Below are 48913 nucleotides of genomic sequence, written 5' to 3' on the forward strand. Positions count from 1 at the left end.
GATTGCGGTAGGCGTGATGTTCGGATCGGGAATCTGGCTCATCCTGCGCCCGCGGACCTTCCAGCTCATCACCGGGCTGCTGCTGATGTCCTATGCGGTCAATCTGTTCATCTTCGCGATGGGGCGGCTGTGGGTCGACCGGCCGCCGATCACGCCCGGTCCGACCGTCGATCCGGCGCAGTTCGCCGACCCGCTGCCGCAGGGGCTGGTGCTGACCGCGATCGTGATCGGCTTCGCGACGACCGCGCTCTACCTCGTGATCATGATCGGCGCGCGCGGCCTGACCGGCAGCGACCACGTCGACGGCGAGGAGCCCCGCGAATGAGCGCGCTGCCCTGGCTGCAACATCTCATCGTCGTTCCGGTCCTGCTGCCGCTGCTGGTCGGCGCCGTCATCATCCCGGTGACGCAGCGGCGTCACACGCTGAAATTCGCGTTGAGCCTGTCGAGCAGCGTGCTGCAGTGGCTGGTGGCCATCGTGCTGCTCGTGACCGTCGATGGCGAGCATTGGCCGAACGGCATCGGCGTGTACCTCGCATCGAACTGGGCGGCGCCGTTCGGCATCGCGCTGATGGTCGACCGGCTCGCGGCGCTGATGCTCGTGCTGACCGCGACGATCGCGCTCGCGGTGCTGGTGTTCTCGGTGCAGCGCTGGGACCGCGTCGGCGTGCATTTCCACACGATGTTCCAGTTCCTGCTGATGGGGCTCAACGGGGCGTTCCTGACGAACGACCTGTTCAATCTGTTCGTGTTCTTCGAGGTGATGCTGGCCTCGTCCTACGGGCTGGTGCTGCATGGCTACAACCTGCGCCGCATCCGCGCCGGCATGCAGTACATCGCGATCAACCTGGTCGCGTCCTTCATGTTCCTGATCGGCGTCGCGCTGATCTACGCGGCGACCGGCACGCTGAACATCGCGGACCTGAGCGCCCGTGTCGGCCTGCTCGACGCGCAGGACGCCTATCTGCTCTCGATCGGCGCGAGCGTGCTGGCGCTCGCGTTCCTGACGAAGGGCGCGATGTGGCCGCTCGGCTTCTGGCTGCCCGGCACCTATGCGTCCGCGTCGCCGCCGGTGGCCGCGATGTTCGTGCTGATGACCAAGGTCGGCGTGTATGCGGTGTTGCGCGTGTGGCTGGCGGTGTTCGGGAGCGAGGCGGGGGATCTCACCGGCTTCGGCTTCGCGGCGCTGACGCTGGGCGGCATGGCCACGCTGATGTTCGGCGCGATCGGGATGCTCGCAAGCCAGGACGGCGGGCGCATGGCGGGTTACGGTGCGGTGGTCTCGTCGGGCACGGTGCTCGCGGTGATCGGCCAGTCCGGCCCGGGCGTGCTCGCGGCGGGGCTGTACTACCTGCTCGGCTCGACCTTGGCGATGGCAGCCTTCATGTTGCTGATCGAGCTCACCGAGCGGATCCGGCCGCCCGGCGCATCGCTGCTGGCGATCACGATGGAAGCGTTCGCGATCGAGGACAAGCCGGAAGACCCGGTCGGCGTAGGCATCCCAGGCACGCTGGCCTTCCTCGGCCTGAGCTTCGCGGCGTGTGCGCTGGTGATCAGCGGCATGCCGCCGCTGTCGGGATTCGTCGCGAAGTTCAGCCTGTTTCATGCGCTGCTCGAGGCGTCGGCCGGCCAGCCGGAAGGCGTGCCGGCGACGACCTGGGTGCTGATCGCACTGGTCATCGTGGCCGGCCTCGCGGCGATCATCGCGCTGATGCGGCTGGGCGTGCGGACCTTCTGGGCGTCGGGGGCGGTGACGCCGCCGGCGCTGCAATTCTCGGAGGCGGCGCCGGTGACCGCGCTCGTGGTGCTGTGCGTGCTGCTGACGGTTCAGGCCGGACCGGTGTTCAACTATCTGGGCCGCACGGTCGACGGGCTGTCGCGCAGCGGCGACTACACCGAGCGCGTGCTGGGCGAGCCGCCCGTGAGGCGCGCGCCGACCGACGGAGGCCCGCGATGAGCCGCTGGCTGCCTTCGCCGCTGCTGTCGGTGTGTCTGCTGCTGATGTGGCTGCTCCTCGTCCAGAGCGTCGAGCCCGCGCACTGGCTGCTCGGCGGCCTGCTCGGGTTCATCGCGCCGCTGCTCGCGTGGCCGCTGCAGCCTCACGGGCATCCGCGCATCGCCCGGCCGTTGGCATTCGGGCGGCTGTTGTGGCTGTCGGCGATCGAGATCGTGCGCTCGTGCTTCAACGTCAGCAGCATCATCCTGTTCCGCCAGTCGGCCGAGGTGAATTCGCAGTTCGTCCGCGTGCCGCTCGACCTGCACGATCCGCACGGCCTCGCGTTGCTGTCCTGCCTGATCAACTCGACGCCGGGAACCGTCTGGGTCGAGATCCTGCCCGACACCCACGTCCTGCTGCTGCACGTGTTCGACCTGCACGACGAGCAATGGTGGATCGATACGATCAAGGCCCATTACGAGCAGCCGATCATCGAGTTGTTCGAACCCGCCGCATTGGCGAATCGAGGAGAGAAGGCATGACGACCGCGACGCTGCTGTCCGCCGCGATAATCTTCGCGCTCGCTTGCGTGGTGCTCGCGATGGTTCTTTGCGCCGTGCGCCTGCTGATCGGTCCGTCGGCGCAGGACCGCGTGCTGGCGCTCGACACGCTATGGATGTGCACGATGCTGCTCGCGCTGATGCTCGGCATGCGATACGGCAGCGAGATCTACTTCGAGGCGGCGCTGCTGATCGCGCTGCTCGGCTTCGTATCGACGATCGCGCTGGCGAAATTTCTGATGCGCGGCGAGGTGATCGAATGAGTTTCGCCGAAACGCTCCCCTGGTGGGCGGCGCTGCCCGTGGTGTTCCTGCTCGTGCTGGGCGGCGTGATCTCGCTGGTCGGCACGCTCGGGCTCTTGCGGCTGAAAACCTTTTACCAGCGCATCCATGGCCCGGCGATCACCGTCACGCTCGGCGCCGGATGCATCCTCGTCGCGTCGATGATCTATTTCAGCGTCGCGCAATCGAGGCTGGTGATTCACGAACTTCTGATCGGCCTCTTCGTGCTGATGACCGCGCCGGTCGTCGCGATGCTGATCATGCGTGCCGCAGTCTATCGCGACCCACAGCGCGACCGGTCCGGGGAAGCGGACGATCCGGGCGCGGAAACCAGTGGCTGAAGAAGGGGAGCCGCGGCCCGCGGTCCTCACCCAAGCTGCGTAGAACCCGGGCTGACCGCGTTTTCGCGGCGCCGTCCGCCTTCAGTCACATACGCGTCCGCGCCGGCAACGCCTCCCTCCCGCGAGGCGTGTGCGCAGGTCCGAGACTTTCGTCCGCGTCGCCTTCGACATCCCTCCCGCATAATCGCGGGCCAAGCGCGCCATCGCGCATCGTTCCCAGTTCGGCCGGAGAAAAAGAAGATGTCGAAACGCAAGGTCCTGCTGCTCGCGATCGGCCTGCCCCTGTCGGTCAGCGCACTGGCCGCCGGCGGCGGGCGCGCGAAGTTCACCGAGATGGCCGCGAATCTCGCCTCGCTGATCGGCGCCGCGGATTACTGCGGCAGCAACCGCGGCCAGACGCTGCTCGATGCGTTCGCGCGGGGCCTCCCGCATTTCGACCTCAGCCGCGCCGACATCGACGCGGTGCTCGTCGCGATCGACCAACCTCGCCGGCAGGCGCGCGAACAAAGCGCCGCGACTTTCGCCAATCGCCCCTGCCCGGCGCAGACGCGCGAGAAGATGCAGCAGTCGCTGCAGGAGATGGAAAACGCGTGGTACCGCGTCGTGCGCAACGAAACCGGCGCCGACCTGCAGGCCGCAGCGCCGGCGCCGGTGCCGGTGCCGGCGCCCGTTTCGGCAGGAAGCGCCGCGCCGCCCCCCGCGCCCAACTCCACGCCGTGTGTCAAAGGTCGCGCGGTCAGCGTTCTGTATGGCGGCCAATGGTATCCCGCGAAGGTGCTCGACGGACCCGACAACATGGGCAGCTGCCTCGTCTCCTACGACGGCTACGGGTCGAACTGGGACGAATGGGTCAACGCCGCACGCATGCGGCCGGTCGGTGGCAAACAGGCAGCGACGCCCACAGCCCGCCCCGACGCTTCCACGACCCCCGCAGCCGGCGGAGCAAGCGCGATTCCGCCCGGAAAGTACGGCTGCTACACCTTCGACAACGGTCAGCTCAACTACACCTACACCGACGTCGTCGTCCAACCCGGCGGCCGCTACGCCGTCGGCAATGACATCGGCAGCTACACGCTCTCCGAAGGCGGCGCAATGCGCTTCACCGGCACGATGGCAAACGCCACCGGCAAGTTTTCGGTGAAGAACGGCGGCAAACCGCAGATCGACCTCGTGTTCAACGGCGACGCGCGGGCGTCGATGAGTTGCCCGAAGGGGCGATGAGCCGAGGCGTCGCGAGTAGCACGCACCCCAAAGTTATTTTTCCGCGCTCGCGATAGCGATCGAACGGATGCTTCGATTCAAGCGCGCTCGCCCCGACTCGTCGTCGCTACAACCCCTCGACTCGGATCCGCACCCGGATTCGAGGAACAAGCGCCAACCGCCTGACCGCAATCGGCCTCCCCCAGCGCAGGAGTGACGCAAATTCAGGTCATCCACTCGACTGTCATTTTTTGTTTATTATTGCGCCTGTTCCACAGGAATTTGAGCCGGACGTCTGCCAGCACACAGTCTCGCGATTGCTGCTAGCCAACGTCGCCCTTCTTGCTGCTTGACGTGGAACGAATGACTTTTATTCAACGGAAAAAGGATAAGACATGAGTGAATTGGTATGCCCGCACTGTAGAGAATCCGTTCCTCGTGGCGCCACCGTATGTCGTGGATGCCAAGCGGAAATAGAGTACGGGGCCCCTTCAGCTCTCTATTTCATCTTGCTGATTGCAAGCGTATTTGCAGGCGTCAAAATATCGGGTGTCGTTCCGGCAAGTTTATCGCTGCTCGGTTGGCCCGCAGGTATCACCGTTCTCGTCGGCGCTGGCGCGCTATTGAGAAGAATGTTCGCAGATCGGGCTAGTTTCAAGCGTATCTACAAGACCAGGTAAAACCGAACCTCTGCGGCGCTCCTGCACCCGCCGCCCCCGTTTCAGGTCCGCTTTGGACCTCGGAATTCCCGAGATCAGCGGGTTCGCGAGTTCGGTTCTTTAACGTCAATTGGCAAATCGATTATGCATCGTTGCACCTTCGAACTGAACGACAAGCCGATGAGCTCCTTCAATTTAGGCGGACTGTCTTTCGATGCCTTCTCCGGCTTGAGCCCACACATCAACAAGAAAGTTTCGGCTTGTCTCGCAAACGAAGGACCTATCCCGCCCGGAATCTACTACATTCTCGACCGCAAATCCGGTGGCTTTCTTGGCTCCTTATTGGACCGTCTCAAAGGCCGATCAGACTGGTTCGCGTTGTATGCAGAGGATGCTGAAATCGATGACGCGACATACTGCAGAGAAGTTTTGCGCGGCAACTTTCGGCTTCACCCGAAAGGGATCTACGGAGTCAGCAAAGGTTGCATCGTGATCGAAAAACAGCACGAGTTCCATTTCTTGCGCAGCATGTTGCGGAGCGTGAAACCCCGCGCCATTCCGGGCAGCGAACTCCATGCGTATGGGAAGCTAGCCGTCCGATGAGACGTCGCTTATTTGTGATGTCGTTGTTTTTCGCATGGCTGACGGTTTCCTCACTCATTGCGCATCTTTGGGTAACCAACCCTGAAACGTTTCCTTCTTTACCCCGGTCCTTTTGGACTTGGACGGATTCTTATTATCGCTCCGCTAACGCGGAGGAAATTTCCGATCTAGAGTTTGTGGTCGCATTCTCGATCTCGGCGATTTCTGTGCTGATTGCTTGCTCCGCTGGCTATGCGTTCTTCCGGACTCTTCATTCGAAGCGCGCGCAGAAATAGAATTCGCAGTATTTTCAACGGCTCGCAACCATTCTCGCCATCGAGCATTGGGACAAGAGCCTCGGCGTACGGCTGCCACCGGCCGACGTACGGGCGGCTCGTCTAAACGGATCATGGTCGAGGATGACCGCATCGACATCACTCAACTTGCGCAGGCGAACCTGAAAAACTAAACCAGGGTCTTACGCCTTCGATCCGGAAACGCACTGCGGCGAGGCCATGCTCCCCGGCCCAGCCATCGAGGCCGAGGGTCGATAAGCAATTGCGGCCGAGGCGCGGACCGTACCGGCCACGACAGGACGATCCTTACGCCCGGGCGGATCAACACGGGACGGCGTCAGGCTCGCGTGCCGCGCGTGGTTCATGTGGATCGCCTGCCCCGACTTCATGCGCTGGCGCTTGCGCTCGCAGACGCCGTCGGCGCAGTGGACGATGGGTTTGGTCGAACGGTAGTTCGGCCAGCGCGTAACGACGCGCCGCGTAGTCGGTTTCAACTTGGCAGGTGTATCGCGCGATCCCGCCGTCGAACGCATAAATGTTCTGGTCGTCGGCGACCACCGTCAGCGAGACGCGGTCTTCCTCGGTCTGCAGCGTGCTCCCCGCGGCCGCGCCGATGAGTTCATATCGACGCCATTGATGTCGTGGTATTCGTCGACGAGCACGAAGCGCAGGCCGGAGGGCGGACGGTGGGGCTCAGCGACGTCGCGGCGCAGACGTTCGGCGGTTTTCGCGGGGCAGATCGGGGCTTCCGACCACAGCGCGGTCGGCGGCGGTTTCACATGAGCTTTCCTAAGCCTCGCCGTTAGAAACGATCGTTTTACGCGGATCGCCGGGCGGCCTACGATAGCCCCGCTCACTCGAAGATCCGAACGGAGGCCCACCATGTCCAAGCATTACACGCACATCGACTGGCAGCGCGCGCCGCACGCGGCCGACGCCGGCACCTACTCGCGCAACCACGTCGCGACGCTCAACGGCAAGCAGAAGGTGTCGCTGTCGGCAGCGGTCGACTACAAGGGCGACGCCGCGTGCGCGGATCCCGAGCAGCTGCTGCTGACCGCGCTCGCGAGCTGTCACATGCTCACCTTCCTCGCGATCGCCGAGCTCCAGGGCTTCCGCGTCGAGGCTTACCGCGACGCGCCGGTCGCGCACCTCGAGAAGAACGCCGAAGGCCGCATGGCGGTAACGCGGATCGAGCTGTCGCCGCAGGTGCGCTTCGCCGGCGACAAGCAGCCCGACGACGCGGCGCTCGCGCGCTTGCACGCGGGCGCGCATCGCAACTGCTTCATCGCGCATTCGATCAGCGCGACGGTGACGGTGACTCCGCTTACCGAACCCGCCTGAGGTCTTGCTCGCCGACAAGACGAGCCGACCGGGCGACGGGGCGTCGTCACCCACCCGCACGCGTTAGGATGGCGCGATGAAACGAATGCCTCCCTCATCGCTCGATGTCGCTCAAGCCGCGGCCGGCGAGGCGCTGGAGCCGTCCAGCGCCTGCACGCCGCGCGCAGCCGCGCCGCGCATGCCGCCGCTGATTGCGCTCAACTACTTCGAGGTCGCGGCCCGGCTCGGAAGCTTCGCGGCGGCGGCGAAGGCGCTGCATGTGTCGCCGGCCGCAGTCAGCCATCAGATCAAGGCTCTCGAAGACCACCTCGGCATCGAGCTCTTCGAGCGCCACCACCGCAAGGTCGTGCCGACCCGTGCCGCGAAGGCCGCGCTGCCACGGCTGCAGGAAGGCTTCGCCGCGCTCGGCGAGGCGGTCGAGCGGATGCGCGCGCACGGCGACGAACGTTGGGTCATCACCGTGTGCGCCGAGCCGCTGTTCGCGACGAAATGGCTGGTGCCGCGACTGCACCGGTATTACGCGCGTTGCCCAGAGGCCGAGCTGCGGCTGCAGGCGAGCCTGAGCTCGGTGGACGCCGAGCCGGGCGGGCCGGTGACGGCGGCGGCGTTCCAGGGCTCCGGCATCGACCTCTCGGTGCGACTGGGTTACGGCCGTTACGCCGACCTCGACGCCGCGCCGCTGCTCGAGCTCGTGCGGGTGCCGATGTGCGCGCCCGACCTCCTCGCGCGTCTGGCAACGCCTCACGCGCTACTCGCGCTGCCGCTGCTCGTCGATGCGACGCTGCTGCGCGGCGCCGAGCGCTCCGGCTGGAGCGAATGGCTGCGCGCGGCCGGAGTGATGCCGACCGCGCCGCTGCGCGAACAGCGCTTCGGCAACGGCCTCCTCGCGCTCGAAGCGGCGATCACCGGGCAGGGCGTGCTGCTCGCGAGTGCGGCGCTGATGCGCGCCGAACTCGACGCGGGGAAACTCGTCGTCGCGTTCGACCGGCCGCTGCGCTCGCGCCTCGCCTATCACGTCGTCTGTCCGCCGGCGTCGCTCGAACGCCCGGTCATCGCCGCGTTCCGCCACTGGCTGCTCGATGAGATCGCGCAGACCGCGGCCGACCCGCTCGCCGCGCCGTCGTTCGCCGCCGTCGAGGCGTCGCCGCAATGAGCCCGACGAGAACCGCGCTGCTCACCGTCGCCGCGATGCTCGCGTTCGCGGCGAACTCGCTGCTCTGCCGCATCGCGCTGCGCGACGCGCACATCGACGCCGCGAGCTTCACCGCAATCCGGCTCGCGTCCGGCGCGCTGATGCTGTGGCTCCTCGTGCGTCTGCGCGGCGGCCGCATCGGTCCGCACGGCAACTGGCCGTCCGCGTTCGCGCTGTTCGCGTACGCGGCGGCGTTCTCGTATGCCTATCTCACGCTGCCGGCCGCGGCCGGGGCGCTGCTGCTGTTCGGCGCGGTGCAGGCGACGATGATCGGCTACGGGCTGTGGCGCGGCGAGCGGCTCGACGCTGTCCAGTGGACGGGGCTCGCGCTCGCGGGCGGCGGCCTGGTCGGGCTGCTGCTGCCCGGCCTGTCGGCGCCACCGGCGGGCGGCGCCGCGCTGATGATTGCGTCGGGCATCGCCTGGGGCATCTATTCGCTGCGCGGCCGCGACGCCGGCAACGCGACCGCGGTGACGGCGGGCAACTTCGTCCGCGCGCTGCCGTTCGCCGCGGTTCTCGGCCTCACGATGCTCGCGCGCGCCGACTTCGACGCTGCGGGCGTCGCCTACGCCGTCGCATCGGGCGCGCTCGCTTCGGGCCTCGGCTATGCGATCTGGTACAGCGCGCTGCCCGGCCTGCGCGCGACGAGCGCGGCGACGGTGCAGCTCAGCGTGCCGGTGATCGCCGCGCTCGGCGCCGCGATGTTCCTCGCCGAGCCGGTCACGTTGCGTCTCGCGCTCGCGTCGGCCGCCGTGCTGGGCGGCATCGCGCTCGTCATCGCCCGCCGCGCACGCAAATGAGCCTGCGCCGGGCAGCGTTCCGTCAGCGCGTGTAGTAGCCGACGCCGACCAGCATGTCACCGCTACGCCGCAGGAAGCTGCGCTTCGCCTCGGTCCGGCCCGACACCGGATTCACCCACTGGTAGTCGAACTCCGCGCTGCTGCCGTCGCCGAGCCGCGCGATCATCCCGGGGACGATGCGTTGCCCCTGCGAATCGACGAGACGGTTCGCGTCGGTGCCGACGAGCCGCGGGTCGGCGCCGTGCGCGACGAAGCGTCCGCTCGCGAGATCGACCGCGAATACGTACAGGTCGTCGCGTACGAAGCGGCCGTCGGCGCGCTGGAAGTCGGCGAACGCCTGCCGCTGGTCGGCGTCGACCGCCTTCGTCGCCGCGCGCAGCATCGCCTTCGCGTCCGTCGGCGTCGCGCGCGGCGAGAAGTAGCCGACCGCGACGATCAGCTCGCCGATCTTGCGGAACAGCGTCACTTTCGGCTCACCGCGGCTGTCGGCGGGGTTGAACCACTTGTACTCGACGCGGCCGCCGCCCTGCTCGCGCGCGACTGCGACAATGTCGCGGAAAAACGCCTTGCCGTCGGCATCCGTGTAGTCGAGCACGTTGGTGCCGACGAGCGCGGCCGAGAAGCCGCCGCTCGCGAGAAAGCGGCCGTCGGTGCGCAGCGCATACACGTAGAGGTCGCGGTCGATGAGCTGCTCGTCGCGGCTGAACGCGGCGACGCCGGCCTCGCCGCGCGCCTCGACGTGGCGCACGGCACGGTCGAGGAGCGCGACGGCGCGTTGCTCGGCCGGCGTCACGACGCGCAGCGCATCGGCGGCGGCGCCGGGAGAGCGCGCGTCCTGCGACAGCGCGCTGCCGGCCGCCAGCGCGAGGCCCCCGAGCACAAACGCGCGGGCGATGCGGGTGGTCGAAAACTTCATTCGGTCTCTCCTTGCCGATGATCGCCGGTCAGTAGCCCATCATCCGCGGCAGCCACAGCGACAGGTTCGGAATGAACGCGACGAGGAACACCGCGATCGTCGAGGCGATCACGAAGGGGTGGATGCGCGCGACGATGTCCTCGACCGTCGCGCCGCCGATGCCGGACGCGACGAACAGGTTCTCGCCGAGCGGCGGCGTCTGGAAGCCGATCGACAGCGCGCAGATCACGACGATGCCGACGTGCGTCGGGTCCGCACCCATCATGTACATCACCGGCAGCAGCACCGGCACCAGGATCATGATCGCCGCGAGCGTCTCCATGAACATGCCGACGAAGAGCAGGAACAGGATCACCAGCGTCCAGATCAGGTACAGGCTGTCGGTGAGGTTCAGCAGCGACTCCGCGATTGTCGCCGGGATGCGCTGCTCGACGAGCAGGCGGCCGAACACCGTCGCCGCGAACAGGATCAGCAGCACGCGGCCGGTGATCCACGTCGTCGTCTTCAGCGAGTTGAAGAGCGCCGGGAATTTCAGCTCGCGGTGCAGCACGAAGCCGACGAACAGCGTGTAGAAGATTGCGACGATCGCCGATTCGGTCGGCGTGAAGAGCCCGGTGTAGATGCCGCCGAGGATGATCACCGGCGCGAGGATCGACCACACGCCGCGGCGCAGCGCGGTCTTGATTTCGCCGGTCGACCATTTCTCGGTGAGCCCGCGGTAGCCGCGCTTGTCCGAGATCATGTAGTTCACCGCAAGCAGGCTCCCCGCCATGATCAACCCGGGAATCACGCCGGCGACGAAGAGCTTCGGGATCGACAGCGACTCGAACGCGCCGTACTTCTCGATCGCTTCGGCCGGCGGGTTCATGCCGAGCGCCGAGATGCCGAAGATCACCATCGGGATCGACGGCGGGATGATGATGCCGAGGCCACCGGACGCCGCAGTGACTGCCGATGCGTAGCTGCGCTCGTACTTGCGCTGCGTCATCGCCGGGATCATCAGCATGCCGACCGCGGCGGTCGTCGCCGGGCCGGAACCCGAGATCGCGCCGAAGAACAGGCACGCGAGCACGGTCGCCGCGCCGAGGCCGCCGGTGATCGGGCCGGCGAGCGATTCGGCGATGTCGACGAGGCGCTTCGAGATGCCGGCCGCCTCCATCAGCGCGCCGGCGAGCACGAAGGCCGGCAGCGCCATCAGCGGGAAGCTGCCGACCGACGTGAAGGCGATCTGCACGAACGCGATCGGGTTCTTGTCGAGCACGAGAAAGGCGCCCATCGCGGCGCCGGCGAGCGACACCGTGATCGGCGCGCCGAGCAGCAGCAGCACGAAGAAGCCGCCGAACAGGATTTCGAGAATGAAGGCATCCATCTTTGTGGCTCCGGCGTCAGGCGGCGGCGTTCGCGGTCGCGACGCGCTTGAGATTCTCGATTTCCTCGGCTTCCGGATCGACGATCGCGACGCCCTTGAACAGCGCGAGGTAGTTGTTCCGCAGGATGCGCAGCGACATCAGCAGGAAGGCGACCGGCAGGATCATGTAGAAGTACTTCATCGGCAGGCCGATCGTCTGCGACTTCCAGAACGCGTTCATGCGGTTGAAGACGAAGTCGTAGCTGAGCCAGACGAAATACAGGTTGAACGCGACCCAGATCAGGTCGGCGATCGCCTCGCTGACTTTCTTCACGATCGGCGGGAAAAAGCGGAAATGGAAGGACACGCGGTTGTGCGCCGACATCTTCGCGGCGACGACCGCGCCGAGGTAGGCGAACCACACGAACATGTAGGTCGCGAGCTCTTCGCCCCACGGCAGCGAGTACTGGAAGAACTGGCGCAGCAGGATCTGCACGAAGAGCAGCAGCACGAAGAACGCGAGGAGCGTCTCGCACAGGTATTCCTCGATGTTCGAAACGATGTTGACGAGGACGCGCGATACGGACATGAGCGACTCCAGGAAGGCGGGGCGCAACGGTTCGGCGCGCGCCGGCGGACCGGCGGGCGAAGCGAGGAGGAACCGAAGCGGCGTATTGCGACTTGGGGCGGGGGGGTGCCGGGCGGCGGATCACGGACGCACGGAGGCCCGCAGCGCGCGGTGCCTGCGCGGTGCCTGCGCGCTGCCCTCGTGCTCCGCGACCCGCCGCGGCCGATCAGCGGCCGAGCGTCTTCAGGGCACGGTCGAGCTTCTCCTTGCCGCCGATGCTCTTGTAGAACTTCGGCCACACGGCGGTGGTCGCCTTCGCGATCCACTCCTTCTCGCCGTCGGCCGGCTCGGTGATCTGCATGCCCCGCGCGACGAGATCCTTCTTGATCTTCTCTTCGGTCTCGAGCAGGTACTTGAAGCTGTGCTCGGTCGCTTCGCGGCCGGCGTCGAGGATCGCCTTCTGCACGTCGGGCTTCTGCTCCTGGAACACCGATTCGCTGACGACGAGCGGCTCGAGCGAGAAGATGTAGCGCACGTTCGTGATGTACTTCTGCACTTCGTAGAACTTCATCGCCGACACGGTGATGTACGGGTTGTCCTGGCCGTCGACGACGCGCTGCTGCAGCCCGGTGAAAGTCTCCGACCACGACATCGGCGTCGGATTGACGCCCCACGCCTGGTAGGACGCGATCATGATCTCGTTCTTCGGCACGCGGATCACGAGCCCCTTCAGGTCGTCGAGCGTCCTGACCGGCTTCTTCGAGTTCGTCAGCACGCGGAAGCCCGAATACGCCCAGCCGACGATGCGCACGCCCGCGTCGCGGATCGTGTTCGCGGCGAGCTCCTTGCCGACTTCGCCCTGCGTGAGCTTCTTCGCGTCCTCGGCGCTCTGGATCACGTACGGCATCGTCAGCAGGCCGACCGTCGGCGAGAACGGCGTGATGTTGTTCACCGCGAGGATCGAGAAGTCGAGCACGCCCATCGACGCGTTGTTGATCGTGTCTTCCTCGCTGCCCAACTGCCCGTTCGGGAACAGATCGACCTTGTGCTTGCCGCCGGTCTTCTGCTCGAAGCTCTTCGCGAAGCTCGTGCCGAGCTCCCACTGCGTGCCGCCGGCGGCGTCGCCGACGGCCATCTTGAAGGTCGCCGCGAGCGCGGACGGGGCGGCGGCGACGAGGCTCGCGGCGGCGACGAACGGAAGCAGTACGTTCTTGCGGAATTTCATTCTTGTCTCCTCGATCTCTTTCTAGTGGGTGTTGCAGCCTTGCTGCATTGCGGACCGTGCCCCTGGGATCGTGCGGGGAGCGGACGTGCGCCGGGGAGCCGGGCGCCTCTCGCACCCGGCTTCGCGTTTCTCGGGGATATCGCGCTGCCGGCGATCGCCGGCGCGCGTGTCAGAGCACTTCGTCCTTGAAGTGGTACCAGCGGTACAGCCACCACTGACCGAAGCGGCGGAACGGCGCGAAGAGTTCGGCTTCGACCATCTCGCGCACGTTCGGGAACGGCAGCCGCGAGCGGAAGATCGGCAGCTCCGGCGTGCGCACGCCGGCGATGTTCTCCGCGAGCCGGCGGCCCGCCTGCGCCGAATACATCACGCCGTTGCCGCCGTAGCCGAGCGCGTAGTACAGCGACGCCTTCGGGTCCGGCTGCACGATGCGCGGCATCATGTCGTGCGACACATCGACCCAGCCCCACCACGAGTAGTCGATCTGGATGCCCTCGAGCGCCGGGAACTTGCGGTGCAGGTCGCGGATCAGGAACTCCCGGTACTTGTCCTGCGGCGCGTCGCGCCCGGTGATCGCGCTGCGGCTGCCGATCTGCACGCGGTTGTCGGGCAGCAGCCGGTAGTAATGGCGCAGGATGCGCGTGTCGGTGAGAACCTGCGTCGTGCGGAAGTTGCACGCATCGATCTCGGCGCGCGTCAGCGGGCGCGTGACGATCGAGTTCGACAGGATCGGCAGCAGCCGATTCCTGAACTCGCGGTGCAGGCTGTTCGACGTGTAGCCGCCGGTCGCGACGCCGACCGCGCGCGCCCGCACGATGCCGCCGGGCGTCTTCAGGTAATGCACGCCGTTTTTCGTCTCCCAGCCCATCACCGGGCTCGCCGGGTGCACTTTCACGCCGAGCGCGCGGGCCTTCTTCAGGTAGCCGAACGCGAGCTTGCCGGCGTGGATGCCGATGCCTTCGGGCTCGTGCATCGCGCCCGCAGCCTCCTTGTCGTCGACGTAGTCGCGCTTGACGGTGTCGGCGTCGAGGATGCGCGCGTCGTACTTGAAGACGTCGCGCAGGATCTTCGCTTCCTTCTCGAGCACCGGCATCACGCGGGGCTTGTGCGCGATGTAGAGGTGCCCGCCCGGCTGCGGGTCGCAGTCGATGTCACGGATCAGGTCCTTGAAGGTCTGCATCGCGTCGCAGACTTCCTCGTGCAGCCGCAACGCGGTGTCCAGGCCGTAGCGCTCGATCCACTGCGCGCGCTTGAGGCGCCCCGACGCGCACTGCGCCTGGCCGCCGTTGCGCGTGCTGCAGCCCCACGCGCTGCGGTTCGCTTCGAGCACCGTCGCCTTGATGCCATGCTTCTCGGCGAGGGAGATCGCCGCCGTCAGGCCCGTGAAGCCGGAGCCGATGATCGCGACGTCGACGTCGATGTCGTGCGTGACCGGTCCGTCGTCGGCGGGCGGCTCGCCCGCGGTGCCGATCCAGTAGGTCGGCGCGTAGTCGCGTCCCTGCCCCGGCGTCGCCGATACGAGCGGGTCGTAGGCGGGGTCGTAGGGTTGGGCGGGGGCGGTCGCACGCACGTTCGTGACGATCCGCTTTTCTGCAATGGCTTCCATGTCCCGACTCCTGCTGTTCCTTCCGCCTCAGGCGGTCTTCGCGACCGGCGGACGGTCCTTGCGGTACGCGTTCTTGACCGCGATCCTGCCGTCGCGCAACGTGAAGACGTCGACCATGCGGGCTTCGATGCGCGTGCCGTCCGCCTTCGTGCCGCAGAACGTCGACTCCGAGACGCCGCGGTCGCCGCAGACGAAATGCTCGCCGTCGAGCCACGCGGCGTCGGGGAAGGTCTGCCATGCGAGCTGGAAGCCGGTGCGTACCGCGTCGCGGCCTTCGAAGCTCTTGCCGAACAGTTCGGGGCCGGCCACCGCATGGAATACGCAGTCGTCGGTCACGAAGCTCATCAGCGCGTCGATGTCGTGCCGATTCCACGCGTCCGCGAAGGCCGCGAGGGTGTCGGCGGTCGCCTCGGTGCAGGGTTCGGCGAGGGTCGTGGTGCTCATGGATTCCGTCTCCTTCACTTTGTTTTATCGTTTATACGAACATTTTGTACCGTTTTTCGGAACTAAATCAACATTAGGGTCGAAGCCCTGGGTTGTCAATACATATTTCGATTTTTGGTACGTTTTAGACTTTTTTTTGAAACTTTATGGAAATCGGCCCGCTGCTGACGCGACGCGACCGGCCATCGGCGACGATGGCGACGCGGCGAAACGGCGCGGAATACGGCCCGCGAGCCACGCGTCACGCCCCGCCTCGACCGCGAGCCGCATCGCGTGCGCCATCCGGATCGGGTCGCGCGCGCCGGCGATCGCGGTGTTCATCAACACGCCGTCGCAGCCGAGCTCCATCGCGATCGCCGCATCCGACGCGGTGCCGACGCCGGCGTCGACGATGACCGGCACCTTCGCCTGCTCGATGATCAGCGACAGGTTCCACGGGTTCAGGATGCCCATGCCCGAGCCGATCAGGCTCGCGAGCGGCATCACCGCGACACAGCCGATGTCTTCGAGGATGCGCGCCTGGATCGGGTCGTCGCTGCAATACACCATCACGTCGAAACCGTCCTTCACCAGCGCCTCGGCCGCCTTCAGCGTCTCGGGCATGTTCGGGAACAGCGTCTTCTCGTCGCCGAGCACTTCGAGCTTGCACAGCGGGTGGCCGTCGAGAAGCTCGCGCGCGAGCTGCAAGGTGTAGACCGCGTCCTTTGCGTTGTAGCAGCCGCCGGTGTTCGGCAGGATCGTGAAGCGGTCCGGCGGCACCGCGTCGAGCAGGCTCGGCTCGTTCGCGTGCTGACCGATGTTCACGCGGCGGATCGTCACCGTGACGATTCCAGTGCCGCTCTCGTCGACCGCCGCGCGCGTCTCCTCGAAGTCGCGGTACTTGCCGGTGCCGACCAAGAGGCGCGACGCGTAAGTCCGGCCGGCGATCGTGAGTCCCTCATCCGCGGCCGGCAGGGCGCGCAACGAGCCGTCGGGCGTGTCGTTGAGCTTCATGTCTTCGTTCCTTCCATCATTGAGGCGGCGATCGGATACGGCCGTTCGCGCTGAGCACGTCGAAGCGCTCGGGCCCGAACGGCCTTTGGAAACCGGGAGATGATTGACTTCTAGCCGCCGCCGATCGCGACGACGACTTCGACGCGATCGGCCGCGCTGAGCGCGCGCTCGGACCAGCGCGGCGCCGGCACGACTTCGCGGTTCACTGCGACCGCGACGCGCTTGCCGACGAGTTCGAGGCTCGCAATCAGGTCGTGCAGCGTCGCGCCCGCACCGAGCTCGTGCGCGGCGCCGTTGAGTTCGATCGTCAGGGATTGCATCTCAGGACCTCCGGTAGAGTTCGGCGCCGCTCTTCACGAACTCGACCGACTTCATTCCATGCCCTTCGCGAGGGCTTCCTCTTCCTTGAGGCCTTCCTTGGCGGCGAAGTCGCGCACGTCCTGCGTGATCTTCATCGAGCAGAAGTGCGGGCCGCACATCGAGCAGAAGTGCGCGACCTTGGCCGATTCCTTCGGCAGCGTCTCGTCGTGGAATTCGCGCGCCTTGTCCGGGTCGAGGCCGAGGTTGAACTGGTCTTCCCAGCGGAATTCGAAACGCGCTTTCGACAGCGCGTTGTCGCGGATCTGCGCGCCGGGGTGGCCCTTCGCGAGGTCCGCGGCGTGCGCGGCGAGCTTGTAGGTGATGATCCCTTCCTTGACGTCGTTCTTGTCCGGCAGGCCGAGGTGCTCCTTCGGCGTCACGTAGCAGAGCATCGCGGTGCCATACCAGCCGATCTGCGCCGCGCCGATGCCGCTCGTGATGTGGTCGTAGCCCGGCGCGATGTCGGTGGTGAGCGGCCCGAGCGTGTAGAAGGGGGCTTCCTTGCAATGCTCGAGCTGCAGCTCCATGTTCTCGCGGATCAAGTGCATCGGCACGTGGCCCGGGCCTTCGATGATGGTCTGCACGTCATGCTTCCACGCGATGTCGGTGAGCTCGCCGAGCGTCTTCAATTCACCCAGCTGCGCGTCGTCGTTGGCATCAAAAATCGAGCCCGGACGCAGGCCGTCGCCGAGCGAGAAGGCCACGTCGTAGGCCTTCATGATTTCGCAGATGTCCTCGAAGTGCGTGTAGAGGAAGCTTTCCTTGTGGTGCGCGAGGCACCACTTCGCCATGATCGAGCCGCCGCGCGAGACGATGCCGGTCATGCGGTTGGCGGTCATCGGCACGTAGCGCAAGAGCACCCCGGCGTGGATCGTGAAGTAGTCGACGCCCTGCTCGGCCTGCTCGATCAGCGTGTCGCGGAAGATCTCCCAGGTCAGCTCCTCGGCCTTGCCGTTCACCTTTTCGAGCGCCTGGTAGATCGGCACCGTGCCGATCGGCACCGGGCTGTTGCGGATGATCCACTCGCGCGTCTCGTGGATGTTCTTGCCGGTGGACAGATCCATCACCGTGTCGCCGCCCCAGCGGATCGACCAGGTCATCTTGTCGACTTCCTCGAAGATCGACGAGCCGATCGCCGAGTTGCCGATGTTGGCGTTGATCTTCACGAGGAAGTTGCGGCCGATGATCATCGGCTCGGACTCGGGGTGGTTGATGTTGTTCGGGATGATCGCGCGCCCACGGGCGACTTCCGAGCGCACGAACTCGGGCGTGATCTCGGCCGGAATAGCCGCGCCGAACGACTGGCCCGGATGCTGGCGGGTCAGCAGCTTCGCCATCTTCTCGCCGGTCGGGCCGGTGGCGCGCAGCGGCTCGACGTAGGCCGCGCGGTTCATGTTCTCGCGGATCGCGATGTATTCCATCTCGGGCGTGATGATGCCGCGGCGGGCGTAGTGCATCTGCGTGACATTGCCACTGAGGTTCGCGCCGGCCTTCGCGCGGCGCGGATGGCGGTGCAGGCCGGGGAAGCGCAGCTCGTCGAGGCTCTGGTCGGCGGCGCGCTGGCGGCCGAATTCGGACGACAGGTCGGCGAGCACTTCGGTGTCGCCGCGCTCCTCGATCCACTGCTGGCGCAGCGCGGGCAGGCCCGAGCGGATGTCGATCTTGGCGTTCGGGTCGGTGTAGATGCCCGAGGTGTCGTAGACGAAGATCGGCGGGTTCCGCTCGCCACGAGTGTTGGCAAATGAGGCGGTCGGCGTGTCGGCCTGCGAGATCTCGCGCATCGGCACCTGGACGTCCGGGCGCGAGCCTGCGACGTGGATCTTGCGCGAGTTCGGCAGCGGCGCGATCGCCGCTTCGTCGACGTGCGCGTTCGCGGCTAGGAATTTTTCTGGCGCGTTCATGATGTTCTCTGTCGGGAGTCGGGGCTGGACGGGGCTTTACGCGAGCGCGCGGCTGAGGAAGACCATCGCGAGCATGTAGGCGGCGACGAACAGCGCTTCGCCGGACAGCAGCGCGATCGGCTTCCAGCCGAGCTCGGCGAGCTTCTCGAGCGAGGTCTTCACGCCAAGCGCGGCGATCGAGATCACAAGGCACCAGCGCGACACGTTCGAGCTCACCTCGACGACTTCGGGCGACAGCAGACCGACGCTGTTCAACGCCGCCAGCGCGGCGAACGCGACGAGGAACAGCGGCAGCACCGGCGTCTTCTTGCCGCTCGCGCCGACTTCGCGCTTGCGCTCGGCGTGGAACACCATCCCGAGCACGACGACGACCGGCATCAGCATCGCGACACGGAACATCTTCGCGAGCGTCGCCGCATCGCCGACTTCGGGCGAGATGATCAGGCCGGCGCCGACGACCTGGGCGACGTCGTGGATCGAGCCGCCGAGGAAGAGCCCGGCCTCGCTGACCGACAGTCCCGCCGCCTTGACGACGAGCGGATAGAGCACCATCGCGGCGGTCGAGAAGATCGCGACGCCGATCGCGGTCAGCAGCGTGTAGCGCTCGTTCTCGCGCGTCGCCGGCAGCGTCGACGAGATCGCGAGCGTCGCCGAGATGCCGCAGATGCCGGTGCCGCCGCCCGACAAAAGGCCCAGCATCGGCGGCAGACCGAGCAGCCGCGCGAACAACAGGCCGAACGAGATCGTCAGCACGACCGCGCCGACGAGCGCGCCGACGCCGACAAGACCGAGGTCGCTGACGTCGGTCGCGACGATGCGCGCGCCGAGCAGCGCGACGCCGAAGCGCACGAGCTTCTTCGCCGACGCCTCGATGCCGGGGATGCATTTCTCGCTGTCGGCGAGGAAGTGGAACGCGATGCCGATCAGCAGCGCATACAGAAACTGGGGGCCGCCGTAGTGATCGGACACGAAGGTCGCGGTGATCGCGATCACCGTGCACAGCATGAAACCCGGCATCAGCGCGCGCACTTCGCTGAACATCACGGGTGGCGCAACGGTCGTTTGAGTGGTCATTGGATCGGTGTCCGGTGGGGATGTCGGGCCGGATGCCGGCGGCGTATTGCACCGCCAGCACCCGCGAGCAACGAGACCTGGGATTGCGAAGAAATCGTCGCGAGCGGCCCGAGTCCGGCCCGGCGACGCGCTGCCGTACGAGAGGTACGGCGCGCATCACCGGGGCGAAATCCGCTTACGCAGCAGACCTATTCGCGAGCTTTCACACGTAGTCCTTGTACTTGTCGAGGAGGCGCACCGGCTTCGACAGCGCGTCGCGGCGGAACGGGTCGCCGAGCTCGCGCGTGCACATGATTTCCACGATGCAGGTCTTGCCGTGGGTCATCTGCAGGTCGATGGCCTTCTTCAGTGCCGGGCCCACGTCCTCCAGCCGATCCACGGTGATGCCCTCGGCGCCCATCGCGCGCGCGATCTCGGCGAAGCTCTGGTTGTCGAGCTCACCGGCGACGAAGCGGCGGTTGTAGAAGTCCACCTGGTTCTTCTTCTCCGCGCCCCACTGCCGGTTGTGGAACACGACCGCGGTCACCGGGATGTTGTGGCGCACGCAGGTCATCGTCTCCATCAGGCTCATGCCCCAGGCGCCGTCGCCGGCGTACGAGACCGCCGGACGGTGCGGCGCGGCGACCTTCGCGCCGATGATGGTCGGGAAGGCGTAGCCGCAGTTGCCGAAGCTCATCGCGGCGAAGAAGCTCCTCGGCTTCTCGAAGCGCAGGTAGCTGTTCGCGACCGAGTTGATGTTGCCGATGTCGGTCGACACCATCACGTCCTCGGGCATCGCCTTCTCGAGCTCGCGCAGCACCTGGCGCGGGTGCAGGTAATGGCCGCCGTTGAAGGTCTTCTCCTTCGCGTTCTCGTCGATCATGTCGAGGCTGAACGGGTCGCGCTCGTGCGTCCATTCGTCGAGCTCGCGCTCCCATGCGGCCTTCTCGGTCGCGATCCTGTCGGCGCGCTGCGCCTTCGTCGCGTCGCATTCGAGCGCGCGCTTTGCGAGGCGCTGCGTCAGGGCTACGGCCGCGGCCTTCGCGTCGCCGCAGATGCCGACGGAGATCTTCTTCACGAGGCCGAGCATCTTGTTGTCGGCGTCGATCTGGATGATCTTCGCGTTCTTCGGCCAGTAGTCCATGCCGTGCTGCGGCAGCGTGCCGAAAGGCCCGAGGCGCGAGCCGAGCGCGATCACGACGTCGGCCTGGCTGATCAGCTTCATCGCCGCCTTCGAGCCCTGGTAGCCGAGCGGGCCGCACCACAGCGGGTGACTCGCGGGGAACGAGTCGTTGTGGAGGTAGCTATTGACGACCGGCGCGCCGAGGCGTTCGGCGAGCGCCTTGCACTCCTCGATCGCGTCGGCCATCACGACGCCACCGCCGGAGATGATCACCGGGAATTTCGCGGTCGCGAGGATTTCGGCGGCTTCGTTGAGGCTCTGCTCGCCGCCGGCGCCGCGGTCCAGCCGCGACGGCTTCGGGATCTCGCACGTGATCTCGCCGTAGAAGTAGTCGCGCGGGATGTTGAGCTGCGTCGGACCCATCTCGCTCATCGCACGGTCGAAGCAGCGGCCGGTGTACTCGGCCATCCGCGCCGGATGCGTCACGTGGCCCTGGTATTTGGTGAATTCCTGGAACATCGGCAGCTGCTTGCATTCCTGGAAGCCGCCGAGGCCCATCGTCATCGTGCCGGTCTCGGGCGTCACGATCACGACCGGGCTGTGCGCCCAGTAAGCCGCCGCAATCGAGGTCACGCAGTTCGAGATGCCGGGGCCGTTCTGACCGATCACCACCCCGTGGCGGCCGGACACGCGCGAGAAACCGTCGGCCATGTGGCCCGCGCCCTGCTCATGCACGACCGGGATCAGGCGGATGCCGGCGGGCGCGAAGATATCCATCGCGTCCATGAACGCCGATCCCATGATTCCGAACATGTCGGTCACGCCGTTGGCCACCATGGTTTCGACGAAGGCTTCCGACGGGGTCATCTTGTGCGGGCCGCTGACGACGCTGCGGGGGTCTTTCTCGCTCATTTTCCTGTCTCCTGACTCGAGTGGGTGGGGTCAAGTTATCGATTTCGGCACTTTTTGTTCCGTTTTTCGATACTTGAATACACTGTAGGCGGAGACGGGCGAGGCGTCAACTGGTTATTTCGTTTTTTAGAACTATTCGTCTCTTTATTCGAAATTCTTTCAAGCGAACGGAACCCCTCTCGCAAGGAGCGCGCTGCCCGAACGACGACCGGCTCCGTCACTGGCGAGCACAAGCGCTGCGTCGACGAGCCAGGAAGCTGCGGCGAGAATTGAAAACGGCACCCGGATCGGGTGCCGTCGAATCGCGGCGCGCGGGGCGCGCAGCGGTCCGGCCCCTTTCCGGGGCGGGCGCTGACTACGGCTTCTCGAACGCCTGCACTTCGATCACGACCGGTTCGAACTCCGGTTTCGACCCCCAGAGGCATTTCGCCGCGTACGCCACGAGCAGGATGCCGAGGCTTACGACGCCGAGCAGCAGCGGCAGGCGCTGTTCGGGAATGAAGACCATCGCGACGAGGATCGCGATCATGCCGACGATCGCGACCCACGTGAGGTAGGGATAGCACCACATCTTCACGCGCAGCCGCGCCGGGTCTTCCCTTTCGAGGCGCGCACGCAGGCGCAGCTGCGATACCGCGATCGACACATAGACGAAGATCGCGACAGTGCCGTACGAATTGACGAGGAACGCGAAGACGGTGTCGGGCGACACGTAGGACATCACGACCGCACCGTAGCCGAACAGCGTCGCCACGAGGATCGCCGGGACCGGCACGCCGTTGCGGCTGACTTTCGCCAGCGCCTGCGGCGCGTCGCCGCGCCGGGTCAGCGCGAACAGCATCCGGGACGACGCGTAGAGACCCGAGTTCAGCGCCGACAGCACCGCGATCAGCACGATCGCGTTCATGATCTGCGCGGCCGCCGGAATGCCGATCGCGTCGAGCGCGCTGACGTAGGGCGTCGCGATGCCGGCCGAATTCCACGGTACGAGGCATACGACGAGCAATACCGACCCGACGTAGAAGCACAGCACGCGCGTGATCACCGAGTTGGTCGCCTTCGCGACCGCACGCTGCGGCTCGGACGTTTCGGCCGCGGCGACGGTGACGATTTCGGCGCCGAAGTAGAAGGCGGTCGCGGCGACCGCCCCGGTCAGTACCGGCACGATGCCGTTCGGCATGAAGCCGCCGTGTACGGTGAGGTTCGACACGTTCGCCGCCACATTGGGCCACATGCCGAACACGTACAGCCCGCCGAGAAACAGGAACACGACGATCGCCGCGACCTTGATCGACGCGAACCAGAACTCGAACTCGCCGAACGACTTCACCGACACCAGGTTGGTCATCGTCAGCATCACGAGGAGGACGAGACTGATGGACCACGCCGGCACGTCGGGCAGCCAGTAGCGTACGAGGTCGGCGCCGGCAACCGCTTCGACCGCGACGACGATGACCCAGAAGTACCAGTACATCCAGCCGGTCAGGAAGCCGGCGAGATTGCCGACGGCCGGCCGGTCCGACCACGCGGTGCGCGCGAATTCGTAGAAGGCTCCGGTCGCGGGCATCGCCACGGCCATCTCGCCGAGCATGCGCATCACGAGCACGACGAGACCGCCGGTGAGCAGGAAGGACAGCACCGCGGCCGGGCCTGCGGACTTGATCACGACGCCGCTGCCAACGAAGAGGCCCGCGCCGATGACGCCGCCGAGCGCGATCATCGTCATGTGCCGCTGCTTGAGGCCGTGCTGCAGGCCGCCACCCGAATCTACCGAGTTGGATTTCACGTCTGTCTCCTTTGGTCCTGTGGGTTTCGACGTCCGGATCGGCGGTACGGCCGATCCTGACTGCCCATCTCCGGTCGGCGGAGGCCGGCCATGTACGGCGCTCTATGGTTGGATGCAGCGCCTTTATCCAATCTAGGCCGGCCGCCAGCAATCGTCAATACCAAGTTTCTATTTTCGGAACTACTTGTATCTTTAATCGGAACATCTCTATCATGGCTCCGACCGAAGAACTCAGGAGACCGCCGTGATGGAACTCGCGCTCGACCGACCGGACCGCAAGGTGTCCGTGCGCTCGGTGTTCGGCATCGATTCGGACCTCGAAGTCCCCGCGTTCGACACGCGCGACGACCACGTGCCGGAAATCGACGGCGCCTACCGCTTCAATCCGGACGTGACGCTCGCGATCCTCGCGGGCTTCACGCGCGACCGCCGGGTGATGGTTCAGGGCCTGCACGGCACCGGCAAATCGACGCACATCGAGCAGGTCGCCGCACGCCTGAACTGGCCGTGCGTGCGGGTGAACCTCGACGGCCACATCAGCCGGCTCGACCTCGTCGGCAAGGACGCGATCGTCGTGCGCGACGGCCGCCAGGTCACCGAATTCCAGGAAGGCATCGTGCCGTGGGCGCTGCAGCGGCCGATCGCGCTGATCTTCGACGAGTACGACGCCGGGCGCCCCGACGTAATGTTCGTGATCCAGCGCATCCTCGAGCGCGACGGCAAATTCACGCTGCTCGACCAGAACCGCGTGATCCGCCCGCACCCGTACTTCCGCCTGTTCGCGACGTCGAACACCGTCGGCCTCGGCAACCAGACCGGGCTCTACCACGGCACGCAGGTGCTCAACCATGCGCAGATCGACCGCTGGAACATCGTCGCGACGCTGAACTACCTGCCGCCGGACGAGGAAGTCGCGATCGTGCTCGCGCGCGTGCCGGCGAAAAACCACGACAAGGGCCGCGAGCTGGTCGCGGCGATGGTCGCGGTCGCCGACCTCACGCGCAAAGGCTTCGCCGCCGGCGACCTGTCGACGCTGATGTCGCCGCGCACCGTGATCACCTGGGCCGAGAACTGCGAGATCTTCCGCAATCCGGCGCTCGCGTTCCGGCTGTCCTTCCTGAACAAGTGCGACGAAGTCGAGCGGCCGATCGTCGCCGAGTATTACCAGCGCTGCTTCGGCGACGAGCTCGAAGAATCGTGGATGCGTGCGCCGGCGGCACTGTGATGCCGAGCGCGCAGCAGGCGGCGCGGCGCCAGCAGAAAGTCGAGGAGCTCTGTGCCGCGACGCTGCGCGCGCTGACCGGCGATCCCGCACTGCACTACCGCGGCCGGCGGCTCTACGCCGGCGAGCGCCGCGTGCCGCTGCACGCGCCGCAGCTCGCGGTCGATCCCGCTGTCGACGGCTTCGCGGACTGCCGCGCCGCGGCCGACGGCGCCGCGCTGCGCCTACTGCATTCGGACGCCGCGCTGCACGCGAGCCTCGTGCCCGCCGACCCGGTCGAGCGCCTCGTGTTCGAGCTCCTCGAGCAGTTGCGCGTCGAGACCCTCGCGCCGGCCGCGATGCCCGGACTCGCGGCGAACCTCCACGCGCGCTTCGACAACTGGTCGCGCGCGTTCTACCGCTCCGGCCTCACCGAAGGCAGCGTCGGCATCCTGTTGTACACCGTCGCGCAGATGTGCTGGTCGCGGCTGAACGCCCGGCGCGTGCTCGAAGAGACCGAGGACTACATCGAGAGCACGCGGATGTCGCTCGTGTCCGCGCTCGGCACTGCGCTCGCCGGCCTTCGCCGCGAGCGTCACGACCAGCGCACGTATGCGCCGCACGCGCTCGCGATCGCGCGCGTCGTCGGCGAGCGCGTGCGCGCCGAGCAGGCCGCGGCCGGAGACGACGACGCCGACGCGAAGGACGACGATGCGAAGCGCGGCTTCGCGCTGCTGCTCGACTTCGACGACGCCGACGACACCGGTGACGGCATCGCCGCGGCGACGACCGGCGCGAGCAAGGTGTTCGAGGACGCCGCGCTCGCGTACCGCGTGCATACGACGCGCTTCGACACCGAGCTCGCCGCCGGCACGCTATTGCGCCGCGCGCTGCTCGCCGAATACCGCGAGCGGCTCGATCGGCGCGTCGCCGAGCAGGCGGTGAATCTCCCGCGCCTCGCGCGCCAGTTCGCCGCGGTGCTCGCGCGCCCGGCGCAGGACGGCTGGCGCTACGGCGAGGAGGAAGGCCGCATCGACGGCCGCCGGCTCGCGCAGCTCATCAGCTCGCCGGCCGAGCGCCGCGTGTTCCGGCGCGAACGCTTCGTGCCGCAGGCCGACTGCGTCGTCGGCTTCCTGCTCGACTGCTCGGGTTCGATGAAGACGCATATCGAGCCGGTCGCGGTGCTGCTCGACGTGCTGATCCGCGCGCTCGGAATGATCGACGTCGCGACCGAGCTGCTCGGCTTCACGACCGGCGCGTGGAACGGCGGCCGCGCGTACCAGGACTGGACGAGCCGCGGCCGGCCGCCGCACCCGGGGCGCCTCAACGAAGTCTGCCACCTCATCTTCAAGGACGCCGGCCGCGCGTGGCGACGCGCGCGTCGCGACATCGCCGCGCTCTTCAAGGCCGACCTGTTCCGCGAAGGCATCGACGGCGAGGCGGTCGACTGGGCGTGCAACCGGCTGCTCGCGACGACCGCGTCGCGCCGCATCCTCGTCGTGATCTCCGACGGCTGCCCGTCGGACAGCGCGACCGGACTCGCAAATGATCCGTTCTACCTCGACAATCACCTGAAGGACGTCGTCGCGCGGCGCGAGCGCGAAGGCGCGGTGGAGGTCCTCGGGCTCGGCGTCGGGCTCGACCTGAGCCCGTTCTATCGCCGCAGCCTTGCGACCGACCTGACGCAGGGGCTCGACAACGCGCTCTTTTCCGACATCGTGCAACTCATCGGCGGGCGTCGCAAACGCTGAGCGCACCGCCGTCACAGGAGGCAGAACCGCAATGGCGAAAACCCGGATGGTCGTGCAGTTCGGCATGGGGACGTCGATCCGCAGCCGCAACTACACCGAAGCCGCGGCGCGCGCGATCCGCGACGCGCTGTGGCACAACTCGCTGAACGTCGCCGACGCATTCGGCTTCCCGCGCGAGGCGATGCTGATCGACGTCGAGATCGGCGTGCAGCAGCCCGAAGCGGTCGACGCGGAGGCGCTGCTCGGCGTCTTTCCGTACGGCCGGCCGTCGATCTCCGTCGTGCGCGGCGGCCTCGACGTCGCGAAGCCCGACGGCAGCACCGTCACCGTCGTCGCGAACGCCGCGGTGGTCATGTCCTTCGACCTGGAGCGCGCCAATGACTGAAAGACGCTTGATTCTCGAGCTCGGCACCGGCAACGACCTCTACGGCGGCGACTACACCAAAGCGGCGTGCCGCGCGGTGCAGGACGCGCTGCACCACTCGTCGCTCGTGCTGTTCCGCACGCTCGGCTACGACCCCGCGCAGATGCGTGTCGAAGTGACGATCGGCGTGCAGGCGCCCGACAAGGTGGACACCGCGGTCGTCGCGGCGGAACTGCCGCGCGGCCGCCCGGAAGTAACGGTGGTATTCGGCGGGCTCGACGTGCATGACGCCGCGCTCGGCACGACATTCGTTGTCGCCACCGCCGCGGTCGCAGCCTTCCTGCCGATCGAAGCGTCGGACTGGCGCCTGAGCGCACTCCCCGACGCGGATTGAACGCTCAGGCGGCGCCGCCGAACGCACCGCGCCGCGCCGCGCGCCGACCTTCGCCCCGCCGGTCCGAGTCGCGGACCGCTGACGCACCGAGCCTCGCATGGTCGTCCGCCGACAGCCGGAGACCGCGCGCCGCAAGCCGCCCAAGCGTCGCATCGAGTTCCCATGGCGCCGCGATCATCCGCTTCTTGCCGCTCTGCATCTCGGCGTGCAGCCAGTATCCGTCGGCCTCGCCGGCCGCGCGCAGGTAGAGCCGCGCGACGTTTTGCGGCTGCGCCTCGACCCACGCCAGCCCTTCGCGCTTGCGCCGCCGGCCGGCCGCGTGCGAGAGCGCCAGCGCAGCGATCACCGCAGCCGCGGCGACGATCAGTTCAAACATCGGATTCTCCTTTCGCGAGAAGCGCCCCTCGGCGGCAAGCGGAGGCAACGCGGACAGAACGGAGAATAAGCCCGGCCACAGTTATAAGACGCCCATATCCTTAGCGCTTGTTTTCATATTAGCGGTCCAGCGTCGGCATACGGCTGCTCGCTCGGCTGGCCTGCCGCGGGGTGACGTGACCTGGCCTGGCCTGGCCTGGTCTGGCCTGGTCTGGCCTGGTCTGGTCTGGACTGGCCCGGTCTGGCCTGGGCTGGCGTGGCATGCCATGGCGATGTCCAGCGTAGGCGAAGCGCACCGCAAGACTCAGGAGGGGGGCGGTCACGCCTGCGCACCCGGAAAAGCCGAGCCTCTTCTCGTGGCGCAGACGCGAAAACGCCGGGAGACCGAAGTCCCCCGGCGTCACCCACGCCGGCCGCCGCAACGCCGCGGCCGCCCCGCGAGCGTCCTCAGTGCCCCGCGAACGCCGGCTTCAACTGCGCGACTGCCCGCTTCCTCCGGCCGATCCACGCCGCCGACAGCGCGCTGACGAGGCCGGCGAAAAGCACGTACGCGCACACCAGCCACGGCTCGCCGCCGCCTTTTTGCAGCAGGTAGGTCGCGATGATCGGCGTGATCCCGCTCGCGAAGATGCCCGAGAACTGATAGACGAACGAGATGCCCGAATAGCGGACCTTGGCGTCGAAGAGTTCGGCGAACAGCGCCGCTTCGGGGCCATACACCGACGCGTAGAACACACCGAACGGGATGATGATCGCGAGCCACACGGTCAGCATGTCGGCGCCGCTGTGCTTCATGAACCAGAAGCCGGCGAACGCGGACAGGCCGGTCAGCAAGGAGCCCCAGAAGTAGATCCGGGTGCGGCCGATCTTGTCCGACGACAGGCCGGTCAGCAAGGAGCCCCAGAAGTAGATCCGGGTGCGGCCGATCTTGTCCGACAGCCGCCCGAACAGCGGGATCGTGAAGATCATCACCAGCGCGGCCGCCATCACGCCGAGCAGCGCGTCGGTGCGGCTCAGGTTCAGCGTCTGCGTCAGATACGCGATCGAGAACACGCCGAACACGTTGAAGAACACGCCGTCGATGTAGCGCGCGCCCATGCCGGCGAGCACGTTGCCCGGATACTTCGTCACGACTTCCTTGATCGGCAGCTTGATCTCCTCGCCGCCCTGCTTGACCTTCGCGAACTCGGGCGTCTCCATGACGTTGAGGCGGATGTACATGCCGACCGCGACGAGCAGGAAGGACAGCACGAACGCGACGCGCCAGCCCCACGACAGGAACTGCGCCTCGCTCATCGCCGACGACAGCGCCGCGACGACGCCCGACGCCATGCACAGGCCGAGCGCGAGGCCGATCTGCGGGATGCTCGCGTAAAAGCCGCGCTTTTCCTTCGGCGCGTACTCGAACGCCATCAGCACCGCGCCGCCCCACTCGCCGCCGAGACCGATGCCCTGCGCGACGCGCAGCAAGAGCAGGATCACCGGCGCCCAGATGCCGATCTGGTCGTAGGTCGGCACGAGCCCGATCAGCACCGTCGATACGCCCATGATCAGCAGCGTCATCACGAGCATGCTCTTGCGGCCGAGCTTGTCGCCGAAGTGGCCGAAGATCACGCCGCCGAGCGGCCGGCTGAGGAAGCCGACCGCGAACGTTCCGTACGCGAGCATCGTCGAGACGAGCGGATCGGAGGTGGGGAAAAAGAGCTTGTTGAAGACGATGCCGGCGACGACACCGTACAGGAAGAAGTCGTACCACTCGATCGTCGCACCGATGAGGCTCGCGGTGACGACCCTACGTACTTCCTTCGAGTTTGGGGTTGCAGAACGCCCGGTTGCAGAACGGCTCATGTTTGTCTCCTCTGCACTGCTTTTATAGGGGGTGGTACAGGGTTCTTCAGACCAGCGTGGGTTCCCCGCGTGTGACGACCGCAGCGGGCCGCGCGTGCGCGTCGGCGAGGATCATGTCGGCGGCCTTTTCCGCGATCATGATCGTCGGCGCATTGGTGTTGCCGGACACGATCTCCGGCATGATCGACGCATCGACGACGCGCAGCCCGCCGAGCCCGTGCACGCGCAGCCGGTCGTCGACGACCGCCATTGCGTCGTCGCCCATCCGACAGGTGCCCGCGGGGTGGTAGATCGACTGGCTGAAGCGGCGCGCCGCGTCGAGCAGCTCGTCGTCGCTGCGGAAGTCCGCGCCCGGGACGAACTCCGAGATGATGTGCGGGCGCAGCGACGGCGCCTCGGCGATGCGCCGCGCGACCTTGATGCCCCCGACCACGACCGAATGGTCGCGCTCGTCCGACAGGTAGTTCGGGTGGATCGCCGGGTAATGCAGCGGATCGGCCGAGCGGATCGCGACCCGGCCGCGACTGTAGGGCCGCAGCTGGCACACCGACGCGGTGAAGGCGGAGAACCGATGCGCGCCTTCGCCCGGCTTGTCGGCGCTCAGGGGCTGCATGTGGAACTGGATGTCGGGGCGCTCGACGCCGGGGGCCGAGCGCGTGAAGATCGCGACCTGGCTCGCCGCGAGGGTCAGCGGACCGCTGCGCGCCACCATGTACTGCAGGCCGATCCAGAGCTTCTGCATCGGGCTGTTCACCTCGTCGTTGAGCGTGCGCTGGCGCGTCTTGAACACGAGCCGCACCTGCAGGTGGTCCTGCAGGTTCTCGCCGACGCCGGGCAGGTGATGCACGAACGGCACGCCGACCTCCGCGAGGAGCGCGCGCGGCCCGATCCCCGAGCATTGCAGGATTTGCGGCGAACCGATCGCGCCGGCAGCGAGGATCACTTCCCGTCGTACCCGGACCTGCCGCAGCTGGCCGCCCTGACGGAACTCGACGCCGACCGCGCGCCGGCCGTCGAACAGCACCCGCGTCGTCTGCGCGTGCGTCTCGACGACGAGGTTCGGGCGCTTGCGCGCCGGGCGCAGGAAAGCCTTCGCAGTGCTGCAACGGAACCCCTTGTAGGCGGTCTGCTGGAAATAGCCGACCCCTTCCTGAGTCCCGCCGTTGAAGTCCGGGTTGAACGGAATGCCGATGTCGCGCGCACCGGCGATGAAGAGGTCGGCGATCGGCCGCCGCAGCCGCAGGTCCGACACTTTCAACGGCCCGCCGACGCCGTGGAACTCGGACGCGCCGCGCTCCTGGTCCTCGGACTTGCGGAAATACGGCAGCACCTCGTCGTAGCTCCAGCCCTTGTTGCCGAGCGCGGCCCAGCGGTCGTAATCCTCGCGCTGGCCGCGCACGTACAGCAGGCCGTTCAGCGAGCTCGATCCGCCGAGCACCTTACCGCGCGGCCACTGCAGCTTGCGCCCGGCGATGCCTTCGTCCGGTTCGGTGACGAAGCACCAGTCGAGCTTCGGATCGTGCATCGTCTTGAAGTAGCCCACCGGGATGTGGATCCACGGGTTGCTGTCGGGGCCGCCGGCCTCGAGCAGCAGCACGCGGACGTTGGCGTCGGCGGACAGACGGTTCGCGAGCACGCAGCCCGCTGAGCCTGCACCGACGACGATGTAGTCGACTGTCTCCTGCATCGCTTTTTGTCTCCTGGTTGTACCGGGCGTAGAGGATGGCTCGCCTCGCCACCGGTATTTATAATTTATGAAACGCCGCGTTTCACTTGCGTGCGTTTCAACTATTCGGCACGGTGCAAGCCGGAGACAACAACGAAATGCATCGGGGACATCAAGTGAAACGAGCTTCGTCCGATCCGTTTCAAAATCGCGCCGCAACATCGCCGGATGACGGCTTCGACGACGGCGACTCGTCCGACGGCGGCGCTGAAGACGTACGCGTGCTGCGCGCGCTCGGCGTGCTGGAGCACCTGTCGGCGTCGGCTGAGCCGCTGACGCTCGCGGCCCTCGCGCCGCGGCTGCGCGTGCCGAAGCCGACGCTGATGCGGCTGCTGCGCGCGATGGAAGAAGCGGGCTATGTGCTGCGCGCACCGGCGGCCAGCGGCTTCGTCCCCGGTCCACGCGCGGCCGCGCTCGCGCTGCGCACGCTGCGCGGCCCGGACCTGCGCCGCCACTGCCGCTCGATCCTGCGCCGCCTCGTCAGCCGTCTCGGCGAGACCTGCAACCTGACGATCCCGCACGGCGCGCGCGTGCTCTACGTCGAACGCGTCGAGACGAACGAGCCGCTGCGCCTGCACCTCACGCCGGGCAGCTGGGTGCCGCTGCATTGCACCGCGAGCGGCAAGCTCTTCCTCGCGTCGATGTCGCTGCTCGAGCGCCGGCGCACGCTCGCGCACCTGCCGCTGACGCGCGCGGCGCCGCGCACGCTCGTCGACCGCGACGCGCTCGAGGCCGAACTCGACCGCCTCGGCGGCCTCGGCATCGGCATCGACAACGAGGAGTTCGTGCGCGGCATGATCGCGGTCGCGGTGCCGGTGTTCGACAAGGAGCGCAAGGTCGTCGCCGCGGTCGCGTGCCACGTGCCGACCGCGCGGCTGTCGCTCGACGAGCTGCTGACCTGGGTGCCGCAGCTGCGCACGGCCGCGGACGAGATGGCGACGGTGCTGTCGCCGGCGTGACGACGCCCGGGACGGCCGTCAGGCCGCGAAGTCTTGCAGCGAGGAGACGACGAGGCTCGCGCCGATCGCGACGAGCGTCAGCGACGCGATGCGGCGCATCGTGCGCGGCGCGAGCGCCGGCGGATAGCGCCGTCCAGCGAAGGTCGCGAGCGCGACCAGTGGCAGCGCGAAGGCGGCGAGCGTCAGCATCTCGTCGTCGAAGCCGCCCTGCGCCGCGGTGAACAGCGAACGCGTACCGGCGGTCACCGCGAACAGCAACAGCAGCATGTTGCGCACCGCGGCCGGCTCCATCGGCTGGCGGTAGAACTGGAAGATCAGCGGCGGCCCGGCGATGCCGAAGAGACCGCCGCTGAGCCCGGACAGGAAGCCGCTCGCGAAGAAGCTGCGCTCGGGCGACCGCGCCGCAAGCGTCGCCGGACGGAACGAGAACGTCACGCTGCCGTGCAGGATCACGACGCCGAGCAGCAGCTGCAGCAGGTTCGATGCGGCGCCGCTCAGGTAGTCGAGCAGCAGCACGCCGGCGACGATCGCCGGCAGGATGCCGAGCGATGCCGCCGCCGCCGCGCGCCAGTCGATCAGGTGCAGCCGGCCGGGCAGCGCGAAAGCGGAGTTCGCGACCGAGATCAGGCTGACCACGGCGGCGACGGTGGCGAGCGACGCGAGCCCGAAGCCGCTCGTCGCGCCCATCACGATCATGCCGAGCCCGAAGCCGGTGACGGTCTGGAAGTAGGTCGCGAACGCGGTGACCGCGAGCAGCGGCAGCAGGGTCTCGAAGTTCATGGCGCTGGCGCGGACCGCTTCACGCGCTCACGGCACGCGGCGCCTGCGCGTCGCCCGCCGCCGCTTCGGCATCGCACCGCCGTGCCTCGGCCGCGTGCCCCTGAACGACCGTGACCGCGATCACGTGGAAGACGTCGTCGGCGCTGCAGCCGCGCGACAGGTCGTTGGCCGGCTTCGCGAGTCCCTGCAGCAGCGGCCCGATCGCGACCGCGCCGCCGACGCGCTCGGCGAGCTTGTAGCCGATGTTGCCCGCCTCGAGGTTCGGGAACACGAGCACGTTCGCGCGACCGCCGACCTGCGAACCGGGAATCTTGCGGTTCGCGATCTCGGCGACGATCGCGGCATCGAGCTGCACGTCGCCGTCGATCGCGAGGGCGGGCCGCTGTTCGCGCACGCGGCGCGCCGCGGCGGCAACCTTGTCGACCGCGGCGTGCTTCGCGCTGCCGCCGGTCGAAAACGACAGCATCGCGACGCGCGGCTCCTCCATCAGCAGGCTGCGTGCGCTGTCCGCCGCAGCCATCGCGATCTCCGACAAGGCTTCGGCGTCCGGATCGACGACGAGACCGCAGTCCGAGAAGATCAGCCCGCCCTTCAGGCTGTGGAACGGCTCGCACAGCATCATCAGGAAGAAGCTCGACACGAGCTTGAACGACGGGTCCGGCCCGACGACCTGGATCGCGGTGCGGACGACATCGGCGGTCGTGCGCACTGCGCCGGCGACCGAGCCGTCCGCATGGCCGAGCCGCAGCATCAGGTTCGCGAAGCACAGCGGATCGCGCACGGCGCGGCGCGCATCGTCGAGGCTCATGCCCTTGTTCCGCCGCAGCGCATGCAACGCATGCGCGAATTCGGGCGCGAGCGGCGAGTCGGCCGGGGCGACGAGTTCGATGCCGCCGAGGTCGATGCCTTCCGCGTCCGCGCGCTGCCGTATCGCCGTACGCTCTCCGACGACCGTGATGTGCGCGATGCCTTCGCGCGTCGCGCGCGCGGCGGCCGTGAGGATGCGGCCGTCGTCGCCCTCGCTGAGCACGATGCGCCCGGGTGTGTCGCGCGCCTGGCCGATGATCCGGTTGATTGCCTTCATTCGATCCATCCTGAAAAGAGGCCGGAACGGCGGGGGTGGGCGCCGTTCCGGCCGAAGCTCAACCCCGCGACATCGCCGGGGCGGAGGAGGGAGCCTGGTTAATCCGGCAAGGAACAGTCCCGGGGACTAGCCCGTCGACGCCGTTCCGAACCGCGCCGTCGAAGCGCCGCCAATGTCCTTCGACAGGCTGGGCGCAAACCCTTGTATGCGATTGCCGCTTCAACAAATCCGCGCGTTTACCGCATCGCGGCAAGCACGCACGAAACCGGTGGCGAAGGTTCCGGCCGACCAGCATCCGAGGTCGCTGCAATCTCTATTCATCACGGATCTCCTTCGTCGTTTTTCTTTATTTGATACTTTTCGTTCCGATTTTCGAAACTCTAGACAAATCTAAGGGGTCGCTCGGCGCGCGTCAACTCTTATTTCCATAAAACGGGACGCGGTATATTATTTAGTGAAATACAACGACAGGAACCCACGCCATGAAGACCACGGCAAACTTGCGCGCCGAACCCGGACGCCTCGACGGCGACACGCCGACGATGCGGCTCTTCAGCCTGCTGGAAGTGATCGCGCAGAAGGATCAGACCTTCTCGCTGCAGAACCTCGTCGAGGAGACCGGCCTGCCGAAGCCGACGCTGCACCGGATGCTGCAACAGCTCGAATCGGAAGGCATGATCCAGCGCGAAGGCGACGGCCGCCACTACAGCACCGGCGTGCGACTGCGGCGGCTTGCCGAGACGCTGCTGCTCAACAGCACGACGCACGGCGCACGCCACGTCGTGCTGCGCCAACTCGTCGAGGAAGTCGGCGAAAGCTGCAACATCACCGCGTTCTCCGGCAGCGAAGTGATGTACCTCGACCGCCTCGAATCGCCCGCGCCGCTGCGCTTCTACCTCCACCCCGGCTCGCGCGTGCCGGCGCACTGCTCGGCAACCGGCAAGCTCTTCCTCGCGCAGATGACGCCCGCACAGCGCCGCCGCCTGCTCGCGCACGCGCCGCTCGAGAAATTCACCGCGAACACGATCACGGAGCTCGACGCCCTCGAGCGCGAGATCGAAGACGTCAAGCGCAACGGCTACGCTCTCGACAACGAAGAGTTCCTCCCCGGCCTCCAGTGCGTCGGCGTACTGGTGCCGTCGAAGGGTCGCCACTCGAACATGGGCCTCGCGATCCAGGCGCCGATCATGCGCTTCACGCGCGAGAAGGCGCTGCAATACCTGCCGGCGCTCAAGCGCGCGGCCGAAGCGCTCGCGAGCATCGAGCGTGACGACAGCAGCGAGCGCGCACGCGAAGAGGCTTGACCGGCCACGTCGCCCCGGCTGCGACGAGGCCAAGTGCGCTGCAGCATCCGGCGCGGTGGCTGTCCCTCCTGCGATCGTTTTCCGAGCGTCGCGCGGCCGCCGGGGCGCGCACCGACTTCGGCTGCGCGAAAACCGAGCCGGATCAGTTGCGACATTCAAATTCTGGGAGCCGCCCCGGCTCGCGCTTTTCGTCAGGAACGCGCCGGCAAGGCAGTTGCGGGCTCGTTTCCAATCCGAGAACGACAGCACTGACGAGGATCAGTCCGATCAGGCTGCGCTCGCTCTCGAGCCGGGCCCCGGCGCGCTCGCGCCAGGGCAAAGGGGGGTTGAGGACGAGTTCCATGATCGTTTCGCGATCAGCTGCTTGAGTCGTTCGGCACGGGGTTGGTACTGGCCGGCTCGCGCTTGTTCCGGCGCAGCGAGAGCACGATCGAAGTCGCGATGATCGTGGCCACGACGCCGAGCGAGACGGCCACCGGGATCTTGATCAGGTCGATCAACAGCATCTTGACGCCGATGAACATCAGCACGATGGCCAGGCCGTACTTGAGCAGCGAGAAGCGGTCGGCCATGTCGGCGAGCAGGAAGTACATTGCGCGCAGACCGAGGATGGCAAAGACGTTGGACGTGAGCACGATGAACGGATCGGTGGTGATGGCGAAGATCGCGGGAATCGAATCGACGGCAAAGATCAGGTCCGACAGCTCCACGAGAATGAGGACCAGGAACAAGGGGGTCGCGTAACGGACGGCGCGGGACACACCGTCGATGGTTTCCTCGCGCATCACGAAGAAACGCTCGCCGTCGAGTTTTTCCGTGATCTTGAGGTGCCCCTTGAGCCAGTTGATCACCGGATTCTTTGCCAGGTCCGGCTTCTCGTCGGCGAACCACCACATCTTGATGCCGGTCACCAGCAGGAAGGCACCGAAAACGTAGAGCAGCCAGTGGAACTGGGCGATCAGCCAGACCCCGGCAAAGACCATGACGGTGCGCATGACGATGGCGCCGAGGATGCCGAAGAGCAGGACGCGCTTCTGGAGTTCGAGTGGCACCGCGAAGAAGCCGAACAGCATCAGCCAGACGAAGACGTTGTCGATTGCCAAGGATTTCTCGATCAGGTAGCCGGTAATGAACTCGAGCGACTTGGCATTGGCGACCTCACGCCCCGCGGCGCCGTCGAGGTAGAACCACAACGCACCGGCAAAGGCCAGCGAGACGCCGACCCAGATGCCCGACCAGGTGGCGGCTTCCTTGAAGGACACGCGATGCTGTTTGCCGCCGCCGACTACAAACAGGTCGATTGCCAGCATGACCAAGACGATGGCGAAAAACGCCATCCAGAGCCAGGGGGTGCCGATGCTTTCCATGATGGTTGCTCTTTCGCGTCAGTGTTCGGTGAATCGATATCAGGCAAAGGCGGAGGCCGGGGCCAATTGCCAGCGCCGTAGCTCTTCTCCTCAAGCGGCCAAACGGGACGGTTCCGGCGCAAGTGGGCCCGCCGTGCGGTCATCGGTTGTTCCGGCCAGTCGCTCGTGGGCGTAGGCACACGCCAGAACGAGGGGAAGGCTTTGTTGTTCTGCGACTTTTTCCACCACGACGGCGGGTATTTCGCAAAAAGCGAAGCAGTCATCGAGGGTGATCATTTTTCGTCTCCAGATTTGATGTCGGTGTGAAATCCGTACCCGACGAAGCGAACTCTAGGCGGACAGACATATCGAATAAATGGATTCATATAGATAGGTCGCTTCCAAAAACTGGGAATGTTGCTGTGCACCCCGCCGACCTTAACTTTCGTCATCTGATGTATTTCTGGATGGTTGCCAAAGAAGGCAGCATTACGCGGGCAGCCGAGCGTTTGGGCTTGTCGGTGCAAACGATCAGTACGCAGTTGGGGCAACTGGAGCGCCAGCTCGGCTATTCGCTGCTGGCCCCGCAAGGCCGCTCGCTGACCCTCACCGACGCCGGCCGGACCGCGCTGGGGTACGCCGAGCAGATCTTCCACCTGGGCGCCGAGCTGCGCCGCGGCCTTGCCGAAACCCGAGCGGCGAGGCCGCATTTCACGGTCGGGGTGACAGACGCGGTCCCGAAACTGCTCGCCTTCCGGCTACTGGCCGCTGTCATGCGAGCGCCGCTGTCGGTGCGGCTGGAATGTCGCGAAGGCAATTTCGACAACTTGCTGGGCGAGCTGGCCTTGAATCGCCTCGATCTGGTGATCGCGGACCGATCGGCGCCACAGCTCGCCAATCTCAAGCTGCATTCACATCTGTTGGCGACGGAAGGAATCGATCTTTATGGGACCGATGACTTCCACCGGGTCTATGCCGCAGGTTTTCCAGGAAGCATCAATGGCGCGCCCATCCTCCTGCCAATACGCGGCGATCCCTTGCGCCCTGCGATTGATGCCTGGTTCGAAGCCCGGGACTTGCGGCCGGAGGTCGTGGGCGAGTTCAGCGACAGCGCCTTATTGAAAACTTTTGGTCGGGCGGGCGTGGGATTGTTTCCGGCACCGGCCGGCATGAGCGAAGAGATTGCGGCGCAATATCGCGCCCGACCGATCGGAAAGCTGCAGGGCGTGAGCGAGACCTGGTACGCGATTTCAACGCAACGGAGAATTCAACACCCGGCGATCAGCGCCATTGTGGCGGCTGGACAGAGCAACTTACCGACATGATCTAGACGGCGTGCCGCCCGGTGGGGGCGACGATGAAGCGATCGCCCTTGTCGGCTCCGGCAGGGCAGGCCGAGTCAATCAGCCGATGCACGATGCGCTCGACGCCGCGCTCGCCGGCCGCGCACACCTCGCCGTCGAGCTGTCGCGCGATTCCGCCGAAAACCGCGACTGCGCGGGCGGCGAGCGGAGTCGCCTCGCCGCGCAGACCGCGCAGGTAGCCGCTGCCGTCGAATTTCTCGTGGTGAAACTCGATCATTTCACGGGCCGCCGCAAGCCAGCTCGACCGGCGGGTGATTTCGATGCCGAGCGCGACGTTGTTGCACACGACGCAGAACTCGGCTTCGCTGAGCGGCGTCGGCTTGTGCTGGATCGCATCCGGGATCCCGATCTTGCCGACGTCGTGCAGGAACGAGCCGGCCAGCAGCGCCTGCAGCTGCGGGCTCGACAGGCCGAGTGCCTCGCCGACGCGAGCTGCGTCGTAGGCGACCCGATAGTTATGGGCGTTGGTTTCGGCGTCGCGCTTGCCAATCGCAGTGCTGAGGACGTCTGGATGCGAACAGGTGGAATCGCTCTCTCGTTTTCGGCGGTGTATTCCCGATTTGGGACGCGTTTAGACGATGTTCTACGGGCGCCTCAGCATCTTGCAGATGCGTTTTTCGTACCAATTCCGGACGAAAAGAAAAAGGCCATCCGGAGATGGCCTCAGTCTTTGAAATGCTGGCGCGCCCGAGACGATGAAACTGGGCACTGGCTCGAGGTCATCTCGGTTACGTGAGCGGAACGCATCCGTCAGATTGCAATGAAAGTCCCCTCCGTATAGAAGACGCACAAGCTATGCTGCGGCGATACCAACGAAGCATCTGACCGACAGACGGTATCCCGCACCCATGACCAGCCTCCCCAACGGCCTCTACGATCTGCTACTTGACGGCCGCATCCGCGAACTTGCGCTGCAGCTACGCGATGCGGGCCACGCCGACGTTGAGCGTCTGACCGGCGAGGCCCGCCGCCGCCGGCTCGTCGAAGTGCTCGCCCGACTACTGCCCGATCTGCTCGAAGAGGCGACCGACGCCGAAGACGACATCGCACGCGAGCAACGAGAACTTGCGCTTATCAACGGCCTGCTTACCCACCTGCGACGCGGCGATGCCCCCGCAGGGGAGTGGACTGCGCCGGTACTGGCGCTGCGCTCGATCTATCGTGCAAATGCCCGCCCGGCACAGCCTCCAACAGGCTTGCTCGCACCGTGGCTGTTCACTGCCAGCCGCGCCGACCCCTCGCTGTTCGCCGAACTTCGGGCCGAGCTCAGCTCTGCCGATCACGTAGACATCGTCGTCAGCTTCATCACCTGGAGTGGGCTGCGCAAACTCCTGGACGTGCTCGAATCCGTCACCGCGATCGGGGCCGACGGCCAGCCGCGCACGCGGCTACGCGTCATCACGACCACCTATACCGGCGCGACCGAAGCCCGGGCCGTCGAGAGGCTCGCGGCCCTGCCAGGCGTGGAACTGCGTATCTCCCTCGACGGCCGCCGCAGCCGCCTGCACGCGAAGGCCTGGCTGTTTCACCGTGCGACCGGCTTCGGCACCGCCTTCGTCGGCAGCGCGAACCTCTCCGCGGCCGCGCTGCTCGGTGGCGTCGAATGGACGGTCAAGTTCACACAGGCCGGGCAAGCGGACCTCTTCGCCGCCGCCGAAGCACATTTCGAGACGCTCTGGAACGATCCTGAATTCCAGCGCTTCGATCCTCACGACGACACGCATCGCCTGCAACTGCGCCGCGCGCTGCAGCAGGCCAAGGGCACGAACACCGAACCCATTGCCACCCCCACCTGGTTCGACCTGCAGCCGAAGACCTACCAGCAGGCGATGCTCGACCGCCTCGCCGCCGAACGCCGCCACGGCCGCACGCGCAACCTGGTCGTCGCCGCGACCGGCACCGGCAAGACCGTCGTCGCGGCGTTCGACTACAAGCGCCTGTGCGAGCAGCAGGGCGGCAAGCCGCGTCTCTTGTTCGTCGCGCATCGGGTCGAGCTATTGCGGCAGGCCATCGAGACCTACCGCCAGGTGCTGCGCACCCCCCCGCCTTCGGCGAGCTCCTGGCGGACGGCAGCCAGCCCGACAGCAGCGAGCACCTCTTCGCGACCATCATGTCGGTCGCGGCCCGCGATCTGCTTGCAGGCCACGGCGCCGACTACTGGAACACCGTCGTCATCGACGAATGCCACCACCTGCCGGCGAGCCAGTTCGACGCCTTCGCGAGCACGATCCGCCCGCGCTTCCTGCTCGGCCTCACCGCGACGCCCGAGCGCGCGGACGGCCGCTCCGTGCTGCAGTACTTCGATGCGCGCCCCGACGGCAGTCCGGCGGTCGAACTACGCCTGTGGGACGCGCTCGACCAGCAACTCCTCGCGCCCTTCGAGTACTACGCGAGTACCGACAGCACGGACCTCAGCCGCATCCGCTGGAATCAACCCGGCGAACTCGCCCAGCTCGCCAACGTCATCAGCGGCAACGACGCGCGCGCCCGTCTGGTGGTCCACGCTATCGAGCAATACGTCGCCGACCACGGCGCCATGCGCGCGATCGCGTTTTGCGTCGACATCGCCCACGCGAATTTCATGGCCGAACGGCTCACCAAGGCCGGGCTCCCGGCGCTCGCGATCACCAGCCAGACACCACGCGACGTACGCGAACGCGCCCCGCAAGACCTCGCCGCCGGCACGCTGAAAGTGCTGTGCACCGTCGATCTCTACAACGAGGGCGTCGACATCCCGGAAGCCAACACGCTGCTGCTCCTGCGCCCGACCCAGAGCCCGGTCGTGTTCCAGCAACAACTCGGGCGCGGCCTACGCCTCGCCGACGGCAAGGAGAGCTGCCTCGTCCTCGATTTCGTCGGGCGGCTACAAGACGATTTCCGCTTCGACCTGCTGTATCGCACGATTACCGGCCTCAACCGCCAGCAGCTCATCGAAGCCGTTGAACAGGGCTTCACGACGCTGCCACCCGGCTGCCACATCCAGTTCGACCGCGTCGCGCGCGATGCCGTCCTGCGGAGCCTCCGCCAGATCAGCAACCAGAACTGGCGTCGCCTCACCGCCGAACTGCGCTATTACGCCACCACCCGCCGCGGCGCGCCGCTGGCGCTCGCCGACTTCGTTCGCGACCAGTGCCTGGACCTCGAAGACCTCTACGGCAGCAATCCCGGCTGGACTGCGCTGTGCCGCGCCGCCGGCCTCGAACACTCCGCGCCCGACCCCGACGAAATCTACCTCGGCAAACACTTCGCGGCACTCCTGCATATCGACGATCCGGAGCACCTCCGGATCCTGCGCCGCGTCGCAGAAAACCCCGGCGACCTCGCCGGCCAGCTCACGCCCATCGAGCGCGGCCGTCTGCAAATGCTCGCCTACCAGCTTTTCAGCGACCGCAGCGCGCTGATGGACGTCCCCGCCTTCCTCGCCCGCATGGCCGACAACCCCGCCATGTGCCGCGAACTCGGGGAACTCGCCACCTGCCTCGACGAGCGCGCCGACCTCGACCCGGAGCCTCTCCCCGGCGCCCCCGCCGACTGGCCACTCACCCTGCATGCCGCCTACCAAATCCGCGAAATCCTCACCGCCGTCGGCTGGCTCACGCCGCAACGCCGCGCCCCCTTCCAGGCCGGCGTGCTGGCGCGACCCGAGCACAAGACCGAACTCCTGTTCGTCACCCTCGACAAGCGCGACGGCTTCAATGAACGCATCGCCTATCATGACTACGCAATCAGCCCCGAGCTTTTCCACTGGCAATCACAAAACTCCGCCGGGCCGGACACGCCGGCCGGGCGCCGCTATTGCGAATCGCCGGGCAATGGATGGCAATTCCAGCTCTTCGTGCGGAAAGCGCGCGGGCAGGCGTATCGGGCCCTGGGGCCAGTGACGCAGGAGCGCTGGGAGGGGGATCGGCCGCTGTCGATTACGTGGCGGTTGGAGCGGGCGTTGCCGGTGGGGTTGTTTAGGCGGTATAGCGTCTTACGGACGTAAATCTTTATCCGTCCGTCTGTCGGTCCTGTTCTGAGAGGACCACACTCGGACGACCCCATTATAATTGCATACCTCAAGGACAAGAGATAAGCTAAAAGATTCGTGAACCTATGGGGCGTTTGTCTGTGATTCCAGAGTCGATAGCTCAGCAGGTATTGCCTGCGTTGAAAGCAGGACGGTATTCGTTACTGATTGGCGCAGGATTTTCTGCAACTAGCAGCAATGCGAAAGGCGAGCGCCTGCCAGTCGGAAATCAGCTCGCAACCGAGATTGCCAACCATTTCGATCTCCCCGACAGCTACCCACTCGCACAGATTGCTGACAGCGCGCCGAAAGATGAGTTACAGAGTTTCCTGATTTCTAGATTCTTTGGCTGCAAAGCCTCAAGATCAGCCACCTTGGTCTCATCGTTTGTATGGCGTTCGATTTATACGTTAAATATCGACGACGTCCTTCACGACTGTTACTCCGGACAGGAGTGCTATCAAAATCCGATATTTCTAACATTCAAGGATCTATACCAGCGACCGGAGGATCCGGAGGATGTTATCGTCGCTCATCTACACGGATCCGTTAAGACACCTCAAAACGGCTTTGTGTTTTCGCTACCTGAGTACGGCGATGCGAGCGCTGCAGGATATACGTGGTTTAACGTCTTGGCAGACGAACTCACCGAACAACCGTTCATAATCATCGGATGCTCACTGGCAGAGCCGGATATTGAGGCGCACCTCGCCCGACGAAAAGGCATCCCATCAGAAGCGCAGCAAACCGCTCCATCGCTTTTTATTACGAAACGTATGGACAAGGTATTGGAACAAACCTGCAAAAAATTTGGTTTGATTCCCATTGAAGGTGATGCGGATTCATTTCTGTCTTACCTTAATTCAGAAGCAGGTCAACGCAGTCGTCCACTTGACCTTCTCGGTGTAAAGGCTGATGTACGTACCTTTCTTGAAAGCACAGGAGTTGAACACCGATCAGTAAGAATCTTTTTTAGGCAGTGGTTCGTTGTCGATGAGAAAGATCTCCCGCAACCGATCGATTCAATTCCCCTGTTGGCCGGCGCAGAACCGACGTGGAGTGCCATTTCGGGTGGCGAGGATGTTATTCGAGAATGCGTCCCCCGCCTTATGTCAGAGGTTGAGCACTGGAAGAACAAGGGCGGAATCGCAGTTTCTGTCTTGGAGTCTCCTGCGGGGGAGGGGAAAAGCACGGTTCTCTATCGCACAGCACTGGAACTAGCGAAGCTCCAGACAAATATATTCTTCTTCTGTGCAAGAGAGCGTCTTGTGGATGAGGATGCGGCTAAAGTCCTTTCCCACCTAAACACCCCCGCGGTACTTGTAGTTGACAATATTGCCGATCACGCGCCGCAAATCGCCGCATTGCTCGAAAACCTAGAGCAAAAGAAGACCCCATGTTTTGTCCTTGGTGCTTCACGCCGTGGACGTTTAGCACACTTTGATACGGTCTGCTCACGGTTTAAGCCCAGAGAGGGCAACTTGAAAGGGCTTAGCGAACAAGAAGCACTCGCTCTTGTGCAGCGGCTTCGTGATGCAGGCCGACTTGGAAGCAATGCCGGCATTTCAAACACAGAATTGGCGAAGCGAATTCGATCGAAGCATCTAATCGCATCCGTGGCAGAGGCTGGCGACGGAGTCGCCCAATTTGACCACCTACTCCGAAGCGAGCTAAGTGGGCTGTCCAATGAAGGACAGATTATTTATAGGCTGGTAGCTCTTGCGCACAGCACAGGCCAGCCGATCAAAGTTTCACTCCTGCATCGAGCCTCAAAGATAGGCACCAGCACTTTCTTCTCCAGCCTTCACGGGGAATTAAAGGGAATTGTTCATTACGTAACGACAGAGTATATCGAGAGTCGACATCGAGTTGTGTCTGAACACATTGTAAAGTGCGCAGATGAGGCTACTCGATATGAACTACTTGTTAGACTTGTTTCAGCCATTGCACCGTATGTCAGCCGACGAACTATCATGCGAGGGACGCCAGAGGCCCGACTTTCTGGAAGGCTTATGGATTTCGACGACTGCATAAAGCCTCTCGTTGGGATGAAGGCAGATGCATTTTATGAACACATTCGTCCTGAATGGGAATGGAATAGTCGATTCTGGGAACAACGCGCATTGCTCGCATTGTCATCAAATGTTGACCAGGCGATCGTGTGGGCAAAGCATGCCGTAGGGATTGAAAAGCATCCTCATACGCTTACAACTCTTGCCAAGGTTATTTTTAGATCAGCTGAGAAGGCAACAAGCTATCGGGAAATAGAAACTGCAGTATCGGATGCTCTGAGTGTCGTCGATGATGCACTTGCCGCGTCGAGTCAGCGCAAGAGGCCGGAGATTCACCCTTTCGATGTTGCAGTTCGAGGTGTCAAGAACGCAATGAGAAATTATGCATCTTTAGGCCGTAGAAATTTCCCTTCTGAATTCGTGGAGCACGTCGAGCGTATTATTGATGCAGGGGAAAGGGAACTTGGATTCACTCAGACCCGCGCGTTGCGCAGTTTGCTGGAAAGCTAGGATCGAGTCGACGGGGGCTGGAGATGTTCACTGCTTTTCGTACCAGGCTGACTGGTTTCGGCAAGTAATCCGGGCTACACATTCAGGAGATGGGCGGCACCTTCCGCCCATCTCAACGTCCCATGATGCTATCCCAGGGCATGTTCGATCTCCGGCAACACAAGCTCCCACGACTGACACTGCAAGCCCTGCTCGTCTTCCCTCGCGTGGCGCACCAGCATCGCCCCAACTCGCACCGCGACGACCTCACCAACAGGCTGCCGAAACTTCGATGACATCCGGCCAACCACCGCGCCCGACGCATCCGTGATCTCCCAACCTGCCCTGCCATCGCTTCGCGGGCGCAGGACAAGCGGGCTTCCAACATCGAGCGCCACCAGCGCTCGGTGAATCGGCGCCGAGGGCGCGAAGCGCCCCGGCCACGACAGCACGACCTTTTCCGGATCGGCGCACGAGGTCCGATGCGCCACGCCCAAGTTCGGCGGCAACGCCTCCGGCCGCGAACGCAGCACCAGCCCCTCTAAATCGCGCACGAACGGATGCTGCCCGCCGACCACCTCGCACACCGTCAGCGACTTCCGAGCCCGCGTCATCGCAACATAGAACAGCCGCCGCTCGTCGTCCCCGCGCCCCTGCCACCCGCCGCCGTCCAGAATCAGCACGTGGTCGAACTCCAGGCCCTTCGCGCGGTGGGCGGTCATCAGCACCAGCGGGGCATTGGGGCGGGCGTCGGCAGTGGGTTTGCCGATCGCGCCGAAGTCGTAGAGGGATTCGATGAGGTCGTCGACGACGAGTTCGCGGCCGGGGGCGGTCGAGTCGGCATCATTGATGAACTGCGCAAGTGCGGCGCGCTGGGGGTGGTCGATGAAGCCATTCGGCGGGGCGTGGAAGCGGCACCGGAACCAGCGAGACAGGATGCCGGATCGGATCAGCACGCGCCGGCGTTGGACGCTGCGGCGCTGGCCGCGCAGTAAGGTCGCGAGGGCGTCGCCTTCGCGCGTCTGGTGCAGGCTGACGCCGGCACTGTCCCGCAGCAGCCGAACGGGGATCCCGCGCAGGCGGCATAGCGCGGCCATCGGTTCGAGGTCTTCCCAGCGGCGCGCGATGGCCGCGAAGCGGCCCCATTGGCCGGCCTCGCCGCCCTTCGCGATCAGATCATGCACACGCTGCAGTTCATCGAGCGCGACCTGCACTTCCTGATACGGGTTGCGCGGCACTTCGAGGACGTGGACGCGGCCTTCCGTAAGTGGATCGAGCGCGGCGTACTCGCCGCCGTCGGGCTGCTCGCGCCGGGCGTGGTTCACGCGAATCGCCTGCCCGGCCTTCATACGGTCGCGGGCGCGTTCGATGACACGGTTTGCGCAGTGGGTGATGTGCTTGGTCGAGCGGTAGTTCTCGATGAGCGCATAGCGGCGCGCGGCGTAGTCGGTTTCGAACTGGCGGATGTAGCGCACGCTCGCGCCGTCGAAAGCGTAGATGTTCTGGTCGTCGTCGCCGACCACCATCAGCGAGACGCGGTCTTCCTCGGTCTGCAAAGTGCGTCCGGCGACCGCGCTGATGAGCTCGTAGTGGTCGCCGTTGATGTCCTGGTATTCGTCGACGAGCAGAAAGCGCGGGCCGGAGAGCAGGCGGTCGCGGACGATGGAGGGGCCGACGCTCGCTTCCGCCCCTTCGGCCGAGGCCGGGCCCGCACCGGAATCCTGCTCGGCGGCGCGCAGGCGGCGGGTAGCCTGGCGGATGACCTCGCGGAAGTCCACCGCCTCGCCGCGCTCGATGGCGACGGCGTAGCTGGTGCCGGTGAGGCGCATCGCGAGCCCGTGCAGCGTCTGCACCGCGACGCCGGCGGCGTCCGCGCCGACCAGCGCCCACAGGCGGCGGCGGATCTCGTTGGCGGCGGAGCGATTGTAGGCGAGCACCATGATCGCTTCGGGCAGCACCATGCATTCGCGCAGCAGCCACGCGACGCGATGCACGATGACCTTGGTCTTGCCGGCGCCCGGACCGGCGAGCACGAGGTGGTTGCCTTCGAGCGGTGCGGCGACGATGGCCTGCTGCTCGGGGTTGGCGAGCTCGGTGAGGATGCGGCGGTGCGCGGCCTCGGTGGTCGCCATTTCGAGCACGTCCTTGCGCCCGGCGAAGTAGCGCCGCACGAACTCGGCGCGGTCGAGGCTGAAGTAGTCGACGATGAAGGCCATCGCCGCCTGGACCTTGCGGACCCCGAGCTTGGCGTACTCGGCCATGACGTGCACCTGGACGATCTTGTCCTTGTAGTGCAGCGCGAGCTCCGCGTAGTCGGACTTCTTGAACTGGCGGCGGCGCGCCTCGGCGTTGAGTTCGATGCTCATCGCGGAACGGAACACGGCCTTGCCGCGCGCGAGGTGCAGTACCTCGTTGGCGTCGAGGTAGAGCAGTGCCGCGGAGAGGGCGACGTCCCATTTTTCGATGTCGAGATCGGCGAGCGTGGTGTCGGCCTGCAGCGCGGCTTCGAGCTCGCCCTGCTTGGCTGTGACGAGCAGCGTGTTGCCCTGCCGGCGGCGCTGGAATTCCTGCACGAGCGCGCGGGCGAGGCGCATGCGCCGTTCGCGGATGATCTCGATGTCCTTCCAGTTGCGCAGGAGCTTCAGATAGCGGCTGTCCGCGGTCTGCGGACGCAGCGCGAAGAAGCCGCGATGGGTCGCGCCCTCGCCGAAGGGTTCGGCGAAGGACTTGAGCAGGCGCGTGAGCTTGTCCGGGTCGAACTCGACCTGCGCATCGCGCCGCAGCGTGTCGCACAGGCGGCGCACGTTGAGGATCTGCCAGCCCTCCTGATCTGCGTCGGGCGCCTCTTCGCGCAGGTTCTTGAGCAGGGCGTCCTCGATGCGCGCGAGCTCGTCGAGGCGCTGCGCCGTGTCGGGCTCGCGGTAGAAGGTCACGCCGATCTCGGTGTCGTTCGACAGCAGCTTCCAGCGGTCGAGTTCGCGCAGCATGTGCTGCAGGGTGCGCGAATCCTTGCCGGTCGCGAGCATCAGCTCGTCGGTCGACAGGCCCTCGTCGGCGTCCGCCTGGATCAGGATGGTGAGGATGCGCACGTAGGGCTCGATGTCGGCGTCCGCGCCGAGCTTCTTCCTCAGGATCGCGCGCGCCTCTTCCTCGGTCGCGACGAGCAGGCTGCCGGGGAAGACCCGGGTGTGGTTCTCGTGACGTTCGAGGAGACGCGCTTCCTCGAGCCAGGCGACGGCGATGCGCACCTTGGTGTCGGCGTCGCTCGCATCCGGGTCGATGCGGTGCGCGTCGGGGATTTCGAGCAGGATCTCGCCGCTGGTGACCACGACCTGGCCTTCGCTGCGGTCCTTGCGCTCGATCGCGCGCAGCGCCTTGAGGATCGCGCCGATGTCGTGCTGCGTGAGGCGGGAGTTCCTCAGCAGACGGAACTGGACGTCGAGGTCGGCGTCGTCGTAGAGCAGGATGCAGCGTGCCGGCGCCTGATCGCGCCCCGCCCGGCCGGCTTCCTGCAGGTAGTTCTCCAGCGAGCCGGGGGTGTCGAGGTGGATCACGAGTCGCACGTCGGGCTTGTCGACGCCCATGCCGAAGGCGTTGGTCGCGGCGATCACGCGCAGCGTGCCGGCGAGGAAGGCTTCCTGCACCGCGCGCTTGTTCGCCGGGAGCATGCCGCCGTGGAAGAAACCGCAGTCGAGGCCGGCGTCCTTGAGGAATTCTGCGACCTCCTCGACCGTCTTCTGCCGCGCGCAGAACACGATCGCGCCGCCTTCCTCGCGCAGGGCGTACTGCAGCAGGTGCAAGGTCTCGGCGTACTTCGCCTGAGCCGGCACCGTCCTGACCTCGTAGCTCAGATTCTCGCGGCTCACCCCGCCTTCGAGGCGATCGAGCACGACGCCGAGGCGCTTCTCGAAATGCGCGCAGATGTCATCGACGACGTCCGGCTTGGCGGTCGCGGTGAAACCGAACACCGGCGAGGGCCCATCCTTCCGGTGCTTCTGGCACGCCTTGATGAAGCGCGACACGTAGAGATAGTCGGGGCGGAAGTCGTGCCCCCACTTCGACAGGCAATGCGCCTCGTCGAACACCCAGGCGCCGATTTCGCGGTGCATCAGCGCGTTGGCGAAGGCGACGCTGCGGAACTGCTCGGGCGCGACGAAGATCAGCCCGAGGTCGCCCAGGCGCAGCTTGTCGAGCATCACCCGCCGCTCCATCGGGTTGAGCAGGCTGTTGAGGTAGCCCGCGCAGGTGATGCCACGCGCCTCGAGGTTGTCGACCTGATCCTTCATCAGCGACTGCAGCGGCGAGATCACGACCGTCAGGCTGCCGTTACGGTAGTAGCGCGCTAGCAGGGTGTTGATTTACGATAAATCCTAGTATTGGCGGGTATTTCAGGGCTGATATAATTCCATTCGAATCAACAAATCAATAATCTCGATGCGTGGCACCGACCACAAACAGAACGCTCTGTTCAGTTACGTCAAT

Annotated in this window: 41 protein-coding genes and 1 pseudogene (1 of these 42 only partly in view); 19 read left to right on the forward strand and 23 right to left on the reverse strand. The window is 65.9% G+C overall.

The genetic code is table 11. The features are described 5' to 3' along the window. The 7 genes from ROZ37_RS07270 to ROZ37_RS07300 all read left to right on the forward strand — a co-directional run. A protein-coding gene (locus ROZ37_RS07270) for a Na+/H+ antiporter subunit C (protein WP_312658562.1) crosses the window boundary here: on the forward strand, positions 1–325 show its 3' portion. Its footprint begins 17 nt before the window's first position; only the last 325 of its 342 coding nucleotides appear in the window; the start codon falls outside the window, past its left edge; the stop codon is at positions 323–325. Next, positions 322–1956, forward strand: coding sequence for a monovalent cation/H+ antiporter subunit D (locus ROZ37_RS07275; protein WP_312658563.1), 1635 nt, complete (start codon positions 322–324; stop codon positions 1954–1956). Before ROZ37_RS07270 ends, ROZ37_RS07275 begins: the two co-directional genes overlap by 4 nt. Next, entirely contained in the window at positions 1953–2477 is a 525-nt protein-coding gene (locus ROZ37_RS07280; RefSeq protein ID WP_312658564.1) for a Na+/H+ antiporter subunit E, read from the forward strand. The genes ROZ37_RS07275 and ROZ37_RS07280 overlap by 4 nt, the downstream gene beginning before the upstream one ends. After that, positions 2474–2758: a K+/H+ antiporter subunit F gene (locus ROZ37_RS07285; RefSeq protein ID WP_312658565.1), complete on the forward strand. Its 285-nt coding sequence runs from the start codon at positions 2474–2476 to the stop codon at positions 2756–2758. Before ROZ37_RS07280 ends, ROZ37_RS07285 begins: the two co-directional genes overlap by 4 nt. Next, positions 2755–3117 (forward strand): monovalent cation/H(+) antiporter subunit G, encoded by a 363-nt coding sequence (mnhG, locus tag ROZ37_RS07290; protein WP_312658566.1) that lies wholly within the window; start codon positions 2755–2757, stop codon positions 3115–3117. The genes ROZ37_RS07285 and mnhG overlap by 4 nt, the downstream gene beginning before the upstream one ends. Positions 3118–3357: 240 nt before the next feature. After that, positions 3358–4338 (forward strand): agenet domain-containing protein, encoded by a 981-nt coding sequence (locus ROZ37_RS07295; RefSeq protein ID WP_312658567.1) that lies wholly within the window; start codon positions 3358–3360, stop codon positions 4336–4338. Positions 4339–5156: 818 nt separating this feature from the next. Beyond that, entirely contained in the window at positions 5157–5579 is a 423-nt protein-coding gene (locus ROZ37_RS07300; RefSeq protein WP_312658568.1) for a DUF2778 domain-containing protein, read from the forward strand. 835 nt (positions 5580–6414) lie between these two features. Here the strand turns inward: ROZ37_RS07300 and ROZ37_RS07305 are convergent. Further along, on the reverse strand, positions 6415–6633 hold the full coding sequence (locus ROZ37_RS07305; RefSeq protein ID WP_312658570.1) for a hypothetical protein: 219 nt from the start codon (positions 6631–6633) through the stop codon (positions 6415–6417). A 103-nt stretch (positions 6634–6736) separates the two neighbouring features. Here ROZ37_RS07305 and ROZ37_RS07310 point away from each other — a divergent pair, with 103 nt between their 5' ends. The 3 genes from ROZ37_RS07310 to ROZ37_RS07320 all read left to right on the forward strand — a co-directional run bounded on the left by ROZ37_RS07310 (position 6737) and on the right by ROZ37_RS07320 (position 9190). Further along, positions 6737–7198 (forward strand): OsmC family protein, encoded by a 462-nt coding sequence (locus ROZ37_RS07310; protein WP_312658572.1) that lies wholly within the window; start codon positions 6737–6739, stop codon positions 7196–7198. A 76-nt stretch (positions 7199–7274) separates the two neighbouring features. After that, positions 7275–8351 (forward strand): LysR family transcriptional regulator, encoded by a 1077-nt coding sequence (locus ROZ37_RS07315; protein ID WP_312658573.1) that lies wholly within the window; start codon positions 7275–7277, stop codon positions 8349–8351. Next, positions 8348–9190: a DMT family transporter gene (locus tag ROZ37_RS07320; RefSeq protein ID WP_312658575.1), complete on the forward strand. Its 843-nt coding sequence runs from the start codon at positions 8348–8350 to the stop codon at positions 9188–9190. Before ROZ37_RS07315 ends, ROZ37_RS07320 begins: the two co-directional genes overlap by 4 nt. Before the next feature lie 22 nt (positions 9191–9212). Here the strand turns inward: ROZ37_RS07320 and ROZ37_RS07325 are convergent, their stop codons facing one another. The 12 genes from ROZ37_RS07325 to ROZ37_RS07380 form a co-directional block, all read right to left on the reverse strand. Next, positions 9213–10106, reverse strand: coding sequence for a cache domain-containing protein (locus ROZ37_RS07325; protein WP_312658576.1), 894 nt, complete (start codon positions 10104–10106; stop codon positions 9213–9215). Between the two features lie 28 nt (positions 10107–10134). After that, positions 10135–11475 carry a TRAP transporter large permease gene (locus tag ROZ37_RS07330; protein WP_312658578.1) on the reverse strand — a complete coding sequence of 447 codons (1341 nt, stop codon included), beginning with the start codon at positions 11473–11475 and terminating at the stop codon, positions 10135–10137. 16 nt (positions 11476–11491) lie between these two features. Further along, a complete protein-coding gene (locus ROZ37_RS07335; RefSeq protein WP_312658580.1) occupies positions 11492–12043 on the reverse strand; it encodes a TRAP transporter small permease in 552 nt (183 codons plus the stop codon). A gap of 205 nt (positions 12044–12248) precedes the next feature. Next, positions 12249–13247, reverse strand: a complete 999-nt coding sequence (locus tag ROZ37_RS07340; RefSeq protein ID WP_312658581.1) for a TRAP transporter substrate-binding protein — start codon at positions 13245–13247, stop codon at positions 12249–12251. Positions 13248–13416: 169 nt separating this feature from the next. After that, on the reverse strand, positions 13417–14853 hold the full coding sequence (locus ROZ37_RS07345) for an FAD-binding oxidoreductase (protein WP_312658582.1): 1437 nt from the start codon (positions 14851–14853) through the stop codon (positions 13417–13419). A gap of 27 nt (positions 14854–14880) precedes the next feature. Continuing rightward, positions 14881–15297 carry a nuclear transport factor 2 family protein gene (locus ROZ37_RS07350; protein WP_312658583.1) on the reverse strand — a complete coding sequence of 139 codons (417 nt, stop codon included), beginning with the start codon at positions 15295–15297 and terminating at the stop codon, positions 14881–14883. A gap of 144 nt (positions 15298–15441) precedes the next feature. After that, complete coding sequence (locus ROZ37_RS07355) at positions 15442–16290, reverse strand: thiazole synthase (protein WP_312658584.1); 849 nt, start codon at positions 16288–16290, stop codon at positions 15442–15444. A 110-nt stretch (positions 16291–16400) separates the two neighbouring features. Next, positions 16401–16610, reverse strand: coding sequence for a sulfur carrier protein ThiS (gene thiS / locus ROZ37_RS07360; protein ID WP_409449937.1), 210 nt, complete (start codon positions 16608–16610; stop codon positions 16401–16403). 51 nt (positions 16611–16661) lie between these two features. Next, a complete protein-coding gene (thiC, locus tag ROZ37_RS07365) occupies positions 16662–18551 on the reverse strand; it encodes a phosphomethylpyrimidine synthase ThiC (RefSeq protein WP_409449938.1) in 1890 nt (629 codons plus the stop codon). Positions 18552–18587: 36 nt separating this feature from the next. Then, on the reverse strand, positions 18588–19592 hold the full coding sequence (locus ROZ37_RS07370; protein ID WP_409449940.1) for a YeiH family protein: 1005 nt from the start codon (positions 19590–19592) through the stop codon (positions 18588–18590). Positions 19593–19827: 235 nt separating this feature from the next. Further along, positions 19828–21639 carry a sulfoacetaldehyde acetyltransferase gene (gene xsc, locus ROZ37_RS07375; RefSeq protein WP_312658586.1) on the reverse strand — a complete coding sequence of 604 codons (1812 nt, stop codon included), beginning with the start codon at positions 21637–21639 and terminating at the stop codon, positions 19828–19830. A 355-nt stretch (positions 21640–21994) separates the two neighbouring features. Continuing rightward, positions 21995–23425 (reverse strand): amino acid permease, encoded by a 1431-nt coding sequence (locus ROZ37_RS07380; RefSeq protein ID WP_312658588.1) that lies wholly within the window; start codon positions 23423–23425, stop codon positions 21995–21997. 247 nt (positions 23426–23672) lie between these two features. Between ROZ37_RS07380 and ROZ37_RS07385 the strand changes: the two genes are divergently transcribed. From ROZ37_RS07385 to ROZ37_RS07400, 4 genes are read left to right on the forward strand one after another with little or no spacing between them, the layout of a single operon-like run. Continuing rightward, the gene (locus ROZ37_RS07385) at positions 23673–24650 is read left to right on the forward strand and encodes an AAA family ATPase (RefSeq protein WP_409449939.1); all 978 of its coding nucleotides are present in this window, start codon (positions 23673–23675) and stop codon (positions 24648–24650) included. Beyond that, a complete protein-coding gene (locus tag ROZ37_RS07390) occupies positions 24650–26377 on the forward strand; it encodes a cobaltochelatase CobT-related protein (protein ID WP_312658590.1) in 1728 nt (575 codons plus the stop codon). Before ROZ37_RS07385 ends, ROZ37_RS07390 begins: the two co-directional genes overlap by 1 nt. A gap of 31 nt (positions 26378–26408) precedes the next feature. After that, complete coding sequence (locus ROZ37_RS07395; RefSeq protein WP_312658591.1) at positions 26409–26762, forward strand: Lin0512 family protein; 354 nt, start codon at positions 26409–26411, stop codon at positions 26760–26762. Beyond that, a complete protein-coding gene (locus ROZ37_RS07400) occupies positions 26755–27135 on the forward strand; it encodes a Lin0512 family protein (protein ID WP_312658593.1) in 381 nt (126 codons plus the stop codon). Before ROZ37_RS07395 ends, ROZ37_RS07400 begins: the two co-directional genes overlap by 8 nt. Positions 27136–27139: 4 nt before the next feature. On the opposite strand, the gene ROZ37_RS07405 is transcribed toward ROZ37_RS07400, so the two are convergent. The 3 genes from ROZ37_RS07405 to ROZ37_RS07415 form a co-directional block, all read right to left on the reverse strand. Then, the gene (locus tag ROZ37_RS07405; protein WP_312658594.1) at positions 27140–27511 is read right to left on the reverse strand and encodes a hypothetical protein; all 372 of its coding nucleotides are present in this window, start codon (positions 27509–27511) and stop codon (positions 27140–27142) included. 446 nt (positions 27512–27957) lie between these two features. Further along, the gene (locus ROZ37_RS07410; protein ID WP_312658595.1) at positions 27958–29358 is read right to left on the reverse strand and encodes an MFS transporter; all 1401 of its coding nucleotides are present in this window, start codon (positions 29356–29358) and stop codon (positions 27958–27960) included. Between the two features lie 46 nt (positions 29359–29404). Then, positions 29405–31045 carry a choline dehydrogenase gene (locus ROZ37_RS07415; RefSeq protein WP_312658596.1) on the reverse strand — a complete coding sequence of 547 codons (1641 nt, stop codon included), beginning with the start codon at positions 31043–31045 and terminating at the stop codon, positions 29405–29407. Positions 31046–31200: 155 nt separating this feature from the next. Between ROZ37_RS07415 and ROZ37_RS07420 the strand changes: the two genes are divergently transcribed. Beyond that, positions 31201–32043: an IclR family transcriptional regulator gene (locus ROZ37_RS07420; RefSeq protein ID WP_312658597.1), complete on the forward strand. Its 843-nt coding sequence runs from the start codon at positions 31201–31203 to the stop codon at positions 32041–32043. Positions 32044–32061: 18 nt separating this feature from the next. Here the strand turns inward: ROZ37_RS07420 and ROZ37_RS07425 are convergent, their stop codons facing one another. Together ROZ37_RS07425 and pta are read right to left on the reverse strand one after the other, a co-directional pair. After that, positions 32062–32823 (reverse strand): sulfite exporter TauE/SafE family protein, encoded by a 762-nt coding sequence (locus ROZ37_RS07425; RefSeq protein WP_312658598.1) that lies wholly within the window; start codon positions 32821–32823, stop codon positions 32062–32064. A gap of 19 nt (positions 32824–32842) precedes the next feature. Then, positions 32843–33907: a phosphate acetyltransferase gene (gene pta, locus ROZ37_RS07430; protein ID WP_312658599.1), complete on the reverse strand. Its 1065-nt coding sequence runs from the start codon at positions 33905–33907 to the stop codon at positions 32843–32845. A 482-nt stretch (positions 33908–34389) separates the two neighbouring features. Between pta and ROZ37_RS07435 the strand changes: the two genes are divergently transcribed. Further along, positions 34390–35211, forward strand: a complete 822-nt coding sequence (locus tag ROZ37_RS07435; protein ID WP_312658600.1) for an IclR family transcriptional regulator — start codon at positions 34390–34392, stop codon at positions 35209–35211. Positions 35212–35353: 142 nt separating this feature from the next. Here the strand turns inward: ROZ37_RS07435 and ROZ37_RS07440 are convergent, their stop codons facing one another. The 3 genes from ROZ37_RS07440 to ROZ37_RS07450 all read right to left on the reverse strand — a co-directional run bounded on the left by ROZ37_RS07440 (position 35354) and on the right by ROZ37_RS07450 (position 36854). Further along, positions 35354–35554, reverse strand: coding sequence for a hypothetical protein (locus ROZ37_RS07440; RefSeq protein ID WP_312658601.1), 201 nt, complete (start codon positions 35552–35554; stop codon positions 35354–35356). Between the two features lie 13 nt (positions 35555–35567). Then, the gene (locus tag ROZ37_RS07445) at positions 35568–36578 is read right to left on the reverse strand and encodes a TerC family protein (protein ID WP_312658602.1); all 1011 of its coding nucleotides are present in this window, start codon (positions 36576–36578) and stop codon (positions 35568–35570) included. A gap of 90 nt (positions 36579–36668) precedes the next feature. Continuing rightward, a complete protein-coding gene (locus ROZ37_RS07450; RefSeq protein ID WP_312658603.1) occupies positions 36669–36854 on the reverse strand; it encodes a hypothetical protein in 186 nt (61 codons plus the stop codon). 125 nt (positions 36855–36979) lie between these two features. Between ROZ37_RS07450 and ROZ37_RS07455 the strand changes: the two genes are divergently transcribed. Further along, positions 36980–37882 (forward strand): LysR family transcriptional regulator, encoded by a 903-nt coding sequence (locus tag ROZ37_RS07455; RefSeq protein WP_312658604.1) that lies wholly within the window; start codon positions 36980–36982, stop codon positions 37880–37882. A 1-nt stretch (position 37883) separates the two neighbouring features. Here the strand turns inward: ROZ37_RS07455 and ROZ37_RS22080 are convergent, their stop codons facing one another. Next, positions 37884–38474 (reverse strand): HD-GYP domain-containing protein, encoded by a 591-nt coding sequence (locus tag ROZ37_RS22080; protein ID WP_409449941.1) that lies wholly within the window; start codon positions 38472–38474, stop codon positions 37884–37886. Positions 38475–38769: 295 nt separating this feature from the next. On the opposite strand from ROZ37_RS22080, the pseudogene ROZ37_RS07465 reads away from it, so the two are divergent. Next, positions 38770–41906 (forward strand): annotated as a pseudogene (locus ROZ37_RS07465) (DUF3427 domain-containing protein). A 110-nt stretch (positions 41907–42016) separates the two neighbouring features. After that, positions 42017–44452 (forward strand): SIR2 family protein, encoded by a 2436-nt coding sequence (locus ROZ37_RS07470; protein WP_312658606.1) that lies wholly within the window; start codon positions 42017–42019, stop codon positions 44450–44452. Positions 44453–44580: 128 nt separating this feature from the next. Here ROZ37_RS07470 and ROZ37_RS07475 read toward each other — a convergent pair whose 3' ends face one another. Then, positions 44581–48789 carry a RecQ family ATP-dependent DNA helicase gene (locus tag ROZ37_RS07475; RefSeq protein WP_312658612.1) on the reverse strand — a complete coding sequence of 1403 codons (4209 nt, stop codon included), beginning with the start codon at positions 48787–48789 and terminating at the stop codon, positions 44581–44583. Positions 48790–48913: the final 124 nt, after the last annotated feature.

It is taken from the genome of Aromatoleum sp. (assembly GCF_032027225.1).
GTDB lineage: Bacteria > Pseudomonadota > Gammaproteobacteria > Burkholderiales > Rhodocyclaceae > Aromatoleum.

Coding starts and splice junctions, on each gene's coding strand:
- ROZ37_RS07275 (WP_312658563.1), top strand. CDS start 322: ATGAGCGCGCTGCCCTGGCTGCAACATCTCATCGTCGTTCCGGTCCTG.
- ROZ37_RS07280 (WP_312658564.1), top strand. CDS start 1,953: ATGAGCCGCTGGCTGCCTTCGCCGCTGCTGTCGGTGTGTCTGCTGCTG.
- ROZ37_RS07285 (WP_312658565.1), top strand. CDS start 2,474: ATGACGACCGCGACGCTGCTGTCCGCCGCGATAATCTTCGCGCTCGCT.
- mnhG (WP_312658566.1), top strand. CDS start 2,755: ATGAGTTTCGCCGAAACGCTCCCCTGGTGGGCGGCGCTGCCCGTGGTG.
- ROZ37_RS07295 (WP_312658567.1), top strand. CDS start 3,358: ATGTCGAAACGCAAGGTCCTGCTGCTCGCGATCGGCCTGCCCCTGTCG.
- ROZ37_RS07300 (WP_312658568.1), top strand. CDS start 5,157: ATGAGCTCCTTCAATTTAGGCGGACTGTCTTTCGATGCCTTCTCCGGC.
- ROZ37_RS07310 (WP_312658572.1), top strand. CDS start 6,737: ATGTCCAAGCATTACACGCACATCGACTGGCAGCGCGCGCCGCACGCG.
- ROZ37_RS07315 (WP_312658573.1), top strand. CDS start 7,275: ATGAAACGAATGCCTCCCTCATCGCTCGATGTCGCTCAAGCCGCGGCC.
- ROZ37_RS07320 (WP_312658575.1), top strand. CDS start 8,348: ATGAGCCCGACGAGAACCGCGCTGCTCACCGTCGCCGCGATGCTCGCG.
- ROZ37_RS07325 (WP_312658576.1), bottom strand. CDS start 10,106: ATGAAGTTTTCGACCACCCGCATCGCCCGCGCGTTTGTGCTCGGGGGC.
- ROZ37_RS07330 (WP_312658578.1), bottom strand. CDS start 11,475: ATGGATGCCTTCATTCTCGAAATCCTGTTCGGCGGCTTCTTCGTGCTG.
- ROZ37_RS07335 (WP_312658580.1), bottom strand. CDS start 12,043: ATGTCCGTATCGCGCGTCCTCGTCAACATCGTTTCGAACATCGAGGAA.
- ROZ37_RS07340 (WP_312658581.1), bottom strand. CDS start 13,247: ATGAAATTCCGCAAGAACGTACTGCTTCCGTTCGTCGCCGCCGCGAGC.
- ROZ37_RS07345 (WP_312658582.1), bottom strand. CDS start 14,853: ATGGAAGCCATTGCAGAAAAGCGGATCGTCACGAACGTGCGTGCGACC.
- ROZ37_RS07350 (WP_312658583.1), bottom strand. CDS start 15,297: ATGAGCACCACGACCCTCGCCGAACCCTGCACCGAGGCGACCGCCGAC.
- ROZ37_RS07355 (WP_312658584.1), bottom strand. CDS start 16,290: ATGAAGCTCAACGACACGCCCGACGGCTCGTTGCGCGCCCTGCCGGCC.
- thiS (WP_409449937.1), bottom strand. CDS start 16,610: ATGCAATCCCTGACGATCGAACTCAACGGCGCCGCGCACGAGCTCGGT.
- thiC (WP_409449938.1), bottom strand. CDS start 18,551: ATGAACGCGCCAGAAAAATTCCTAGCCGCGAACGCGCACGTCGACGAA.
- ROZ37_RS07370 (WP_409449940.1), bottom strand. CDS start 19,592: ATGTTCAGCGAAGTGCGCGCGCTGATGCCGGGTTTCATGCTGTGCACG.
- xsc (WP_312658586.1), bottom strand. CDS start 21,639: ATGAGCGAGAAAGACCCCCGCAGCGTCGTCAGCGGCCCGCACAAGATG.
- ROZ37_RS07385 (WP_409449939.1), top strand. CDS start 23,673: ATGGAACTCGCGCTCGACCGACCGGACCGCAAGGTGTCCGTGCGCTCG.
- ROZ37_RS07390 (WP_312658590.1), top strand. CDS start 24,650: ATGCCGAGCGCGCAGCAGGCGGCGCGGCGCCAGCAGAAAGTCGAGGAG.
- ROZ37_RS07395 (WP_312658591.1), top strand. CDS start 26,409: ATGGCGAAAACCCGGATGGTCGTGCAGTTCGGCATGGGGACGTCGATC.
- ROZ37_RS07400 (WP_312658593.1), top strand. CDS start 26,755: ATGACTGAAAGACGCTTGATTCTCGAGCTCGGCACCGGCAACGACCTC.
- ROZ37_RS07405 (WP_312658594.1), bottom strand. CDS start 27,511: ATGTTTGAACTGATCGTCGCCGCGGCTGCGGTGATCGCTGCGCTGGCG.
- ROZ37_RS07410 (WP_312658595.1), bottom strand. CDS start 29,358: ATGAGCCGTTCTGCAACCGGGCGTTCTGCAACCCCAAACTCGAAGGAA.
- ROZ37_RS07415 (WP_312658596.1), bottom strand. CDS start 31,045: ATGCAGGAGACAGTCGACTACATCGTCGTCGGTGCAGGCTCAGCGGGC.
- ROZ37_RS07425 (WP_312658598.1), bottom strand. CDS start 32,823: ATGAACTTCGAGACCCTGCTGCCGCTGCTCGCGGTCACCGCGTTCGCG.
- pta (WP_312658599.1), bottom strand. CDS start 33,907: ATGAAGGCAATCAACCGGATCATCGGCCAGGCGCGCGACACACCCGGG.
- ROZ37_RS07435 (WP_312658600.1), top strand. CDS start 34,390: ATGAAGACCACGGCAAACTTGCGCGCCGAACCCGGACGCCTCGACGGC.
- ROZ37_RS07440 (WP_312658601.1), bottom strand. CDS start 35,554: ATGGAACTCGTCCTCAACCCCCCTTTGCCCTGGCGCGAGCGCGCCGGG.
- ROZ37_RS07445 (WP_312658602.1), bottom strand. CDS start 36,578: ATGGAAAGCATCGGCACCCCCTGGCTCTGGATGGCGTTTTTCGCCATC.
- ROZ37_RS07450 (WP_312658603.1), bottom strand. CDS start 36,854: ATGATCACCCTCGATGACTGCTTCGCTTTTTGCGAAATACCCGCCGTC.
- ROZ37_RS07470 (WP_312658606.1), top strand. CDS start 42,017: ATGGGGCGTTTGTCTGTGATTCCAGAGTCGATAGCTCAGCAGGTATTG.